General features: G+C 63.7%; 49 protein-coding genes and 2 riboswitches (1 of these 51 running past the window's edge). Of the genes, 23 read left to right on the forward strand and 26 right to left on the reverse strand.

Features of this window, described 5'->3' with window-relative positions:
* Positions 1 to 461: 461 nt before the first annotated feature.
* The 4 genes from AB6809_RS25610 to cobW form a co-directional block, all read right to left on the reverse strand.
* A complete protein-coding gene (locus AB6809_RS25610) occupies positions 462 to 1061 on the reverse strand; it encodes a VWA domain-containing protein (protein ID WP_310035240.1) in 600 nt (199 codons plus the stop codon).
* 98 nt (positions 1062 to 1159) lie between these two features.
* Positions 1160 to 2308: an ATP-binding protein gene (locus tag AB6809_RS25615; RefSeq protein ID WP_310031790.1), complete on the reverse strand. Its 1149-nt coding sequence runs from the start codon at positions 2306 to 2308 to the stop codon at positions 1160 to 1162.
* Positions 2305 to 6108: a cobaltochelatase subunit CobN gene (gene cobN, locus AB6809_RS25620; RefSeq protein WP_310031793.1), complete on the reverse strand. Its 3804-nt coding sequence runs from the start codon at positions 6106 to 6108 to the stop codon at positions 2305 to 2307. The genes AB6809_RS25615 and cobN overlap by 4 nt, the downstream gene beginning before the upstream one ends.
* A 14-nt stretch (positions 6109 to 6122) precedes the next feature.
* Positions 6123 to 7232 carry a cobalamin biosynthesis protein CobW gene (gene cobW / locus AB6809_RS25625; RefSeq protein ID WP_310031795.1) on the reverse strand — a complete coding sequence of 370 codons (1110 nt, stop codon included), beginning with the start codon at positions 7230 to 7232 and terminating at the stop codon, positions 6123 to 6125.
* 165 nt (positions 7233 to 7397) lie between these two features.
* A riboswitch (cobalamin riboswitch) is annotated at positions 7398 to 7679 on the reverse strand.
* A gap of 69 nt (positions 7680 to 7748) precedes the next feature.
* Positions 7749 to 7993, forward strand: a riboswitch (cobalamin riboswitch).
* 203 nt (positions 7994 to 8196) lie between these two features.
* On the opposite strand from cobW, the gene cobA reads away from it, so the two are divergent.
* Genes cobA through bluB form a run of 5 tightly spaced genes read left to right on the forward strand, consistent with a single transcriptional unit; the run spans position 8197 to position 11878 of the window.
* Complete coding sequence (gene cobA / locus AB6809_RS25630; protein ID WP_310031796.1) at positions 8197 to 8919, forward strand: uroporphyrinogen-III C-methyltransferase; 723 nt, start codon at positions 8197 to 8199, stop codon at positions 8917 to 8919.
* Positions 8916 to 9347, forward strand: a complete 432-nt coding sequence (locus AB6809_RS25635) for a cobalamin biosynthesis protein (RefSeq protein WP_006050289.1) — start codon at positions 8916 to 8918, stop codon at positions 9345 to 9347. Before cobA ends, AB6809_RS25635 begins: the two co-directional genes overlap by 4 nt.
* Positions 9344 to 9946, forward strand: coding sequence for a cob(I)yrinic acid a,c-diamide adenosyltransferase (cobO, locus tag AB6809_RS25640; RefSeq protein WP_310031799.1), 603 nt, complete (start codon positions 9344 to 9346; stop codon positions 9944 to 9946). The genes AB6809_RS25635 and cobO overlap by 4 nt, the downstream gene beginning before the upstream one ends.
* Positions 9947 to 9948: 2 nt before the next feature.
* Entirely contained in the window at positions 9949 to 11247 is a 1299-nt protein-coding gene (locus AB6809_RS25645; RefSeq protein ID WP_310031801.1) for a cobyrinate a,c-diamide synthase, read from the forward strand.
* Positions 11231 to 11878 carry a 5,6-dimethylbenzimidazole synthase gene (gene bluB / locus AB6809_RS25650; RefSeq protein WP_310031804.1) on the forward strand — a complete coding sequence of 216 codons (648 nt, stop codon included), beginning with the start codon at positions 11231 to 11233 and terminating at the stop codon, positions 11876 to 11878. Before AB6809_RS25645 ends, bluB begins: the two co-directional genes overlap by 17 nt.
* A 14-nt stretch (positions 11879 to 11892) precedes the next feature.
* Here the strand turns inward: bluB and AB6809_RS25655 are convergent, their stop codons facing one another.
* The 5 genes from AB6809_RS25655 to AB6809_RS25675 form a co-directional block, all read right to left on the reverse strand.
* Positions 11893 to 12558: a DUF4136 domain-containing protein gene (locus AB6809_RS25655; protein ID WP_310031806.1), complete on the reverse strand. Its 666-nt coding sequence runs from the start codon at positions 12556 to 12558 to the stop codon at positions 11893 to 11895.
* Complete coding sequence (locus tag AB6809_RS25660) at positions 12548 to 15067, reverse strand: CHASE2 domain-containing protein (protein WP_371027417.1); 2520 nt, start codon at positions 15065 to 15067, stop codon at positions 12548 to 12550. Before AB6809_RS25660 ends, AB6809_RS25655 begins: the two co-directional genes overlap by 11 nt.
* Before the next feature lie 85 nt (positions 15068 to 15152).
* Positions 15153 to 16652, reverse strand: coding sequence for a FecR domain-containing protein (locus AB6809_RS25665; protein ID WP_371027418.1), 1500 nt, complete (start codon positions 16650 to 16652; stop codon positions 15153 to 15155).
* On the reverse strand, positions 16649 to 17386 hold the full coding sequence (locus AB6809_RS25670) for a response regulator transcription factor (protein WP_006050296.1): 738 nt from the start codon (positions 17384 to 17386) through the stop codon (positions 16649 to 16651). Before AB6809_RS25670 ends, AB6809_RS25665 begins: the two co-directional genes overlap by 4 nt.
* A 718-nt stretch (positions 17387 to 18104) precedes the next feature.
* A complete protein-coding gene (locus AB6809_RS25675; protein WP_371027419.1) occupies positions 18105 to 19067 on the reverse strand; it encodes a GlxA family transcriptional regulator in 963 nt (320 codons plus the stop codon).
* 185 nt (positions 19068 to 19252) lie between these two features.
* Between AB6809_RS25675 and AB6809_RS25680 the strand changes: the two genes are divergently transcribed.
* Together AB6809_RS25680 and AB6809_RS25685 are read left to right on the forward strand one after the other, a co-directional pair.
* Positions 19253 to 20443: an MFS transporter gene (locus tag AB6809_RS25680; protein WP_371027420.1), complete on the forward strand. Its 1191-nt coding sequence runs from the start codon at positions 19253 to 19255 to the stop codon at positions 20441 to 20443.
* 96 nt (positions 20444 to 20539) lie between these two features.
* On the forward strand, positions 20540 to 21526 hold the full coding sequence (locus AB6809_RS25685; RefSeq protein WP_371027421.1) for a LysR family transcriptional regulator: 987 nt from the start codon (positions 20540 to 20542) through the stop codon (positions 21524 to 21526).
* Here AB6809_RS25685 and AB6809_RS25690 read toward each other — a convergent pair.
* The 7 genes from AB6809_RS25690 to AB6809_RS25720 form a co-directional block, all read right to left on the reverse strand.
* The gene (locus AB6809_RS25690) at positions 21489 to 22274 is read right to left on the reverse strand and encodes an alpha/beta fold hydrolase (protein WP_371027422.1); all 786 of its coding nucleotides are present in this window, start codon (positions 22272 to 22274) and stop codon (positions 21489 to 21491) included. The two genes, AB6809_RS25685 and AB6809_RS25690, sit on opposite strands and share 38 nt — an antisense overlap.
* A 538-nt stretch (positions 22275 to 22812) precedes the next feature.
* A complete protein-coding gene (locus AB6809_RS25695; RefSeq protein WP_371027423.1) occupies positions 22813 to 23499 on the reverse strand; it encodes a septal ring lytic transglycosylase RlpA family protein in 687 nt (228 codons plus the stop codon).
* An 83-nt stretch (positions 23500 to 23582) separates the two neighbouring features.
* Positions 23583 to 24395: a peptidoglycan DD-metalloendopeptidase family protein gene (locus tag AB6809_RS25700; protein ID WP_371027424.1), complete on the reverse strand. Its 813-nt coding sequence runs from the start codon at positions 24393 to 24395 to the stop codon at positions 23583 to 23585.
* A 216-nt stretch (positions 24396 to 24611) separates the two neighbouring features.
* Positions 24612 to 24902, reverse strand: coding sequence for a hypothetical protein (locus AB6809_RS25705; protein WP_029969043.1), 291 nt, complete (start codon positions 24900 to 24902; stop codon positions 24612 to 24614).
* 250 nt (positions 24903 to 25152) lie between these two features.
* Complete coding sequence (locus tag AB6809_RS25710) at positions 25153 to 28641, reverse strand: SNF2-related protein (protein ID WP_371027425.1); 3489 nt, start codon at positions 28639 to 28641, stop codon at positions 25153 to 25155.
* Positions 28642 to 28886: 245 nt separating this feature from the next.
* Entirely contained in the window at positions 28887 to 29135 is a 249-nt protein-coding gene (locus AB6809_RS25715; RefSeq protein WP_107707843.1) for a hypothetical protein, read from the reverse strand.
* Positions 29136 to 29191: 56 nt separating this feature from the next.
* On the reverse strand, positions 29192 to 29395 hold the full coding sequence (locus AB6809_RS25720) for a CsbD family protein (RefSeq protein WP_006050307.1): 204 nt from the start codon (positions 29393 to 29395) through the stop codon (positions 29192 to 29194).
* A gap of 331 nt (positions 29396 to 29726) precedes the next feature.
* On the opposite strand from AB6809_RS25720, the gene AB6809_RS25725 reads away from it, so the two are divergent.
* The 5 genes from AB6809_RS25725 to AB6809_RS25745 all read left to right on the forward strand — a co-directional run bounded on the left by AB6809_RS25725 (position 29727) and on the right by AB6809_RS25745 (position 34795).
* Positions 29727 to 30077: a DUF4148 domain-containing protein gene (locus AB6809_RS25725; RefSeq protein ID WP_371027426.1), complete on the forward strand. Its 351-nt coding sequence runs from the start codon at positions 29727 to 29729 to the stop codon at positions 30075 to 30077.
* 164 nt (positions 30078 to 30241) lie between these two features.
* On the forward strand, positions 30242 to 30967 hold the full coding sequence (locus tag AB6809_RS25730) for an alpha/beta fold hydrolase (protein WP_232292293.1): 726 nt from the start codon (positions 30242 to 30244) through the stop codon (positions 30965 to 30967).
* 319 nt (positions 30968 to 31286) lie between these two features.
* The gene (locus tag AB6809_RS25735) at positions 31287 to 31934 is read left to right on the forward strand and encodes an isochorismatase family protein (protein ID WP_107707845.1); all 648 of its coding nucleotides are present in this window, start codon (positions 31287 to 31289) and stop codon (positions 31932 to 31934) included.
* Positions 31935 to 32081: 147 nt separating this feature from the next.
* Positions 32082 to 33008, forward strand: a complete 927-nt coding sequence (locus AB6809_RS25740) for an alpha/beta fold hydrolase (protein WP_371027427.1) — start codon at positions 32082 to 32084, stop codon at positions 33006 to 33008.
* Between the two features lie 11 nt (positions 33009 to 33019).
* Entirely contained in the window at positions 33020 to 34795 is a 1776-nt protein-coding gene (locus AB6809_RS25745; RefSeq protein ID WP_371027428.1) for an MOSC domain-containing protein, read from the forward strand.
* A 32-nt stretch (positions 34796 to 34827) separates the two neighbouring features.
* Here AB6809_RS25745 and AB6809_RS25750 read toward each other — a convergent pair whose 3' ends face one another.
* Complete coding sequence (locus AB6809_RS25750; RefSeq protein WP_167450670.1) at positions 34828 to 34992, reverse strand: hypothetical protein; 165 nt, start codon at positions 34990 to 34992, stop codon at positions 34828 to 34830.
* 389 nt (positions 34993 to 35381) lie between these two features.
* Here AB6809_RS25750 and AB6809_RS25755 point away from each other — a divergent pair, with 389 nt between their 5' ends.
* Positions 35382 to 36131, forward strand: a complete 750-nt coding sequence (locus AB6809_RS25755; protein ID WP_371027429.1) for a glutathione S-transferase family protein — start codon at positions 35382 to 35384, stop codon at positions 36129 to 36131.
* Positions 36132 to 36192: 61 nt separating this feature from the next.
* Positions 36193 to 36381, forward strand: coding sequence for a hypothetical protein (locus AB6809_RS25760; RefSeq protein ID WP_371027430.1), 189 nt, complete (start codon positions 36193 to 36195; stop codon positions 36379 to 36381).
* A gap of 47 nt (positions 36382 to 36428) precedes the next feature.
* Here AB6809_RS25760 and AB6809_RS25765 read toward each other — a convergent pair whose 3' ends face one another.
* Complete coding sequence (locus AB6809_RS25765; RefSeq protein ID WP_371027432.1) at positions 36429 to 37208, reverse strand: DeoR/GlpR family DNA-binding transcription regulator; 780 nt, start codon at positions 37206 to 37208, stop codon at positions 36429 to 36431.
* 460 nt (positions 37209 to 37668) lie between these two features.
* Between AB6809_RS25765 and AB6809_RS25770 the strand changes: the two genes are divergently transcribed.
* Positions 37669 to 40149, forward strand: coding sequence for an FAD-dependent oxidoreductase (locus AB6809_RS25770; RefSeq protein ID WP_371027433.1), 2481 nt, complete (start codon positions 37669 to 37671; stop codon positions 40147 to 40149).
* 48 nt (positions 40150 to 40197) lie between these two features.
* Here the strand turns inward: AB6809_RS25770 and AB6809_RS25775 are convergent, their stop codons facing one another.
* Positions 40198 to 40464, reverse strand: coding sequence for a DUF4148 domain-containing protein (locus AB6809_RS25775; RefSeq protein WP_371027434.1), 267 nt, complete (start codon positions 40462 to 40464; stop codon positions 40198 to 40200).
* 259 nt (positions 40465 to 40723) lie between these two features.
* On the opposite strand from AB6809_RS25775, the gene AB6809_RS25780 reads away from it, so the two are divergent.
* The 3 genes from AB6809_RS25780 (at position 40724) to AB6809_RS25790 (ending at position 42988) form a co-directional block, all read left to right on the forward strand.
* Positions 40724 to 41458: an anti-sigma factor gene (locus tag AB6809_RS25780; protein WP_371027435.1), complete on the forward strand. Its 735-nt coding sequence runs from the start codon at positions 40724 to 40726 to the stop codon at positions 41456 to 41458.
* A gap of 157 nt (positions 41459 to 41615) precedes the next feature.
* The gene (locus AB6809_RS25785; protein WP_371027436.1) at positions 41616 to 42134 is read left to right on the forward strand and encodes a sigma-70 family RNA polymerase sigma factor; all 519 of its coding nucleotides are present in this window, start codon (positions 41616 to 41618) and stop codon (positions 42132 to 42134) included.
* Positions 42131 to 42988 (forward strand): anti-sigma factor, encoded by an 858-nt coding sequence (locus AB6809_RS25790; protein WP_371027437.1) that lies wholly within the window; start codon positions 42131 to 42133, stop codon positions 42986 to 42988. Before AB6809_RS25785 ends, AB6809_RS25790 begins: the two co-directional genes overlap by 4 nt.
* 30 nt (positions 42989 to 43018) lie before the next feature.
* Here AB6809_RS25790 and AB6809_RS25795 read toward each other — a convergent pair whose 3' ends face one another.
* Positions 43019 to 43900, reverse strand: coding sequence for a helix-turn-helix domain-containing protein (locus AB6809_RS25795; RefSeq protein ID WP_371027438.1), 882 nt, complete (start codon positions 43898 to 43900; stop codon positions 43019 to 43021).
* A gap of 180 nt (positions 43901 to 44080) precedes the next feature.
* On the opposite strand from AB6809_RS25795, the gene AB6809_RS25800 reads away from it, so the two are divergent.
* From AB6809_RS25800 to AB6809_RS25815, 4 genes are all read left to right on the forward strand, one after another.
* Positions 44081 to 44977, forward strand: a complete 897-nt coding sequence (locus tag AB6809_RS25800) for an NAD(P)H-binding protein (protein WP_371027439.1) — start codon at positions 44081 to 44083, stop codon at positions 44975 to 44977.
* A gap of 420 nt (positions 44978 to 45397) precedes the next feature.
* Positions 45398 to 46198: a DUF4118 domain-containing protein gene (locus AB6809_RS25805; protein ID WP_029969019.1), complete on the forward strand. Its 801-nt coding sequence runs from the start codon at positions 45398 to 45400 to the stop codon at positions 46196 to 46198.
* A 1-nt stretch (position 46199) separates the two neighbouring features.
* Entirely contained in the window at positions 46200 to 47081 is an 882-nt protein-coding gene (locus tag AB6809_RS25810; RefSeq protein ID WP_149029257.1) for a carboxylesterase, read from the forward strand.
* Positions 47078 to 47857: a MipA/OmpV family protein gene (locus tag AB6809_RS25815; protein ID WP_371027440.1), complete on the forward strand. Its 780-nt coding sequence runs from the start codon at positions 47078 to 47080 to the stop codon at positions 47855 to 47857. Before AB6809_RS25810 ends, AB6809_RS25815 begins: the two co-directional genes overlap by 4 nt.
* A gap of 11 nt (positions 47858 to 47868) precedes the next feature.
* On the opposite strand, the gene AB6809_RS25820 is transcribed toward AB6809_RS25815, so the two are convergent.
* The 6 genes from AB6809_RS25820 to AB6809_RS25845 all read right to left on the reverse strand — a co-directional run bounded on the left by AB6809_RS25820 (position 47869) and on the right by AB6809_RS25845 (position 56236).
* The gene (locus tag AB6809_RS25820) at positions 47869 to 50139 is read right to left on the reverse strand and encodes a beta strand repeat-containing protein (protein ID WP_371027441.1); all 2271 of its coding nucleotides are present in this window, start codon (positions 50137 to 50139) and stop codon (positions 47869 to 47871) included.
* Positions 50140 to 50353: 214 nt separating this feature from the next.
* Positions 50354 to 52081: a tannase/feruloyl esterase family alpha/beta hydrolase gene (locus AB6809_RS25825; protein WP_371027442.1), complete on the reverse strand. Its 1728-nt coding sequence runs from the start codon at positions 52079 to 52081 to the stop codon at positions 50354 to 50356.
* A gap of 65 nt (positions 52082 to 52146) precedes the next feature.
* Positions 52147 to 52887, reverse strand: coding sequence for a beta-ketoacyl-ACP reductase (locus tag AB6809_RS25830; RefSeq protein WP_310031849.1), 741 nt, complete (start codon positions 52885 to 52887; stop codon positions 52147 to 52149).
* Positions 52888 to 52934: 47 nt separating this feature from the next.
* The gene (locus AB6809_RS25835; protein ID WP_310031852.1) at positions 52935 to 53726 is read right to left on the reverse strand and encodes an SDR family oxidoreductase; all 792 of its coding nucleotides are present in this window, start codon (positions 53724 to 53726) and stop codon (positions 52935 to 52937) included.
* Positions 53727 to 53805: 79 nt separating this feature from the next.
* Positions 53806 to 55161 carry an MFS transporter gene (locus tag AB6809_RS25840; RefSeq protein ID WP_371027491.1) on the reverse strand — a complete coding sequence of 452 codons (1356 nt, stop codon included), beginning with the start codon at positions 55159 to 55161 and terminating at the stop codon, positions 53806 to 53808.
* A 136-nt stretch (positions 55162 to 55297) separates the two neighbouring features.
* Complete coding sequence (locus AB6809_RS25845; RefSeq protein WP_371027443.1) at positions 55298 to 56236, reverse strand: 3-keto-5-aminohexanoate cleavage protein; 939 nt, start codon at positions 56234 to 56236, stop codon at positions 55298 to 55300.
* Between the two features lie 280 nt (positions 56237 to 56516).
* Here AB6809_RS25845 and AB6809_RS25850 point away from each other — a divergent pair, with 280 nt between their 5' ends.
* Positions 56517 to 57515, forward strand: partial view of an AraC family transcriptional regulator gene (locus tag AB6809_RS25850; protein ID WP_371027445.1) — the 5' portion only. It continues 33 nt past the right edge of the window; only the first 999 of its 1032 coding nucleotides appear in the window; the start codon lies at positions 56517 to 56519; the stop codon falls past the right edge of the window.

Consider the following 57515-nt stretch of genomic DNA (forward strand, 5'->3'; position numbering starts at 1 on the left):
AACTCTTCAGTTCAAACCTGTTACTGTTTTCGGGCTCTTTCGAACCCGGTCGCTCACTCAACGTACTGACGAAGTGTCTAACCATCTTTCGATGACCAAACCTTCCTTTCATTACTGTGTGAGACTTGATACTTTCGCTTTACCGCCAGATTCCGGAGTTAAACCCCGCAACCCGGCGCGCGTCGCGCATCAAGCGCCCACACTTATCGGCTGTTAGTTTTTAAAGATCATTCGCTCAGAAGCTCTGCTTTCTTCGCGTCCGTCATCAAACGGGAGGCGAATTATGCGATGCGGTCCGCACCCCGTCAACCCCTTCTCTGCAATTATTTTCGAAAAGTTCAGAAGTGCAAGAAAAAGCGGCAACAAGCCGCACTCTTCTCCGGCGAATAGAATAGTTAGTTATCCAATGAAAATATTTGTCACTGAATAGCAGCCTGGTCGTCGGCAGATCTTCTCGCCCTTCAGCCGATCAGTTCTTCCGGCGTCAGGTGCCGCGCGCCCCAGGCGGTAGCCAGTCTCTCGCAGCGGCCAAGCCGTATCGTGCCCTGCTCGAAGTCGACGAATACGATCTCGTCCGCGTGAGGAGGCCGTGCCGCCTCATCTGTTGTGCGTCCATCGGTGAGTATCCACACCCAGCGCTGCTGCGCGGGCTTGCGCCGCGCGCTGCGCTCGAGCAGTTGCGTGGCGCACTGAACGCCCGCTGCGAACGGCGTACCTCCACCACCGCCGACCGGCTCGAGCCATCGCTCGTTCCACCATCGCGGCACGGCGGGACCGAAACGCAAATCCGCGCCCGCTCCGCCGAAGCAGACCAGCGCAGCTTCCGCACGCATCGCGCTCGCGCGGTCGAACAGCGCAATCAGCAAACCCTTGGCAAGCGCGAGACGCTCTCCGGCCAGCATCGAGCCCGAACAGTCCAGCACGAAGCAATGCAGCACACCGCCGCGCGGTACATCACGCATGAAGCGCAGATCTTCGGCACTCAGCGCGCGCCGCCGTTGTCTCCCCATCGCGGCGAATGTCTGCGGCCATGCGATACGCCGGCTCGAATTACCACGCATCTCAAGACGCGCATCGCCACGCGAACGCAAGACCGCATCCGCCTTTTGCCGCCATCGAAAACCGCTGTCAAGCTCAGCGGCGGCGCCCTTCCGATGGCTCAGCGTTTTTTTACGTTGAGCGGGATAACGCCTTTGACGTGCGTCGTCGCGGCCGGCTGCGGTGGCAGATAACCCCAATCGCCTTCGCCGCGAGCGGCCTCGTCTGGCGAAGGTGAAGAGGAAGACGAAGACGAATGCGCAGTCGAGCCCCGCTGCGAATCACGCGAGGACTCCGTCTCGCTATCCCGCGCACTACTCGCAGACGACGCTCCCCGCTCACGCCGCCGATGCATCAGCACCGCATCGGCAACGCGCTCCACATGCTGCGGCGTCACCGCATCCGCGAGTTCGAACGCTGCGAGCGCACGCGCCCCGCGAAGCATCACGAGATCGGCGCGCAAGCCGTCCACGGCAGCGTCGATACACAGCGTACTGACCCGCGCGTGAACTGCATCGTCGAAAGAAAGCTGCGGCAGCGCCTCGCGCGCCGCATGAATCCGCTCGACGTACTGCGCCTGCTCTTGCGCATAAGCCGCACGAAAACCAGCAGCATCCAGGTCGAACGCGAGCCGTGCCTTCACGATCTGCTCACGCACGCGCGGCTCGAAACAGTTTTGCAACTCCACCATCAGGCCAAAACGGTCGATCAATTGCGGCCGCAACTCGCCCTCTTCAGGATTCATCGTGCCGATCAGCACGAAGCTCGCCTCATGACTATGCGATACGCCATCGCGTTCGACGGTATTCACGCCGCTCGCCGCCGCATCGAGCAACGCATCGACGAGCGCATCGGGCAGCAGATTCACTTCGTCCACATACAGCACGCCGCGATGCGCCTTCGCGAGCAGCCCAGGCGAGAAGCGCACAGAGCCGTCGCGCAGCACCGTTTCAATATCGAGCGTGCCGATCAGACGATCCTCGCTTGCGCCGAGCGGCAGGTTCACGAGTTGCCCTTCCGGCAGCAACTCGGCGAGCGCACGCGCGGCCGTCGATTTCGCCGTGCCGCGCGGCCCGCTGACCAGCACGCCACCGATGCCCGGATCGATCGCCGCGAGCAGCAATGCCTGCTGCAACGCAGGCTGTCCGATCAACGCGGCAAACGGAAACGCGGGCCTTTTCTGCGGCGCGCCTTCGCGTGCATCGTGTGTGGCTGCATTCGTGGCTGCATTCGTGGCTGCATTCGTGGCTGCATTCGTGGCTGCATTCATGATTGCATTCCTTCGATCTGCTGTTCGCTCGCGAGCAGATGCTGTTCGACCTGCGCGCGATAGTCGCCAGGCGTCTGCCACAAACCGCGCTGCATCGCTTCGAGCAGACGCTCGCAAATCGAATGCAGCGCATGCGGATTGTGCTGTTGCAAGAACTCGCGCGTGTCGCGATCGTTCAGATAAGCATCGGCGACGAGCGCATATTGATGATCCGCGACCACGCGCGCGGTCGCGTCATAGCCGTAGAGATAATCGACAGTAGCCGCGATTTCGGAAGCGCCCTTATAACCGTGGCGCTTCACACCGTCGATCCATTTAGGGTTGACCACGCGCGAGCGGATCACGCGCGCGATTTCCTCATGAAGCGTGCGAACGCGCGGCGCGGCCGGATTGCTGTGATCGGCGTGATAGACACTCGGCTGATTGCCCGCGAGATGCCGCACGGCCGCCACCATGCCGCCCTGAAACTGATAGTAGTCGTTGGAATCCAGCAGATCGTGTTCGCGGTTGTCCTGATTCTGCAAGACGACATCCATTGCAGCGAGGCGTGCGCCGAACGCATGACGCGCCTCTTCGCCCGCACTTTTCTGCGTGTACGCATAACCGCCCCACGCCTGGTAAGCATTCGCGAGGTCCGCGTCGGTCTGCCATTGCTGCGAGTCGATCATGTCCTGCAAGCCCGCACCATACGCGCCGGGCCGCGCGCTGAACACGCGCCAGCCGGCGCGCTTGCGCGCTTCGGCGGCGTCCATGCCGCGCGCGATCAACGCATCGCGTTCACGCAGAACACGCGCGCGAATCGGATTGAGCTCCGCGGGTTCGTCGAGTTCGGCGACGGCCTGCACTGCCGCATCGAAGAGGTGCATCACGTTGGCGAAAGCGTCGCGGAAAAAACCGGACACGCGCAACGTGACGTCGATACGCGGACGGTCGAACGCTTCGATCGGCATGATCTCGAAGTCGGTCACGCGATGGCTGCCCGGCGCCCACTTCGGCCGCACCCCGAGCAGCGCAAGCGCCTGCGCGATGTCGTCGCCGCCGGTACGCATGGTCGCGGTGCCCCATACGGAAAGACCGATCGCGCGCGGATAATCGCCGTGTTCCTGCAGATGCCGCTCGATCAATTGCTGAGCCGACTTGAGCCCGAGCGACCAGGCCGCTTGCGTGGGAACCGCGCGCGTGTCGACCGAATAAAAGTTGCGCCCTGTGGGAAGCACATCGGGCCGGCCACGCGATGGCGAACCGCTCGGCCCCGGCGGCACGAAACGCCCTTCGAGACCGCGCTTCAGATGCAGCATCTCCTGCGCGCCGCATGCGTCGAGCCGCGGCAGCACGTCGTTGCGCAAACGTTCGAGTACGCGTGATGCTTGCGGCAGGCTGACTTCGGCGAAAGCGTTTGAAGCGTCGCCTTGCTCCTTGCACATTGCACGCAGCATGTCGGCTGCGAGCAGTTCGAGACGCTCGCGCGTATCGCCGCAATGCCGCCACGGCGCGTCGCTCACGCGTTGCAGAACATCGGGGCGCGGACCCGTCCATGCCGCCGACCAATCGACAGACAACGGATCGAAGAACCGATCGATGTTCAGATCGCGCGCCAACGCATCGATCAAACCTGCGTTGCGGCCTTGCCCATCACCGACGGGAAAGCGCCCCAGCGCGAGCAACGTATCGCGCCGTTGCACGCCGTGCGGCGATTGACCGAACGTGTGCAACCCATCGCGAATCTGCGCCTCTTTCAATTCGCAGAGCCACGCATCGACGCGGGTCAGCAGCACATCTTCATCGTCCTCGCCCTTCGGCGCCGACAGGCTCAGTTCTTCATGCAGCCTGTGTTCTACGATGGTCGCGAGAATCGTGCGCCGCAACAGCTTCGAGCGGCGCGGATCGACCATCAATGCTTCATAGTATTCATCGACCTGGCGCTCGAGATCCTGCAGCGGCCCATAGCTTTCCGCGCGCGTGAGCGGCGGCATCAGGTGATCGACGATCACCGCCTGCGCACGGCGTTTCGCCTGGCTGCCCTCGCCCGGATCGTTGACGATGAACGGATACAGATGCGGCATCGGCCCGAGAATCAGATCGGGCCAACAGGTATCGCTCAACGCGACGCTCTTGCCCGGCAGCCATTCCAGGTTGCCATGCTTGCCGACATGCACGATTGCGTCGATGCCGAACTGATGACGCAGCCAGAAATAGAACGCCAGGTACGCATGCGGGGGCACCAGTTCGGCGTCGTGATAGCTCGCGTAATCGCCCTGATCACGTGAACGCGACGGCTGAATGCCGACGAACACATGGCCGCAGCGCCAGCCCGAAATCATGAAACGGCCGCGCCGCACGGTCGGGTCCTGGTCCGGCGAGCCCCAGCGCGCATTCAGCGCATCGCGCGTCTGAGCAGGCAGCGCGTTGAAATACGCGAGGTAGTCGCCAAGCGCGAAGCTTTGCAAAGCGGGCCGCAGATCGCGCACGACGGGATCGTTCGTCACGCCTTCGGTCAGCTTCTTCAGCAGCGCGTCGCCGTTTTCTGGCACGTCGGCCACGCGATAACCTTCGTCGCGCAGCATCGACAGAATGCCGACCACCGACGCCGGCGTGTCGAGCCCGACGCCATTGCCGATGCGTCCCTCGCTCATCGGATAGTTCGCGAGAATCAGCGCGAGCTTCTTCTCGGCGTTGTCGAGCGAACGCAGCCGGCACCAGCGGCGGCTCAGTTCAGCGAGAAAACGCACGCGCTCGAGATCCGGCTGATAGCGGACCACGTCGACTTCCGTATGCGGACAACGATAGGCGAGTCCCTTGAAACTGATCGCGCGCGTGATGATGCGGCCGTCCACTTCCGGCAGCGCGATATGCATCGCGATGTCGCGCGAATTGAGACCCTGGTTGTCCTTCACCCAGTCGTCGCGATTGCCGCCGCTCAGGATCACTTGCAGCACCGGCGCATCGCCTGCGAGCGCGAGCGGCTCCGGATCGTCGATCGCAGACGCGGCGAACGCAGTGGTGTTGAGCACCAGCGCGGCATGATATTGCGCGCACAACGACTGCACGACTTCGCGGCTCATCGCATCTTTCAGCGACGTGATCGCAATCGGCAGCGGGTTCATGCCTTCTGATTCGAGCGCGTCGATCAGCGCGTCGAACACCGCGGTATTGGCCGCCTGAAGATGCGCCTTGTAGAACAGAATCGCGGCAACAGGCGCGGCATGCTGCCAGCGCGCCTGCCAGTCGGCGATAGTCGGCGTATCGCATGCGGGATGGTAGAGCGACGCGGCTGGCAACGCGCGCGGCGGCGCCGGTTCGCGGCCCCACCCAAGCGCGCGATGCGCGATGCAGCGCAGGAACGCCTCGGCGTTCTGCGGCCCGCCTTCGCGCAGATAGCGCCACAGTTGATGGCAGAGATCGGCATCGGCGGTGCTGCGCGCGAGCAGGTTCGGATCTTCCTGCAGATCGCCGGAAAACATCGCGAGCGTCTGCTGTTTGCGCTCCGCAAGCGCGACCACCTGCTCGATGCCGTACGGCCAATACGCCTCGCCGCCAAGATGATCGACCACGACGACGCGCGCATGTTGCAACACGTCTTCGACGTAAAAGTCCACGGAGGCCGGCTGCCGCAGATACGTGACATTCGCGAGGCGCACGCTCGGAAAGCCGTCGCCGAGACGGGGAAACACGCTCGCGAGCAACGACAGCGTCGTATCCGCGGAACTCAGAATGACGATGTCCGCGGGCCGCTGATCAATGCGGATCACGCCTTGCGTATCGTCGACGAAACCGCCCGGCGTGGTGCGCAGCAGATGCATGTGTCTATACCCGCTTACGTCTGTTGCGCGGCGACAGCGGCTGCGACGCCGAGCGCGGCGTCGAATGCGCGTTGTAGCGCAGCCTGGTGGAGGTCTTCACCGATCAGCACGAAGCGGCTTTCGGCGCCTTCGCGTAGTTCTTCCAGTTCACCTTGCTGCCAGCGTCGATCGAAATAACTATCAAAGCGCCGGCCCACGCCTTGAACGACGAGCCGCATCGGCGCGCCCGGCAACGCCGCGAAACCCTTCACGCGATAAATCGTGTTGTTTTCCACGAGTCCTTGCAGCGCGGCGATCACCGCTTCACGCGACTGTGCCTTTGCATTCACGACCACCGAATCGAACTCATCGTGATGATGATCGGCGTCGTCGGCCGAACCGTGGTGATCGTGGCGCAAGTGAATGGTTTCCTCCGACGCCGCTTCAAGCCCGAACAACGCATGCAGATCGAGCGCGCCTTTATGGGCGCGCACGATCTTCACCTGCGGCGGAATTTCGGCGCGAATCACGGCTTCGACCGCGTTCTGGCCTGCTTCGTCGAGCAGATCGGTCTTGTTCAGAATCACCAGATCCGCAGCCGACAACTGATCCTCGAACAATTCGTGCAGCGGCGACTCGTGGTCGAGATTCGGATCGGCCTTGCGTTGCGCGTCGACGGCAAGCGGGTTTTCGGCGAACTGACCGCTTGCCGCAGCGGGTCCATCGACCACAGTAATCACCGCATCCACCGTGAAACTGTTCTTGATCTGCGGCCAGTTGAACGCCTGCACGAGCGGCTTGGGCAACGCGAGCCCCGAGGTTTCGATCAGCACATGGTCGATCTGCTCACGGCGCTCGACGAGTTTTTCCATCACCGGAAAGAACTCTTCCTGGACGGTGCAGCACAGGCAACCGTTGGCCAGTTCATACAATTGGCCTTCGGTCTCGACGCCGTTTTCATCGCAACCAATGCCGCAACCTTTGAGGATTTCGCCGTCTATGCCGAGCTCGCCGAACTCGTTGACGATCACCGCAATGCGCTTGCCGCCCGCGTTCCGAAGAATGTGCCGCAGCAACGTCGTCTTGCCGCTGCCGAGAAAGCCCGTGACGATGGTGACGGGAATCTTGCGCATCTGAACTTGCATGGTGAGTCCATCCGTGAGAGTTGCATCTGCTGGCCGGCCGAATCACGCGCTTTGCGCATGACGTCGCATCGCAAAACGCGGGAACGCACGACGGCCTTGCCGCTACACCAGGGAAACGCAGAATACGGGTATGAGGTCATGAGCGCAGCGCCGCTTCCCCGCGGCGTTCGCCCTTCGTGTTCCGGCCGGTATCCGGGCTGGCGAAAGCGCCGCTTCCCCTTCCCGGACGAGTGATTTCTCGCCCAGTGGTGATATGCCGACGCGGCCTTGCGCGTGGACATCGAAGCCGGCTCCGCGGCGCCATGCAAACCGCCATGACGTCGCTTTTCGCTTACCGTTGCGGGGGCAGCACAGGTTGACCCGATCCATGCGAGGCGGGCGCCCTGTTTCCCGTTTAACTGCATGCGCACGAGCGCGCACACGAGCACCAGAAGTGCGTGCGAGTGTAGGCCGCGCGCCTTGCGCCGTCAAGAAAACGCAAGCCCGGCGCGCTTATCGGACGGGCTTGCCGTGTGCTATCGTATGCGCGCGTCTGGTGCCCGCACATGCGCTCGCGTGTGCAGTTAAACGGGAAACAGGCAGCGCGCTTGCGCTCAACCTGTGCTGTCCCCGCAACGGTAAGCGACCGGCGGCGCGATTATTTTTTGCGCCGCACATGCGTTTTCAGTGCCACTGTCCAGCACATTCGAACGAATGTGGGCGGGAACGCAAAGCGCGTGAGGCCGCCAGCCCGGATACCGGCCAGACGCGGAGGCGGCCGTGCGTTGTTAACGTCACGCCGCCGGCCGCCGGAATCCGCGAGGGACGGATGTGAAGGCGCTCAAGCACGACTTAGGGAAGCGGTCTGCAATCCGCGTTTGCTGTCGTGCGCGAATGCACAGTTTCGAATGACTTCAATTTCCATCACATTGCGTGTATGTCGACGCTGCATGATTGCATGTGCGCCGACGCGGCGCATGCCGCGATGAAACGCGCATGGCTGATCGGCGCAGGCCCCGGCGACGTCGAACTGATGACGCTGAAGGCAACCCGCGCGCTCGCGCAAGCCGACGTGATACTCGTCGACGATCTGGTGAACCCCAACGTGCTGCAATTTGCGCGCGCCGATGCGCGCATCGTGTATGTCGGCAAACGCGGCGGTCATCCGTCGACGCCGCAACACGGCATCGTCGAGCAAATGCTCGCGCATCTGAACGAAGGGCGCAGCGTCGCGCGTTTGAAGGGCGGCGATCCCTTCGTGTTCGGCAGAGGCGGCGAAGAGCAACAGGCACTGCATGCGGCGGGCGTCGACGTCGAAATCGTCAGTGGCATCACGGCCGGCATTGCGGCGCCGGCGGCCATCGGCATTCCGGTCACGCACCGCGATCATGCGCAAGGCGTGGTGTTCGTGACCGGCCACGGCGCGGGCACGAGCGAGCCGGATTGGGCCGCGCTCGCCGCCACGCGCATGACGCTCGTGATCTATATGGGCATGCGGCGGCTGAACGACATCGTCGGCGCGTTGCTGGCAGCGGGCATGTCGGCACAGACTCCGTGTGCCGCGATCGAATCCGCAACGCGCCCCGAGCAGCGGCATGCGCTCGCCACACTCGGTGATTTCGCCGATGCCGTCGCGCGCGCGGGACTCGGCTCGCCCGCGATCGTGGTGATCGGCGGCGTGGCGTCGCTGGCGAAGGATGTCCGATGAAAACGCTTAGCGTGGGCATCGGTTGCCGCTTGCAGACGTCGGCGGAAGAAATCGAAAACGCTGTGCGCGCAGCGCTCGGCTCGCATTCATTCGAAGACATCGCGGCCGTCGCCTCGATCGAAACCAAAGCGCAAGAACCCGGCTTGCTCGCGTTCTGCGCGCGCCACAAATTGCCGCTGCAACTCTTCACTCGCGAGCAGATTGCCGCGCTGCATGTCGCCGAGCCGTCGGCGGCGGCGCGCGAGCATCTCGGCGTCGACGGCGTCTGCGAACCTTGTGCGTTGCTTGGCGCGTCGATCCACGCTGCTGCTCACACGCCCTATCTCGTCGCTCGCAAAACCGTTCACGCGGGCGTCACTGTGGCGATTGCATCGACCGAACACGCGCTGCCGCGCAGCGCCACCTTCACTGACCAGGACCTTCCATGAAGACCGATCCCGAATCGCATCAACGCATGACCGAACGCCGGCGCGAAGGCCACGAAAAGAAGCAGGCCAACGCGACCGTCGAAAAGGGTCTGCTGATCGTCAACACCGGCACCGGCAAAGGCAAGACGACCGCTGCGTTCGGCATGGCCGTGCGCGTGCTCGGCCACGGCATGCGTCTTGGCGTCGTGCAGTTCATCAAGGGCGCGCTGCATACGTCGGAGCGCGACTTTCTCGGCGCGATTGCGAATTGCGATTTCGTCACGATGGGCGACGGCTACACCTGGAACACGCAGGACCGCGACGCCGACATCGCGACCGCGCGCAAGGGCTGGGACGAAGCGCGCCGGATGATCGAAAGCGGCGACTATCAGATGGTGATCCTCGACGAGCTGAACACCGTGCTCAAGTACGAGTACCTGCCGCTCGACGAAGTGCTGTCCGTCATCGCCGCGCGTCCAGAGATGCTTCATGTGGTCGTGACAGGCCGTCATGCGCCCGACGCGCTGATCGAAGCCGCCGACCTCGTCACCGAAATGCGCATCGTCAAGCATCCATATCGCGAGCAAGGCGTGAAAGCGCAGCGCGGCGTGGAGTTCTGAACGTGTCCGCCTGCCCCGCGCTCTTCATCAGCGCGCCCGCGTCGGGCCAGGGCAAGACCACGATCACCGCGGGTCTTGCGCGCTACCATCGGCGGCTCGGGCGGCGCGTGCGTGTCTTCAAGACCGGGCCCGACTTTCTCGATCCGATGATTCTGGCGCACGCGAGCGGCGCGCCGGTGTTGTCGCTCGATCTGTGGATGGTCGGTCAGGACGCGTGCCGCAATCTGCTTGCCGAGGCTGCGGCCGAAGCCGATCTGATCCTGATCGAAGGCGTGATGGGTCTGTTCGACGGCACACCGAGCAGCGCGGATCTCGCGAGCGCGTTCGGCGTGCCCGTGCTCGCCGTCATTTCCGCGAAGGCGATGGCGCAGACCTTCGGCGCGGTCGCGTTCGGGCTTGCAAATTTCAGGCCGCACGTGCCGTTTCATGGCGTGCTCGCTAACCGCGTCGGCTCCGCGCGTCACGCGCAGATGCTGCAAGAAGCGTTGCCGCCGACGCTGCGCTGGTGCGGCCACCTCGCAGCAAGCGATGAAATCGAATTGCCCGACCGTCACCTCGGCTTGCATCAAGCGGCGGAAATCGACGATCTCGACGCGCGCCTCGAACGCGCCGCCGATGCGCTCGCCGATACGGCGTTAGCCGACCTGCCGCCCGCCGTCGAATTCGGCGCGCCCACGCCGCGCGCGCTGCCGCCGCTTCTGCAAGGCAAGCAGATCGCCATTGCGCGCGACGCGGCGTTCTCGTTCATCTATCCGGCCAACGTCACGCTGCTGCAAGCACTCGGCGCGCGCGTGCAATACTTCTCGCCGCTCGCCGACGAGCCGTTGCCCGCGGGCACGGACGCTGTGTATCTGCCCGGCGGCTACCCCGAACTGCACGCGGCGGCGCTCGGCGGCAACACGCGCAGCGCCGCTGCGGTCCGCGCGCATGTGGCAAACGGCAAACCGCTCGTCGCCGAATGCGGCGGCATGCTGTATCTGCTCGATCGACTCACCGACACGCAAGGCGTCAGCACGCCGATGCTTGGCCTGCTGCCCGGCCACGCGACGATGCAAACGCGTTTCACCGCGCTCGGCATGCAGCAGATCGACAGCGTGCATGGCGCGATGACCGGCCACACGTTTCACTACTCGAAGGTGAGCACCGCGTTAGTGCCGCTGCGCTCGGCCACGCGGCCTCAAGGCGATGCGCCCGGCGAGGCGCTATATCGCGCCGGCTCCATCGTCGCCACCTATATGCATGCTTACTGGCCCTCCAACCCGGCTTTCGCGGCCGCTCTCTTCAATGGCCAAGCCTTTTAACGACGCCGACCGCGATGCGGTCTATCGCGCGATCCACGAACGCCGCGACATGCGCCATTTCGTGCGCGATCCCGTCGATGCCGCCGTGTTGCAGCGTCTCCTCGACGCCGCGCATCACGCGCCGAGCGTGGGCTTCATGCAGCCGTGGCGGATCGCGCGCATCACCGATCCCGCGTTGCGCGCCGCGCTGCATGCGGCCGTCGAAAGCGAACGGCTTGCCACCGCCGACGCGCTCGGCAAACGCCGCGAAGAGTTCATGAAGCTGAAAGTGGAAGGCATGCTCGAATGCGGCGAACTGCTCGTGATGGCGCTGATGGACGGCCGCGAGCGGCACGTTTTCGGCCGGCGCACGTTGCCGGAGATGGACCTCGCGTCAGTCGCGTGCGCGATCCAGAACATGTGGCTCGCCGCGCGCGCGGAAGGCCTCGGCATGGGCTGGGTGTCGCTCTTCGACGTCGATACGGTGCGCCGGCTTCTGCATATGCCCGAAGGCGCGCGGCCGGTCGCGATACTGTGTCTTGGGCACGTCGACCGGTTCTATAGCGAGCCGATGCTGCAGACCGAGCGTTGGGCGGATCGCATGCCGCTCGCCGATTGTGTGTTCGAAAACCGCTGGCCTGAGAACCTCTAAGCGCAGCAGCGGCGTTACTTTTTAAGCGGCTCGACGGACACGACATCCGGCACGCCACGCGCTTTATCCATGCGCAATTTGACGCGCCAGTCGGCCGGTGCATCGAAGGGAAATTGAGCCAGCGCGCTCTTGATCAGCGACGGCGTCGCGCGCAGCGGATCGGCGTCGTGGTCCGTGCTGGCCGCGCTCACTTTGTAGACCTCGCGTCCGCTCGCGCGCTCGAAAAAACGCAGCGTCAGCGTATGCCGATACGCGCGTGCCCCGAATAGCGAGAACGGTGCGCCGCTCTGCGGACCGCAATCGCCGGCGGTGCAGTCGCTGCGATCCACGCCAATTTCGGCGGGACGCGTTTCGTATCCGACTGACAGCACGTAGTGCGCGGGACGGTCCGCGGTATCGGCAAAGCCCTGCTTCGCCAGTTCGTCTCGCAGTTGGGTTTCGATCTGCGCGTGGTCGCTCTGCGCACCCTGCGCGCCCTGCGTCGGCATGCGCGCGAAGCTATAGGTCCGCTCGCCTGGCAATGCAGTTGCAGGCGTGGCGGTATGCACGTCGGCGTGCATGCCGGTGCAGCCGGCGAGAGTCGCCGCCGTGAGCAGCGCGCCGATAAGGATCGCATTCAGCCCTTTCACCGCTTTCACCGTTCTCTCCTCGCTTCGATAGGTTGCATGCTCACACGCCATGAAGAGGCCTCGTGGGCAACTCCGATTGTTCGTCGTCCAGTGCCGGCAGGCGGATCGTTACCGCCGTGCCGCGGCCAGGCGCGCTCACGACCTCGACATCGCCGCCGTGGCGGGTGACGACTGTCTTCACGAAGGCCATGCCGAGCCCCGCGCCGCCCACATCGGGCCGCTCGGTTTCATGGAATCGCCTGAAGCGCTCGAACAGACCGGCCTGCTGTTCCTCGGGAATGCCATAGCCCTCATCGCGGATCGTGCACGACACGCCGGCAGACTTCACATACGACAGCTCGCAGGCGATACGCGTATCCGGCGGACTGTACTTGACCGCGTTGTTCAGGATGTTGACGAGCGCGCGTGTCATTAGCGAACGGTCCGCGCAGATCCAGTGGCCGTCGTTGTCGTTCTCGTCGCGGCCGCTGCGGCCTGTTGCGCTGTCCGTTCCGGTATCGAGCGCGATGCGCTTCGCGTGCGCCTGCGGCCAGACTTCGTCGCTCGCGTCGATCATCAGCTCGGCGAGATTCACCGGCTCCAGCATGTAGGTTTGCGATTCGGCGCGCGCGAGTTGCACGAAGTCGTCGGCGAGTGTCAGCGCGCGTTGCGCATAACGTTCGATGCGCTCGAGCACGCCGCGCGCGAGCGCCGGCGTCTCGCGTGCGCGCTCCATTTCGACGAGCGCGAGAATCGATGCCTGCGGCGAACGCATGTCGTGCGACAGCAGCCGCAGCGCGTCTTCGCGTTGACGCTCGGCTGCGTGCAGCGCCGACACGTCGACGAGACCCGCGATCCAGCCGGTCGTCTCGCCCTGCGCGTTCGTGCAGTTTGCATAACGCAGCAGATGATCGCGCTCGTCGGCGTCGCGCACCTCGACGCCCTGCGCCATCAGCGCGGCGAATTCGCTGCGCGCGGGATCGAGCAGCGCGGGCCAGTGTGCGCGTGCGAAGAGCGTCTGGTCGGCGTCGGAGGCCGCGCCGCTGTCGATTGCTTTAACGAGCGTCAGCCCGCCGAGCACGGCCTGCATCGCACGTCCTTCCGGCATGGGCGCGCCGAGCCGCGCGAAATGCGCCTTGGCGGCATGATTGGCGATCAGCACGATGCCGCGCACGTCGCTGACGAGGATCGGCTCGGGCACGCTGTTCAGGCTGTCCCACACGAAGCGCTTCATGTCCTGCACGCGTTGCGCGGCTTGCGCCATCAGCGCCATATGCTGTTCCAGCACGTCGCCGCCGAATTCGCGGCGGCGTTGCGGCGTCTGCGGAGTCTGCGGCAGCAAGTGCGGTTCGTCGGCGAGGCGCTGCAGTTCCTTGCGCAGATAGGCCATCGTCATTTCCAGGCGCCGCCAGTTCCAGATCGGATAAACCACCACCACGCCGATGATTGCCGGCACCGGCGACAGCCACAGCCGCGCGCCATAGAGCAGCACGGCGCTGCCCGTCAGCGCGATCACGCACAGCGCGCCCGTGAGCAGCAACGAGCGGCGCGGCGACAGCACGAGGAAACCGGCCAGCAACGCGGCAAGCGAGACCAGCGACACCGCGAACAGCAACCATCGCGCGGCCGGCAGGACCTGGCGACCGGTCAGCAGCGTATCGAGCACGTTCGCATGAATGTAGACGCCAGGCAGCGGCCCGAGCTCGCCGGACACCGGCGTCGCGAACCGGTCGTAAAGGCCCGATGCGGTCACGCCGATTACGACGATGCGGCCACGCAATTTATCCACGGGGACGTCGCCGGCAAGCACGCTCGCGAAGCTCAGCTTCGTGTAGCGCTGCGCGTTGCGGCTGAATGGGATGAGGAAGCGGCCGTCGGTGGATGCGTCGTGGTTTGCGTCGTTGCTTGCGTCGCCGCGCGCTGCGCTCGCCTGGTTCACCGGCTGCGGATTCAGCACAAACGTGCCCCGCTGCGCCGCCCTTGCGACCGTCACCATCAATTGCGGCCAGCGCGCGTCGGCGTCGCCTTCGAACTGGGCGACGCTGCGCACGATGCCGTCGCTGTCCACCTCGAGGTTGATATGCCCGAGGCCGGCCGCGGCGCGCGCAAGCGGCGCAACGGGCTCGACGACCACGCGCGGCGCGTCGCGCCCCGCATCTTCGAGCAGCACCGGCAGATAAGTCGGACTCAGCGCGATCGCGCGGGCAAGCGCGGCATCGTCGGCATTGGGTTCTGTGAAGAGCACGTCGTAGACGACGGCGGCAGGCTTCGCTCTCGCGATCTGCTCGAGCAGCTTTGCATGAACGCTGCGCGGCCACGGCCAGCGACCGAGTTGCGCGACGCTTTCATTGTCGATTTCGAGGACGACGATATCGGGCAGCACCGGCCGCGCGCGCCAGCTCAGCAAGTGGTCGTACACCAGGTGATCGACGCTCGCGCTCATGCGTCCGAGCGAACAGAGCAGGATCACGATGAGGCCGAGACTTCCGATCGCCGCCCATTCGATCAGAAAACGCCGACCCGCGCGCCGTCCGAGACGGGCGCGCGGGTCGAGGCTCAGGCGCGTAGATGTGTTCAGCAAGGCGTGCGCGTAGGGTCTGTTGGGCGTGCGAGTCCGGGAGCGTATCGCATGCGGCTGCGTGAATCTACCAGCGAATCCGCCAACGTCAGCGCGCGAGCGTGAACGAGCGGACCGCGCTCGTCGTCTCGTAGAAGCGGCCGTTGTCGAACTGCTCGGCGACGATCGTCCAGTAATAGACGCCCGGCGGCAGATCGCTCACCACCAGTTGACCGTCCGTCAGATCGGCGCGATCGACGATCGGATGACGCAGATCCGCTGTCGTCGCCATGACGAAGCGAAAGCGCGTTTCGCCCGACGCCGGCGCGCGGCTCACGAACCAGCGGAACTCGTACTCGTGACTGCCGGCGCGCGGCGCGGCGGACGCCGACAGTCCGAACTGACGCCGCTCGAAACCATACACCTGCGGCAAGCCTTCGAGCCCGTTTGCGTCGATGGCGGCGATGCGCACGAAATACGTGCCGTCGGCGAGATCGCCAAAGTCCGCGTGCGGCGTGCTCACGCGCAGGTCGCGAATCAGGTCGAGCTGGTCGGCGTCGCGCGAAATCTGCACGCGATAGGCCGCGGCCTTGCGCGCCGTTTCAGCGGAGCCACCGGCGCCGGCCGGTATCAGATCGAAGGCCACCGTCTTGCCGTCCTGCACGCGGGCCGGTTGGGCAAGCGCGGGCGCGGCGAGCAGTTCGACTGCTTCGCCTGGCGCGCCGCCGGCTCGCGTGACGCTGCCAAAGCGCGCCGCGAGCAGTTGCGCCGACGCCTGCAACGGCACGCCGGGCGCAGGCGCATGTGAGAGAGCCGAATCGGGATCGACGCCGACCGCGCCATCCAGCACTTCGACGGCGGTGGTTTGCGCGTCGCCGTCGTAAGCGACGCGGAAGTGGGTGCCGCGCACGCCCGCGACCACCGACGGCGAGCGGATCTGAAAGCGGTCGTCTTTCTTCGTCGCGTGCGTGACTTCGCTTTCGACACGCCCGCGACGCAGTTCGAGTTGCCGGTCGCCCGCGCCCGTCAGTGCGGTTCGCCGCAGCTTGCCGATGTCGAGCATGGCGTCGTCGGTCAAGGTCACGTGCGAGCCGTCGGACAGTTCCAGCGTGACGAAGCCGTTGGTTCCGGTGCAGATGCGGTCGCCTTCGCCGAGCATCTCGCCCGCCGCAAGCGGCACATACGGCCCCTTGCCGAACGCATGTTCGGCGGGGCCACTCGTCGCAATCACGCGCGCGGTTTCCGGGTCCTGTTTCAGTTTGTCGGCGGGCAGGCGCAGCGCGACGCCGGCGTGCATGCGACGCGGCGCGGGCACGTGGTTCAGGCGGCTTAACACCGCCCAGTCGCCGCCGTCGGTCAGATAGCGGCTGGCGATTTCATAGAGCGTGTCGCCTTCGCGCGTCACATACGAAACATAGGCGGGCGGCGCGGCTTTCGCGCGCTGCCTGGGCGCGCGCGAAGACTGCGCGTGCGCGTCAGGCGGTGCGAAACAGGCAATCGCGAGCATGCCGGCTGCCGCGAGCCACGCGCCCGCGCGGCGGCTCGCCGACGCTGCACTGCCGCGCTCCGCCGCGGCAAGATCGACGGCACGGTCGACGGCAAACGTCACGCCTGCCCCGCTTCCCGACGGTCGGCCGCGGCCGGCGCGTCGCTCGCGGATTCGAGCCGTTCGAGCCGGTAGCCATAGCCGTAAATCGGCGTCAAACGATAGCCGTGTTCGGGACGCAGGCCGAGCTTGCTGCGCAGCATCGAGACGTGCGTGTCCATCGTGCGCGACGGGATGTCGGTCGCCTGCTTCCAGATGACGTCGAGAATATGCGCGCGCGACAGCGGCCGGCTCAGATGCTGGAACAGCAGCAGCGCGAGCTCGAACTCCTTCTGCGTGACCGCCACCTTCGTGCCGCGGACCACGACGTGCTTCGCATGCAGGTCGAATTCGAACTCGCCGAACACTTCTTTCGCCGACGGCGGCTTGAGATGATAGGCGCGCCGCAGCAGCGAACCGACGCGCGCAAGCAGCACCGCGCCGGAGACCGGCTTGACGACGTAGTCGTCGGCGCCCGTATTCAGAATCGACGTGATGTCGCTTTCATGGCCGCGGCTCGTCATGAACAGGACGGGCAAGCGCTCCGACAGACTTTCCCGCACCCAGCGCAGGACATCTTCGCCGGACATGTCGGGCACGTTCCAGTCGAGCACCAGCAGATCGAAGGTCTGGCGCCGCAACTGCCGCACCAGTTCGCGACCCTGGCCATAGGCATGACAGACATGGCCCGCCGCCGACAGCGTTTGGCAAACTAGATCGGCCTGCGCCGAATCGTCATCCAGGACAGCAATTCTCATAAAACCCCGCAACGCGACTTACGTTTGTTCGTCATCTATAACTGGGGCCAGCGCACGAGCACCGTCAAATGGTGCCGGCGAACCGGCGGATCGGCCGGGATGCCGGTGCTCGCTGGCACCGACGATCCGGCTTTCCACTCATTTCGAAGTTTCTTCCACTTTCTTTCGACTAATGGTCCTTCGCCTCGCGCCCCGTAAAGCTGTTGCCACCCCGTCTCAAAATTTGTGCGCATTTTCTTTGATTTAGGAGCGGCGATTATCAAACCGGCGATAATCATAATCGAAAAAACGCGCGTTTATGCTCGCATCATTAAACGTCGCGGCAGCGGCGGCCTTTGCATTGCATCGCCCTTTCGAGCAACGCTTTGGCACCGCTTAGGTACCGTTTTGGGAGCCGCCTGCATGCCGCAAAATGCCGCCGAATACCGCTCGGTGCGGGCTTGCGCGCCGCTCCGACGTTTTTTGTTTTTGCCTCTCAGGTGCTGCCGATTAGCGCTTCGCCCACTGGGCTCGCTATTGGATTAGTTGGTCTCTCTCGCGCGGTGCTGGCCCCGCCGCCTTGCTTTTCAAACCGCGGCCGGGAACAGAAAACAGCGCGGAAACAGCGATTTGACATTCGTGAGTCAGTATAGGAACTGTCTCAAAATAAATCGTTTAAGCTTTGTCAAATCCACCAGGCGTTGCGGGCGCCACCGCTTATGGCCGCTGTTGCACGCAATTAGCCCGCGTGCAACTCCACCACTCCGCGCGCCTCCCGGCTCAAACGACGCACCGCCTGAGGCGGCTGCCCGATCGTGCGCAGGAACGCGCGCCTCATCCGCTCGCGGTCCGTAAAGCCCACTTCGTCCGCGATCACATCCAGCGACAGGCGGCCCTTTTCCAGCATCAGCCGCGCGGCTTCGACGCGCAAATGCTCGACCGCTTTCGCGGGCGACTGCCCCGTCTCGGCACTGAACGCGCGGCTGAACTGGCGCGGGCTGAGTCCCGCCACCTCGGCAAGTTCTTCGACGGTCAATGCGTTGCGCAGATTGGCGTTCGCGTGATCGATCGCCTTCTGGATCTTGTCGGACTTCGGGTCGAGATCGAGCAAGGTCGAGAACTGGGACTGTCCGCCCGCGCGCCGGTGGTACACCACGAGCTTGCGCGCGACCGTGCGCGACACGTCCTGGCCGTGGTCCTTCTCGATCATCGCGAGCGCCATGTCGATGGTGGCCGTCATGCCCGCGGACGTCCAGATCGGCCCGTCGACGATAAAAATCTGATCTTCCTCGACGGCGATCTTCGGAAAGCGGCGCTGCAGATCGTTGGCGAACCGCCAATGGGTGGTGGCGCGCCGGCCGTCGAGCGCGCCCGCTTCGGCAAGCACGAACGCGCCCGTGCAAGGCGCCGCGATCCGCCGCGATGTTTCGAGCGAGCGTCTGACGAACGCGGTCAGCGCGGGCGACCGGAGGTCGATGTCGGCGCCGGAGCCGAACATCACCGTATCGAATGTGGCGTCGCCGAAAGGCTGCGTCTCCACCCGAATTCCCGCCGACGAAGGCACGAGCCCGCCCGTCTCCGACAAGAGCGTTATGTCGTACGCCGGCTCTTCAAGCACGCCGTTGGCGAGTTCGAACGCCGTGACGGCCGCAAAACCCATCAGATAGAAGTTGGGAAAAACCACAAAACCGATCGTATGCATGCGTGGCTCCAGCCATGTCCTGAATTAATGGTATATACGACATTTGAGACGCGGTCAACGAAGGCTATGCTTGGCCTATGCATCGCGCCGGCCGTCCGGCGCAGACAGGACCGGATCGCCGCGCCAGGGCCGCGCGGCCGTGCATCGGAACGCAACAGGCTAGCTAAAAAGTATAGAACCTTCACATGGACCGTCGATTACTGATACTCGCGCTCGGCATGTTCGCGATGGGCACCGACAACTTCGTGGTCGCCGGCATTCTCCCCGGCGTGGCGAACTCGCTGCATACCTCGGTCGGCGCGGCCGGCCTGATGGTGACGTTTTATGCGCTGACCTACGCGATCGCCGCGCCGGTGATGGCGGCCGTCGCCGGCTCATGGCCGCGCAAGCCGCTGCTGGTCGGCGCGCTGAGCGTTTTCGTCGTCGGCAACGCGATCAGCGCGATGGCCACCGATCTGCACTGGGTGCTGTTCGCCCGCGCGCTCGCGGGCTTCGGCGCCGCGCTCTTTTCGCCTACTGCGTTGGGCGTCGCGTCCGCGCTCGCGTCGCCCGAAAAGCGCGGCCGCGCGCTCGCCACGGTGACGGCGGGCCTGACGGGCGCGACCGCGCTCGGTTCGCCCATCGGCACGTTTATCGGCGGATTCGGCACCTGGAGAACGACGCTGTGGTTCGTCACGCTGTTCGGTCTCGTCGCGATGATCGGCGTGTGGACGATGCTGCCCTCCGTCGCGCAGCCGCAGCCGATCAAATTGCGCGACCGGCTCGCGCCGGTCCGCGACACGCGCGTCGCGCTCACGCTGCTCACATCGCTGTTCGCGTTCGGCGGCTTCCTGATGGTCTATACCTACGCAGGCGTCGTGCTCAATCGCGTGACGCACGGCGACGAGCGCATGCTCGCGGGCCTGTTCCTGGTGTGGGGCGTGGCAGCGACGGTGGGGAATCTGCTGGCCGGACGCCTCGTCGACAAGTTCGCGAGCCGCCACATCATCAACGCGATGCTGTGCATTGCCGCGATCAACTTCTGCGCGCTGCCGTGGACTTCGGCGCATGTCGCAAGCGCTGCCCTCGCGCTGATCGTCTGGGGTCTCTGCGGATGGGGGCTCATCGTTCCGCAGCAGCACCGGCTCGTGCAAGTCTCGCCGCAGGTCGCGCCGTTGCTGCTCGCGCTGAACAACACGGCCACGTATATCGGGCTCGCGTGCTCGGGCGTGCTCGGCGGCGTCGTGCTGCAATCGACGGGCGGGCGTTATCTGAGCGTCGTGGCCGCCGCGCTGATTGCGCTCGCGTTGATCCTCGCCGAGGCGGCGTATCGGCGGATCGAACGGCCGCAAGCAGCGCATCGCGCGGCGCCCCGTCGCGAGACCGAGGCGGCGTGAGCCTGGCAACGGTGGTTCGTTTGCGTCGATAATCGCGATTTTCCGCTCATGCGGGATAGCCCGCGCGGATCGCTGCGCAATCGAATCGAGGAACGCATGGACCGCTTGACTGGCATGGCCGTGTTCGTCGCCGCCGTCGACGAAGGCAGTTTCGCGGCGGCAGCGCGCCGCTTTGGCCTATCGGCTGCGATGGCCGGCAAGTACGTCAGCGCGATGGAAGCGCAATTGAACGCGCGGCTGCTTCAGCGCAGCACGCGCCGCTTGAGCCTGACGGATGTCGGCCACGCGTATTACGAGCGATGCAAGCGCATTCTCGACGCTTATGACGAAGCCAACCGCGAAGCCAGCGACGCGCACGGCACCGCGCGCGGTGTGCTCAGAGTCGCCGCGCCGGTCACGTTCGGAGCGATGCACCTGGGCGAAGTGCTCGCGCGATACATGGAGCAATTCCCACACGTCAACGTTGAAGTTGCGCTGTCGGACCGTTACGTCGATCTGCTGGAAAGCGGTGTCGACGTCGCCGTGCGGATCGGTCGCCTGCGTGACTCCGCGCTGATCGCGCGGCGGCTCGCGCCCTGCCGCATGGTGATCTGCGCGTCGCCGGACTATATCGCACGCAACGGCATGCCGCGCAGCCCCGACGACTTGCGGCAAGCGCCGCGGCTCACGTTCAGCGAAGCGGTGTCCGTCGGCGACTGGACGCTCTTCGACAGCGAACGACGCGCGCACGTAATCGACGGGCCCTGCCGGCTCGCCGCCAACAATACGCAGATGCTGCTTGCAGCCGCGCTCGCCGGTGCGGGCGTCGTCTACGGACCGACGTTCGTATTCGGCGAGCAGATTGCATGCGGAAAGCTGGTCGAACTGCTGCCCGAGTATCAGGCGTCCGAGCTCGCGATCCAGGCGGTCTATCCGAGCGCGCGCCATCTGCCGCTGAAGGTGCGCCACTTCCTCGACTACCTCGCGGCTGCTTTCGGCGACGAGCCGCCGTGGGATCGCTTCAGGCAAGCACCGCCGGCACGCCCGGGCCAGCGCCGCTCGATCGCTACGAAGCGCCCAGTTCGCCAACGAACTGCCGGATGATCGCCGCGAGCGCCGACGGCGCTTCGAGTGGCGACAGATGTCCGGTGCCCGCCAGCACTTGCAGACGCGAGCCGGCAATTCGCGGCAGCAACTCCGCGCGCAACGTGTCCACGCGATCGACCTGATCGAGTTCGCCGGCCACCACGAGCACGGGCACCTTGATCGAGCTGACCTCGTGCGTGATGTCCTCGAGCATCGCGGCGTTCGGCCAGGCTGCTCTCGCTTGCGGCGCACCACGCAGGCTGTCGGCAATCACCTGCTCGCGCAGCGCCGGCGTGAGTGGATTCGCGCTCAGCACGTTATCCAGCACCCATTCGATCGATTCACGCGAGTCGTACGCCGCCGCCATCGCGGCGCGCTGCTCGTCGGGAAGGACCATCGGCGAAGGCGGCGACGGCGCGACGAGCACGACGCCCTGCAGTCCTTCGGGCCTGCGCGACGCGAGCAGTTGCGCGACCTTGCCGCCCATCGAGTGCCCGACGAGCACATAGCGCGAGAGCTTCAGTGCTTCGATGACATCGTGCGCATCGTTGGCCAGATCCGCGATCGTATAGCCTTGCTCGGGCGCCGCGGAATTGCCCCATCCGCGATGGTCGACGGCAATGCTCCTCTGCGCGCTCGACAGTTCGCCCACAACCGCGTCCCACGTGCGCGACGATCCGCCCCAGTAGTGCAGAAACACGAGTGCCGGTTCGCCGCTGCCCCGCTCTCTGACATGAATCGTTGTTGCCCTCGTCCGGATATCCATAGCAATGCTCCTTGCCAATGCTCGTTGCGCGTAAGTGAACGGTGCGGGCTTGCCTGCAACCGTGGCCACATTGTGGATGTCGTCGAGCCATCCGATAAGCGCTGTTCTTCTTTATACGGTCGATCGCCGCGTGATCGGATCGGACGTGGAGCGAACGCCGGCGCAAGGCGTCGCGCGAAAAAAAACGGCATCGTCCCGCATGAGACGATGCCGCTCAAAAAACACCACACGCTCGCGGGGGCTACCACACGAGTGCTCAAAAAATAGCTGCTAAGAAAGTCTTCCTCAAGATGAAAGAAGTACTTTTGTAACGACGCAGGCGGTAGTTATTACGCACGCCGTAATAGCTGTGCGCCCGCAAGCAGTGCTGCATGCGGCGTCAAAAAACTTACGACCAAAGACCCGCAAAACAGCGCGTTTTACACAAGCGATGATTTGTTACAGTCCGGCCTCGCCGATGACGCCCAGGAAGACCGGCGGCCGTCACCCATACGTAAGCCCGCTGAAACCAACTGGCAGGCATGAGCAACGCGTCACATCAGACCGGCTGATCCATGCAGCGACGCGTGCCGTCGGCGCCGCGCACCGGCGCGATGTGTTCGAGCGTGACCTGTGCATGGCCTGCCGCGCGAACGCCGAGCGCTTCCGCGGCGGCATACGAAAGATCGATGATGCGACCGCGCGCGAACGGCCCGCGGTCGTTGATGCGCACCACCACCGAGCGCGGCCGGCCGTGCGCCGTCACACGCACGCAAGCGCCTAGCGGCAACGTGCGATGCGCCGCCGTCAACGCATGCATGTTGTAGCGTTCGCCGCTCGCGGTTCGGCGTCCGTCGAAGAGCTTGCCGTACCACGAAGCGAAGCCCGTCTGCTGAAAGCCCTTGCCGCAGGCGCAGGCCGGCACGATGGGCGAATCGTCGGCGCTGGACTGAGTGTCGGTGTCTGCATCGGTGTCCGCGTCCGCGTCTGCGTGCGGCTGCCGGTGCGCGTGCGGCTGCGGGGCCGACGCGAGCGGCACGCCGGCAGCGTCCGCACCGACGCCGTCGCTATGTTTCGAGCGCGATCCGCTCGCGCCTCGCAGCGTGTGAATGGCCGGGGCGTCGAAACCCGACGGGCTTACGCCCGCGTCGGGTTGCGCGCAGCCAGCCAGCACGAGCGCGGCGCCTAACCATGCAAGCGCCGATGAAAGGCGGCCTGTCGAACAACTGCGGAAATCAGAGATCATGAGCGTTGTCGCGCGCGCCGCGCTGGGTGAACAGCGCCGCGCGTCGTGTGCGGTCTGGTGGGTTCGGGGAAACAAACGCCGGCTTAATGGCGCTTGGGAAGGTAGGCGAGCGGATCGACGGGTTTGCCGTCCTTGCGTACTTCGAAATGCACGGACGCATCGCCGGCGGCATCCGCGGAAACTTCCGCAATGGCCTGCCCTTTCTTGACGGGCGTGCCTTCCTTGACGAGCAGCGCGCGGTTGTTGCCGTAAGCGGTCAACAAATGCGAGTCGTGCTTGACGATGATGAGCTGGCCATAACCCGCGATGCCGCCGCCCGCATAGACGACGCGGCCGCTCGCCGCGGCTCTGACCTGTTCGCCGGCGCGCGTGGCGATCGTCACGCCCTTGGTCTTGCCGGCCACGAACGGCTCGCTGACCGCGCCGCTAACGGGCCAGGCAAGCCGCGCTTTGGCGTCGGCGGCGGTGGTCAATGCGGCATCCGTGTGCTTTTCCGCTGCCGTGGCCGCGCGCTGATCCGTTGCGGCCGCAACGTTCTGCGTCGCCGCGGGCGGAGCGACGCGCAATATCTGCCCGGCGCGCAGCGAGCCATCCGCGGAAAGACGATTCCATTGCGCGATCGCCGACGCGTCGCGGCCGAAGTCGTGCGCAATGGCCGTCAGCGTATCGCCCGGATTCACGCGATAAAACCCCGCGGGCACGGTCGGCGGATTCAACGCGGCCGACGCATTGCCGGCCGTCCAGGCCGAGATCGGATCGTAGGACGAACTGACCGGCGCTTCGAGCAACGGCGTGCTCGGCGAAAGCAGCGAGCAGCCGCTCAGCGCGCCGGCCAATGACCATGCGAGCAGCTTCAGAACGCGCGGCGCTGCGCATCGGGGCAAACAGATTTTCATTAACGGATGAGAAGAGATCGTGATCTTGCCGAGCGGCGTTTCAGCGCTCGCGTTTTTGTGTGTGCGCTAATGCAACCATGCAATCATGCAAATCGGCGTCGCGGCCGGATGGCGCTCTTCATGCCGATGTGAAGCGAATGCGGGCGAATGCGGCGATGCGGGCCGATGCGCTCGCACCGGCCCGCTTCTTCGCAGACTCGCTAACCGACGGAAAAATTACGGCTTGGCAGGCGCTGCTTCGTCGGCTACGGGCGCGCTGTTGTCGTCGCCCTGTGCCGTCGATGCCGCGTGCTTGTGTGCATGCTTATGCGCGTGCTTGTGCGCGTGCTTGTGCTGCTTCTTCGCGTGATGATGCGGGGCTACCGGCTCGCCTTCGTGCGTTGCGGCCGAAGCTGCATGCATCGGAGCCGCTTGCGGCGCGGAAGCAGCTGCGGGCGCGGAGGCTTGCGCGAAAGCGGCGATCGAGAACAGACCAGCGACGGCGGCGGCGAGAAGTTGCTTGTTCATGACGGTGTTTTCCTTAACGTATGCGTTGACTGACCGATTAATGGTCGCGTGTTCAACGAGTGCGAAAAGAAACCGTTGACGGCATCAGGTCAAACTCAGCAATCCTTGACGATTTGTGACGCCTTTGAACAGTAGCGAGTCAGATGTGACGAGATTTGAATACGATGAAAACGCGGGCTTTAGAGCGGCACGGCGTTTTTGAAAGACGCGTGGTTGTGATCGACACGCACGGTCGTTGCGACCGCGCGCGTCACTTCGAGCCTTCCAGCTCGGGCATCGGCGCAAAGAGCGCGTCGAGGTCGTCGTCGGAGAATTTGGCGGCGCCCGCGGCGTCTTCCGAGAGAATGCTGTCGGCGAGGCCCGCCTTCTGCTCCTGCAATTCCACGATCTTTTCTTCGATGCTGCCTGCCGCGATCAGCTTGTAGACGAACACAGGCTTGTCCTGACCGAGCCGATGCGCGCGGTCGGTGGCCTGATTCTCGGCGGCCGGATTCCACCAGGGGTCGTAGTGAATCACCGTGTCGGCGGCGGTCAGGTTCAGACCCACGCCGCCCGCCTTCAGGCTGATCAGGAACAACGGCACTTCGCCTTGCTGAAAACGCTGCACGGGCGTGACGCGGTCGGTCGTGTCACCCGTCAGGATCACGTAGGGAATCGCGGCTTCGTCGAGCGCTTGCGCGATCAGCGACAACATGCCGGTGAACTGCGAGAACAGCAGAACGCGGCGGCCTTCGTCGATCAGTTCGGGCAGCATCGAGAGCAACAGATCGAGCTTGGCCGAACGCACCCCCTTCTCTGTTTTATCGGAAGCTCGTGCGGTCTGAGTGCTCGAACCTTCGTCAACTTCGCCGACGTTCTGAGCAGTCCGCAGCGTGCGCACGAGACGCGGATCGCAACACACCTGCCGCAACTTCAGCAGCGCATCGAGCACGATGATGTGGCTGCGCGCGAGGCCCTGCGCGCTCACCGCGGCGCGCACCTTTTCCTGCATCGCCGTGCGCACGGTTTCGTAGAGATCGCGCTGCGCGCCTTCGAGATCGACGGAACATACAATCGTCGTCTTGGCCGGCAGTTCTTTCGCGACCTCGTCCTTGCGACGCCGCAGCATGAATGGCCGGATGCGGCGCGCGAGCAGCGAGCGGCGCACGCCGTCGTTATTCTTTTCGATCGGATTGCGCCAGCGGCGCGTGAAGTCCTTCTGGCTGCCGAGAAATCCGGGCAGCAGAAAATCGAACTGCGACCACAATTCGCCGAGGTGATTCTCGAGCGGCGTGCCGGTCAGACACAGACGATGGCGCGCGCTCAAACCACGGATCGCCTGCGCGGCCTTCGTCGTGGCGTTCTTCACGTACTGCGCTTCGTCGAGAATCAGCAGGTGATATTGATGTTCGGCGAGCACCTTCTGATCGCGCCACAACAACGCGTACGTCGTCAGAATCAGTTCGTGTTCGCTGATCTGCTCGAAGCGCTCCTTGCGCTGCGGGCCGTTGAGCACCAGCACTTTCAGCTCGGGTGCAAAGCGTCGCGCTTCCTCGCGCCAGTTGTGCACGAGTGTGGTCGGCACGACGATCAGCGCGGGCTTGTCGAGCCGTCCGGCCTCTTTCTCCGCGAGAATGTGCGCGAGCGTCTGCACGGTTTTGCCGAGGCCCATGTCGTCGGCGAGCACACCGGCAAGACCTTGCTCGCGCAGATACTGCATCCAGTTCAGGCCCTGCTGCTGATAAGCGCGCAATTGCGCGCGCAAGGCCGCGGGCACCGGCACCTCGCGCAAACGCGGACCGGCTTGCAGACGCTCGGCGAGCCGGCGGATCGAATCGTCGCCACGGAATTGCCAGCGGCCTGTGTCGCTCAACGCCTGCAGGCGGCCTGCGTCGACGGACGGCACGCGCAGCGGCGCACCATCGGCGAGCGACCCGCCGAGCGAATCGAACAGATCGACCAGCACACGCACCACCGGTTTGAGCCGGTCGGCGCGCAGCCGCAAGCGCTTATTCTCTTCGGTCTTGAGCTCGATCGGCTCGTCGTCGGCGATGGCTTCGAGCGCGCCGCCAAGCCAGCGCCGGTCGCGCCGGAACAGATCGGCGAGCAGCGGTTCGAGCCGCACGTTGCGCTCGCCGATGCGGATGCCCATTTCCAGATCGAACCACCCGTCGCCGGCCTGATGCGCGGTGCCGTCGATTGCATCGATCTCGATCACGTTGTAGCGGAACTCGGGCGCCATCGTCACACGCCAGCCCTTGCTGACGAGTTCGGGCACGGCGTCGTTGACGAACGCGGACCACGCTTCGGCATCGGGCAAGCCGAGCATCGTGTCGGGTAACAGACGCGACGCGAACACGCGGCTCGTGGGCACCTTCTGCAACCCGGTCTTGCGCAGTTCGAGCAGGCGCTTTTTCTCGGCGTCGTAGCGGCGGCGAATATGGATGACGTCGCCGCCCGGCATGGGCACGAGCGTGACGCTGCTGTCCACGTTGATGCTGACGCCGTCGTAGTCGAAGCTCACGCCGGCCAGTTCGACGGCCTGGCTTTTGGCGACGTTGCCCGCCTTGCCAGGCTTGCTGGTCTTTCCAGCGGACGGCAGCGCGTGGCTGTTCAGCGTAAGCACGGGCACGGGTTCGACATCGATCACGCGAATCGTCGATGTGTCGTGGGTAGGCGGCAACGGCAACTCGGGCGCGACTTCGCGCAGCATGGACGCGACGAGCGGCGCTTCGGCCAGCGAGATCGGCGGCATCGCGAGGTAGTCGGGCAATTGCTGGAACGGCAGCGACGAGCGCACGATGCCCGCCTCCCGCGCGTCGCCATCCACGTACCAGACGGGCTCGGTCGGCAGCACCATGCTCGCGCGCGGCTCGGTGCGCAGCACGGGACGCAGACGCTGGTCGGCAAGCGGTTCCCATTCGATGCGCCCCGGCCGGTCGGCGGCGCGCGCGAGCGGCGTCGGCGCGTCGTCGCCGGGCGCGAGCTTGAAGTCGAAGAAGAGGCGCCCGGTGGCGATCAGCTTTTGCAGCATTTCCGCGCCGCTCGTGCCGCGCAGAATAAATTGCCCGAAGTCTTCGCGCGAACGGCCAAGCCACAGGCCGCGCAGAATCGACAGATCTTCGTCCGACACGAACCTGGGTTGCTTGAGCAGCGCCGACTCTACATTGCCCCACGTCTCGCCGACCTCGACGATGCGGCCATCCGCATCGCAGCGCGCGCGATACAGCACCACCTCGTGGCGCATGTGGAAGTCGGACCAGTTGAGCCGGTAGGCCAGCGTTTCGGTGCGGGCGGCAGCCGTTTTCTGAGCGGCGGCATCGGCGGCTTCGGCGCGCGCACGGAAGCGTTCGAGCCAGCTCACGAGCTCGGGGCGCACGCCCTGCGGCGGACCGAAGCGTTCCACCGACGCACGTTGCGTCACGAGCGGCGCGCTGTCGCTGCGCTCATCGTCGTCGACGCGAATAATGTGGTCCATCTCGTCGTGATACTCGAGCTCGGCGAGCAGCAGCGCGGCCACATGCTTGCAATTGCGGCCGACCGGACAACTGCAATCGCTCTGCGCCCACGGCGTGCCGCCGTCCGTGCGAAAGCGCACGCGGGTTCGGTAGGGCTCGGGCTGGCTGCCCTGCACGTCGCCCGTCAGTGTGGCTCCGTGCCATTGCATGTTGGTGACCGGGCCGACCGCGCGCGCCTTGGCGACGGTGTTATCACCGAGCCACTCTGCAATCCGTTCGCGATCAAAGAAAACTGACGACATCAGCGTGCATCCTCTTCAAGCCGGCGAAGACAAGCGGCGCGATGGAATCGATTCGGCGGACGGTGCATTGTCTACCGCGACGATTTTTCGAAGCCTTGCTTGCCAGTGATAACCGGCCATTTTACGCGTTGGCGGGATTCGGCTGTGCGAGGTGGCGCTCGTGGGGATGGGTTGTGGGCGGGGATTGTTATTGGCTCGCGATGCAAGCGGCAACGCGCGACGCGCACCAATTTGGACAGCGGCGCTTATTCGCCGAGTGGGTCGTCGCTGCCCAAGGCGCTGTCTATCTGGCGGCGCGCGTCGTCGAGCGCCGCGCCGATTGCGGCCGCGCCGCGAAAACGCGAGCGGCTCTGGCGCGGCGCAGTCCACTCGCCGTTGTCCGGTTGACCGCCGTCGTCACGTTGTATTCGCGTGGTCACCGTCGAGCCGCCTGCGGGATCGTCTTCCGCGAGAACGGTCACTGTGAAACCGCGATGAGTGTGCACTTCCTGCATCCGACTGCTCCTTCCGATCGGTGAGCCGAGGTAAGACCGGCCGCACTTCTCGAGCATTAAAGGTTCGACGGATTGCCCGGATCGACCTTGCCTTTCTCGATGTTGTCCGTCTGGTCGCCGAGCTCTTTACGGTTATCGCCGGTCGTAATCTGCGCCTCGCCCTTCGCCTTGCGGCCCTCGTTTCCGGTGATCGAGCCAACGCCCTTGTTCACGAAGCCTTTGAGCTCTTCCTTGATTCCTTCACGCTGATCCTTGTTCATCTTCGTTCCTCCGGTAAAAAATCCGCCTCTTAAAGCGGTTTTGGCCAGCGCGCAACCTATGGAGGTTGTTCCGTTAGCGCCATCGTTCGTCACGGGATGCGAGCAAACCTCGTACCCGCTTCCCGCAATGCGACACGGCAATCGGATCGATTGTGAAAATCTTTTGGAATAAGCACGCGGCGCCCGTGTTTGCCCCCATGTAGACCAAAGCCGAACCGATAATCGACCGTTAATCGAAGTCAACCGAGAACCGATCCGGCTTGTCGTTATCACTGTCCCGCTGGCTAACTCATGGTCCAGCAAATTTTAATTTTATTTAGGAGTTCCTATCATGTCGAAACTGTTCGTTGCTCTTGCACTCGCCGCTGCCACGCTTGGCGCTCCCGTTCTCAGTTTTGCTCAGTCGAGCGCCCCGCTGACGCGCGCAGAAGTTCGGGCGGATCTTGTTCGCGTCGAGCAGGCCGGCTATAACCCGAGCCGAGGCGATGACGTCAACTACCCGGCTGATGTCCAGGCGGCAGAAGCCAGGATCGCCGCACAGAACGACAGGCAATTGACGACACAGGCTGTCGGCGGTGTCGCGCAGAGTGGCACTTCCGCTGCGGGCACGCGGCTCCAGACGGCGATGAGCTCCAGCTGCGTCGGCCCGGTTAGCTACTGCAATATCTACTCCGGCAGTTAAGTGAGCCCTGGTCAACGACTCCGTCGTGCATTGACACGCGATGTCGTTTAGCGTCGCCCGCTCTTCAAATCAAACCTTTTCGTTGGAGTTTCAAAGTGAAGATTTTTCCTTTCGCAGTATCGACCTTGACCTTGGCCGCCAGTCTTTTGGGATCCGCTGGCGCAATGGCGCAAACCACGCAACCCGCTACGGCGCCGATCAAGAACATCGTTCTGGTTCATGGCGCGTGGGTCGACGGCTCGGGGTGGAAGCCGGTCTACGACATCCTCACCAAAGACGGTTATCACGTGACGATGGTGCAGGAGCCGCTGACGTCGCTGGACGACGACGTGGCCGCCGCGAAACGCGTCATCGATCTGCAGGATGGCCCCACCATTCTGGTCGCGCATAGCTACGGCGGCTCGGTCATCACCGAGGCGGGCGTCGATCCGAAAGTGGCCGGCCTGGTGTACGTGGCGGCGCATGCACCGGCAGTCGGCGAAGACGAAAGCGACCTCGGCAAGCAGATGCCCAGCTATACGTCGAAGCAGGCAGGCGCGATCAAGAAAACGGACGACGGCTACACCTATCTGAATCCTGCCGACTTCGCGAAGGATTTCGCGGCGGATCTGCCGCTGAAGGAAGCCGAGTTCGAGTCGCGCTCGCAGATTCTGACGGCCGCGAAAGTTTTCTCCGCGCCGATGAAAGTGGCCGCGTGGACCATGAAGCCGAGCTGGGGTATCGTCGCGGCCGACGACAAGATCATCAACCCGGATCTCGAACGCTTCTATTACCAGCGCGCGCATAGCCATACCACCGTGTTGGCGGGTGCAAGCCATTCGGTGTACGAGTCGCGCCCGAAGGAAGTGGCCGCGGTGATTGAAGACGCAGCAAAGCATGCGCAGCAGTAATGCATCTGGCGACGCATGGATACGCTGCGCGTTATTCGACGCGCGCAGAAGTGGCTCGAACGCGATTCAGTTTTTGCATATGAATGGCACCTCGATGGTGCGGAGTCGACATCACAGCAAAAGCACGATCGCGTTCATCGCCAGAGAGGATAGACATGCCGCGCACCACGTTCGCATGACACGATGTTCTCTGTCGCGAAAGGGGCCACAACCGCACCAAAATTCCGCATTGCTAAACGGTAGCGACTAACCTACGCTTCCTAACACTTCATGTAAGCGGAGGCTCGACGGCCATCCGTTTCTCTACTGAGGACCCGGCATGAACTGTGATCCAACCGATACGGCCGTGGTCTTCATCGACCCCCAGAACGACGTGCTGAGCCCGACGGGAAAGAATTGGGGTGCGGTGGGTGCGAGCGTCACGGAAAACAGAACCGTCGAAAACATGTTGAGGATCTTCAAGGCCGCAAAAGCCGCGAAGATCAATGTATTCATATCTCCGCATTACTTCTTTCCGACCGATCGCGCGTGGCAGTTCAACGGCCCGCTCGAAGCCGACGAGTTCGCAACCGGTACGTTCGCGCGAGAAGGCGCTTTGAACCTCCAGGGATTTGAAGGCTCGGGCGCGGATTGGCTGGCGGAGTTCAAGCCTTACATTGATGACGGCCAGACCATCGTCGTGAGTCCGCACAAGGTTTTCGGTCCGCAGACTAATGACCTCGTACTGCAATTGCGCAAACGTCACATGAGCAAAGTGGTGCTCGGCGGCATGCTCGCCAACATGTGCGTGGAAGCGCATTTGCGCGACCTGCTCGAGCAGGGCTTTGAAGTGTCGGTAGTAGCCGATGCGACCGCGGGGCCTCGTCATCCCGTCTGGGGTGATGGCTATAAAGCGGCCATGATCAACTATGCGTTTCTCGCGCACGCGGTGGTATCCACTGACGACGTCGTCGCCGCAATGACTTGATCCTGGTGTCGGCGTCCGAACTTCCTCGCTTCACATGCCTTTCTTGCAGCGTATTTCTGTAGCTCTCACACAGTGCTGAGCCGCGGCTCGACATCCTCGAGCAAAGAAGGTGATCGCGGACCGGCCATCCGAACAAGGAGCATCGCAATGGCCAGTCCAGCCTCGAGTACTTCGTCTGCTGCCGACCGCACCGGTCCTGCCGTTCCCGTCACCTATCATCGAACAGCGGTTGTGGATGGATTGAAGATCTTCTACCGACAGGCCGGTCCGCTCGACGCTCCCGTTGTGCTGCTATTGCATGGTTTTCCAACCTCGTCGCATATGTTCAGGAACCTGATTCCTGCACTAGCCGACCGCTATCACGTGATTGCACCGGACTACCCCGGCTATGGTCAGAGCGACATGCCGGATCGTGCCGAATTCGCCTACACGTTCGACCGCTACGCTGAACTAGTGGACGGCCTGCTCGACCAACTCGGCGCGGATCGGTACACGATGTATGTCATGGACTATGGCGCGCCCGTCGGCTGGCGGCTTGCTCTGAAGCATCCGGATCGCGTGGCGGGTTTTATCGTCCAGAACGGAAACGCCTATGACGAGGGCCTCAAGGCATTCTGGGACCCGATCAAGGCGTATTGGGCCGACGGCTCGGACGCGAGCCGCAAAGCATTGCTGCCGCTGCTCACGCTCGAGACGACCATCTTTCAATATACCGATGGCGTGTCCGACCGCACGCGTGTGTCCCCGGACAACTGGGTCCATGACCAGGCGCTGCTCGATCGCCCCGGCAATAACGACATCCAGCTCGACCTGTTCTATGACTACCGGACCAATCTGCCTCTTTACCCGAAGGTGCAGGCGTATTTCCGTGAGTTCAAGCCGCCGATGCTGATCGTCTGGGGCAAGAACGACGTCATCTTTCCGGCGGATGGCGCGTATCCGTACAAAGAGGATTTGCCGCACGTCGAGACGCATCTGCTCGACACGGGTCATTTCGCGCTCGAAGACAAGGCGGACGAGATGGTGCCGCTGATACGCGACTTCCTCGCCCGAAAGATCGACTCAAGAACGTAATTGAGGCTTGCATGGCTCAACTGCTATCGGTGAATGTCGGGCTTCCGCGCGACATCGACTGGAATGGCCGCACTGTCCACACCGGGATCTGGAAGAACCCGGTGCCGGGTCGCTGTTGGGCCAGGCGGCTGAATCTCGATGGAGACGGCCAAGGCGATCTCGCTGGACACGGCGGTGAGCAGCGAGCCGTCTTCGTCTACCAGATGGAATCGTATCGATACTGGCAGGAGCAGTTGAAACGATCCGATCTCGTCTACGGCCAGTTCGGCGAGAACTTCACGATCGAGGGAATGCCCGACCCTGCCGTGTGCATCGGCGACCGTTATCGGATCGGCAACGCACTGTTCGAAGTCAGTCAGCCTCGGGTCACCTGCTACCGCGTCGGCATTCGAATGGACGAGCCGCGGATGCCCGCTTTGCTGACATCCAGCGGACGGCCCGGCTTCTACTTGCGCGTCCTGCAAGAAGGCGAAGTCGGCGCGGGCGACGAGATCGTGAAGGTCGGAGAGGTAACGGAGCGGATGACAGTCGCAGAGGTCAACGCGCTCCTCTATTCGCCCGATCATCCGCGCGATCGACTCGAACGCGCATTGCGAATAGAGGCGCTTTCGCCGGGATGGCGCTCTTCGTTCGAGGCGTTACTGCAAAGCCGCATGAGCGGCGAGGCGAGCGGCAGCGCGGGCGGTAACGCGGGCCTCGCGCCCGCAGCGGCGACGCATCCGGCTCCGCCCGGTTTTCGACCGCTCACAGTGGCGGCCATCGAACCGGAGTCCACGGACGTCCTCTCTCTCATGTTGACGAGCGCGGACGGCCAACCGCTCCGGCCCGCTCTGCCCGGCCAGTATGTGGTGCTGCGCCTTCAAAGGACCGTCGACGGCCCGCCGCTTTTTCGCAGCTATTCGCTCTCGGGTGCTGCATCGACGGAACGCTATCGAATCAGCCCGAAGATCGAGCCGAATGGCGCGGCTGGAAACTATCTGAGGGAGCATGTGCGTGTTGGCGATGCGCTCGATGTCAGTTCGCCGCGCGGGAGCTTCACTCTGCAGGAAGGACTGCGGCCCGTTGTGCTCGTCAGCGCGGGAATCGGCGCGACGCCTCTTCTGGCAATGCTCCACGCGCTGTCGACGGCACGCTCGACGCGGCAGGTCTTGTGGATGCATGCCGCCCGCGACGCGCAGCACCATCCATTCGCCGCCGAAGCGCGCCGCCTGGTGCTGTCGCTGGCTCACGGCCGCAGTCACGTCCGTTACAGCAGGCCCGGCTTGGGCGACCGGATGGGCGAGGATTTCGACGCGACCGGTCGCCTGTCGCGAGCGGTCCTGGACGAGGTCGGCGTCCCGCGAGACGCGGACTTCTATCTCTGCGGACCGACTGTCTTCATGGCGGACATGAAAGAGGCACTCGCGGCGTTCGGCGTGCCACCCGAACGGACTCACGTCGAAATCTTCAACGGCGGGGAGTCGATGACGCCTGGCATCGCCGGCGTACCCACGCGAGCTCCACATCTGCCTGAAGACGCAGCCAACACCGGTCCGCTGGTATCGTTCGGGCGCAGTGGCATCGCCGCGCACTGGAACGCATCGGCCTATCAGAGCATTCTCGAACTCGCCGAGGCATGTGACGTGCCAGTCCGTTGGTCGTGCCGCAGCGGCGTCTGTCACAACTGCGAGAGCGGGTTGATCTCGGGGTCCGTCGTGTATGAGCCCAATCCGCTGGATTCACCTGCGGGAGGGAACGTGCTGATTTGCTGCGCGAGGCCGCATGGTGATGTGGTGATCGATATTTGAGTGGCGTGGGTGTGCCATATCGACGTATAGCCCTACCCCTTATTAAACACGTTCACCACACGCGACATGGATTTCGCTGCCAGCACGAGCAGAGCGCTGGTTGGACTGTAGTCGACGTTGTACATCAGGTCGATAAAGTAGAACATGGATAGTGCGATGAGCGGGTGGTACATCGCGCGGCTTATCAGGCGTTTCATCGGCATCTCACGCTGTCTCTTTTGCACGAACCGATAAGCCACTGTGCCTAAACCGATCTGCGCAAGTCTGGTGGCGCGCCAGGATTCCGGAACCGGTGGAAGGTTTGGCTGCGAACGACGGACGACGTTGAAATGTCACGTCCCATCCTGTGACGGACTTTGCCTCGCGCAGGCCGTTGCCGTCCTGCTCGTGCGTCGACATTTTTTGCCCGATCGTCCAGGTGTTGCCGACGCTTCGCCTGCCCGTTGCAGCGCGTCCAGGAAGATTGTCCGGTCCTACTGAAAAAGCGCGCCGTTTGTTGCACGCAGTTCATCCACAGGCGTCAGGCTGCGCTTGCCACGTTGCGGTGGATGTCCGTCAACGCCGTCCGTCAATCAAGGGGACCAGGATGCGCAAGCTGTTCTTCACGACAGGATCGCCTTTCGCTCGTGCCGTCCGTATCGTGCTTGTCGAGAAGGGACTCGATTTTGAGCGCGAGGAGACCTTCACGACACCCAGCGTCGAAGAGCGTGCGAAGGTCGCGCCGACGCTTCAGGTTCCTACGCTGGTCGACGGCAACCTGACGCTTTGGGATTCCTCTGTGATCATCGATTACCTCATGTCCACGTATCCAGGCGCGCCTGCGCCCCCAGGCATGGAGCCCCTGGCGTCCGACTATGTGCGCGCGACGGAAAGCTGGCACGACAAGCTCGTTCTCGCGACGTTACAAACGTTCGGCGTATCGACGACGATGGTGTCGCAGTTGCAGTGGTCCGGCGTCAGGCATGAAGAAAATGTTCACGCAGCGCGATGTGCGATGCGCAACCAGTATCTTCTCGACTGGTTCGAGGCCCAGCTTGTCGGCGCTGACGGCGCTTTCGTCCCCGGTGTGATTTCGGCTCAGGACATCTTGCTCACCTGCGTTTGCCAGTTCATCGAAACGCGCCCGTTGCGATTGTCTTGGCGCTCCCCTGCCCGACCCAGGCTTGCGTCGTTGGTCGCTCGAATGGAAAAACGACCTTCTGTGCAACAGGAAGCGGCACTCTGGTGGGAGCCCGGGGTGACATACGCGACTGCTGCCGAAGTGGAATGGGCAAAACATAAAACCATTCGTGACGGGCTGAGCTTCAGCGAATGGACGTCGCAGTCGGCAAGTTAAGGTTGCCGACAAACTGCCTGACGTTGTCCAGCACGGGTTGCTGGTCGCCAGCGAAGACCCAATGATCCGCACCGTCGAGCCCGACGAATCGCGCCTGCGCGATGTGACTGGCGAGATGCCGGCCGGCGCCGATGCGAACTTGAGATCGTTCGCTATGAGAATCGGTCGCGACATCGGTCGGAGTTCGATCGGAATGGACTATGAGAAAGCAAACGGAAACCGTCGGCCGAATTCGTTGAACAGCCCTTGACCTCAAAACGAGTCCCGGTCTAACCCATTCGAGATACCAGCACGGCCCTACGCTTCCCCACCCGCCGGCACCCCCACAACCACCTCCACCCCCGCCGCCGCCAGCAATTGCCCAAGCGCCGACGCCGGCGCCTCATCAGTCACCAGCACGTCGACGCAATCCGCGCCGAACGCGTGCAGCAGCGCGCTATGGCCGAACTTCGCGTGATCCGCGGCGACCACGCGGCGCTCGGCCTGCGCGAACGCCGCCAGCGAAAACGCGACGTCTGCCGGCAGTGCATCCATGAAATGCCCGCGCATGTCGATCGCCGTCACCGACACGATCGCGTAACGCACGTGGAACTGGCGCAAAAAAGCCTGCACGCTGTCGCCGACCGCGGCGGCGTCGTCGGCCCGCACTTCGCCGCCCGCGATGAACACGCGGTTGCCGTTGTGCGGCGCGAGCAGCCGGGCGACTTCGATCGAGTTGGTCACGACCGTCAGCCGCGAACGCGCCACTAAGGCCCGCGCGATGTGCACGCAGGTGCTGCCGCCGTCGAGAATCAGCGAATCGCCGTCGCTCACCAGTTCGGCGATGCGCGCGCCGATGGCCCGCTTGCCGGCAAGGCTCGCGGCCATGCGCCGTTCGAACGGCGGCTCGTCGAGGCGCTCTGGCAGCATGATGCCGCCGTGAACCTTCAGCAGCAGACCCTGCTCGATCAACGGCTTGATATTGCGGCGGATGGTTTCGTCGGACACCTCGAATCGCGCGGCAAGTGCCGTGATCGTGCAGGTGCGCTGCTCGCGGACGAGCCGCAGGATTTCAGCCTGGCGTTGGGTCGAGAGCATGGAGTCGGGCGGATGAAGGGTGCGGTGAGTTTAGCAAAACGACGGGCTGATGTGGGATTTCCCACATATTTCCACAGTCGGCGGCAGAGCCCCTAGTTCACGGCGTGCGAGACGCCGGAGCGACGCCCGACGCCTACCGCAGCGTTCACAGCCAAATGTGCAAGCGGCTTCGCCGCAGCCTTCGCTGCATCTTTGCCAGCCGCCGTCCGAACGCCCTTCCCAACGCCCTTCCCAGCCATTTCCCCAACCGACCTCACAGCCGTCTTCGCTGCTGTCCCATGCGGAAGATCACTCGCCCTGAGACTGATCCGAGCGCACGTCGATCGCTCACCTACCGCCAAAATACGACCACCACATGACACCACCAAACCACCAAACCACCACACAGCCTCGCGTCTCACGTTGCATTCCGTGCACTTATACGGCAATCTATGCACACCAACGCCACCAGCAACCACACATGTCCACACCCCTCCCCCCACAAACCCGCGTCGTCATCATCGGCGGCGGCATTATCGGCTGCTCGGTCGCCTACCACCTGACCAGGCTCGGCTGGGCCGACGTCATCCTCCTCGAACAAGGCCAGCTCTCTTGCGGAACGACATGGCACGCAGCCGGCCTCGTCGGGCAGTTGCGCGCGCAGGAAAGCATGACGAAGCTGATCCGCTATTCGACCGCGCTTTACGCCGAACTCGAAGCGGACACCGGTCTTGCCACCGGCTGGAAGCAATGCGGCTCGCTGTCGGTGGCCCGCACGGCCGAGCGGATGACGCAACTCAAGCGCACCGCCGCCGTGGCCCGCGCGTACGGCGTCACGTGCGAGGTGATCGGCGCGCGCGAAGCCGGCGACCTGTGGCCGGTCATGCGCACCGACGACCTGCTCGGCGCCGTCTGGCTGCCGGGCGACGGCAAGGCCAACCCAACCGATCTCACGCAGGCGCTCGCCCGCGGCGCTCGCATGCGCGGCGCGCGCATCGTCGAAAACACCCGCGTCACGGCGATCCACACGCGCGACGCGCACGGCTCTCGCGAAGCAACCGGCGTCGCCTGGCGCAACAAGGAGGGCGACGAAGGCTCGATTAGCGCGGACATCGTCGTGAATTGCGCGGGCCAGTGGGCCAAGGCCGTGGGCCGACTGTGCGGCGTCACGGTGCCGCTGCACTCGGCGGAGCACTACTACATCGTCACGGATCGCATCGAGGGCGTGCACCCCGATCTGCCGGTCATGCGCGATCCCGACGGCTTCATCTATTTCAAGGAGGAAGTGGGCGGCCTCGTGATGGGCGGTTTCGAGCCCGACGCCAAACCGTGGGGCATGAACGGCATTCCCGAGAACTTCGAATTCCAGCTTCTACCCGACGACTGGAATCAGTTCGAAATCCTGATGACTAACGCGCTGCAACGCGTGCCCGCGCTCGAAACCGCACAGGTCCGCCAGTTCTATAACGGACCCGAATCGTTCACGCCCGACAACAACTTCATGCTCGGCGAAGCGCCTGAATTACGGCGCTTTTTCGTCGGCGCGGGCTTTAACTCGATGGGCATCGCTTCCGCGGGCGGCGCGGGCATGGCGTTGGCCGAATGGATCGTCGCGGGCGAGCCGACCATGGATTTGTGGCCGGTCGACATTCGCCGCTTCGCGCGCTTTAACGGCAACGACGCGTGGCTGCACGATCGCGTGAAGGAAACGCTCGGCCTGCACTACGCAATGCCGTGGCCGAATCGCGAACTCGACAGCGCGCGGCCGTTGCGCCGCTCGCCGCTGTACGCGCTGCTGCGCGAGGACGGCGCGTGCTTCGGCAGCAAGATGGGTTGGGAGCGCGCCAACTTTTTCGCGCCGACGCCCGGCGAAGCACGCGTCGACTACACATTCGGTCAGCCGGACTGGCTGCGTGCAAGCGGCGCCGAACACCGCGCCTGCCGCGAAGGCGTGGCGCTTTTCGACATGACGTCGTTCTCCAAATTCCTGGTCAAAGGACGCGACGCGCAAAGCGTGCTGCAAAGCCTCGTCACAAACGACGTCGATGTACCGCCCGGCACCGCCGTCTATACCGGCATGCTCAACGAACGCGGCAATTACGAATCGGACTTCACGCTCACGCGCATCGCCGCGGACCAGTACCTGCTCGTCACCGGCACCGCGCAAACCACGCGCGACTTCGACATGATCGAGAGAGCGATTCCGCGCGACAAACATTGCGTGCTCGTCGACGTGACCAGCCAATATGCGGTGCTCGCCGTGATGGGCCCGCGCTCGCGCGAACTGCTGCAAAGCGTATCGAAAGCGGACTGGCGCAACGAAGCGTTCGCGTTCGGCCAAAGCCGCGAAGTCGACATCGGCTATGCGACGGTGCGCGCAACGCGCCTCACCTACGTCGGCGAACTGGGCTGGGAACTGTACGTGCCGGTCGAATTCGCCGTCGGCGTGTACGAGGCGTTGCGCGAAGCGGGCAAAGCGTTTGGCCTCGCGAATGCAGGCTATTACGCAATCGATTCGCTGCGGATCGAGAAAGGCTACCGCGCATGGGGCCGCGAACTCACGCCGGACACGAATCCGTTCGAAGCCGGGCTCGCGTTCGCGTGCAAGCTCGACAAGGAGATTCCGTTCCGCGGCCGCGACGCCCTGCTGAAACTGCGCGACGAGCCGCTGCGCCGCCGCATGGTCGTGCTGAGCGCGGACGGCGCCGCGGATCGCATGCTATGGGGCGGCGAAGCGATTTTGCGCGACGGCAAGCCAGTCGGCTTCGTGAGCTCGGCGGCGTTCGGCCACACGCTCGGCTGCCCGGTCGCGATGGGCTACGTGAACAATCCCGATGGCGCAGCCGACGCCGCGTATCTGACGAGCGGCGCCTACGCAATCGACGTGGCCGGCGAATCGCTGCCGGCCACGCTTCACCTGAAGGCGCCGTACGACCCGCGCGGCGAGCGCGTGCGCGCGTAGCCAGGCGTTCGTCCGCGAGCCGCGCCGCTCCTCCGCGCGCGCCGCGGTTCAATTCATGCTGTCCGTCGACGCGCTTTCGCTTGCCATGCGGCTTGCCGCCGCTTCGGCGGCGAGCGCCAGCTTGTGCTGCTCGACCTGATGCGCGAACACGGGGCTGACATCCGGGTACGATGCGTCGGTCACGTAGTCGAGGCCGTTCTGTTGTGCCTGGATCAGTTCCTGGTAGACCTGGGCGCGCGTTTTTCCTTCCGCGAAAACATTCGACGATGCGGCGAGGACGACGACGGACAATGCGGCGAAAGCGATCTTCTTCATGATGAACTCCGGTGAGTTGTGTGCGGGTTTGCATCAGGGAGAACCACGCTTTGCCGGCTTTTATTCCTGGGCGCGGCGCAAGTAAAAAACATTTCCGCGCGACGGAATAAAGCGCGCCGCGAACCGGTTTGCCCGGGTCTGGACGACGCCTTGCTCACGCGGTAAAAGAACTTCTGAAAGACGCCGCGCGAGCGGAATAAACCGGCGTACAACCGTGTTTGCACCTCAACAGCCGAACCCCGGCCGGAGAACTTGCATCATGAAACCGACCGACGCCCCCGCCGATTCACCGCTTTCCGAAGCCGACGTTCAAGCCTACGCCGACGGCACGCTGTCGCCGGCGCGCGCCGCGTTTTTGCGCGACTATCTGGGCCGCGATCCGGCGGAAGCCCGCCGCGTCGCCTTTTACGGCTCGCTTAACGAGCAGATTCAGCGTTCGTTTCAGACCGCCGACGAACCCGCGTCCACGGCGTTCAAAGCCCGGCGCGGCGCGCGCGGCCGCTGGCGCAACGTTGCCGGCAGGCCGAGTGTGCGCAAGGCGGTCAGAGCGCTGGTCGCCGTCGTCATCGCGTGTGCGGCGGTGAGCGGCTGGTTTGCGGCGACTCAGGTGACGCAGCAGGCGCTCAACAATGCCGCCGTGATGGCGCTGGCGGAAACGGTGGCCGCTCCTTATCCGGCGGCATCGCCGACTCGCCGGGAGCCGTCCGCGCCCGACCTCGAGGCAATCGGGCTGCGGCTCGTCGATGAGCGCGTGCTGTCGCTCGGCCTGTTGCAGCGCGCCACCGCATTCGTCTATCTAAACGGCGACAACCAGCCGGTGATCCTGCTGTCGACGCTCGCCCTGCTCGCGCCTGCGCAGCCGCAGTGGTCCGCGCGCCGCATCGGCGATGTGCGTCTGTTGACGTGGACCGCGCAGCGGCAACGCTTCGTGGTCGCGGGCGACGCGCGCACGCACGGCCTGATGCGCGCCGCCGACGTCATGACGATGCCATGAACGCCCACGCAGTCGTACACGCGCGATGACTCGCCGCATCGACGGGAATAGAATCCGCTCACGCGTGTTCGCCCTACAACCGCCCTACAACACGAGCGACGCTCCGACGCAGCGCCGCGCTTCCTGCCCACGAGAGGCCCCATGACCGGGATCAAGAATGGATGTCCGTGACGAGTTGATGGAACACGTGCCGCGGCTGCGGCGCTACGCGCGGGCGCTGATCAACAATCGCGACCTCGCGGACGATCTGGTGCAGGACACGCTGGAACGCGCGCTCGGCCGCACCGGCATGTTCCAGCCCGGCACCGACCTGCGTGCGTGGCTCTTCACGATCATGCACAACGTGTTCGCCAATCAGGCGCGCAAGGCATCGTCGCGCGCGGTCCATGTGGCGGTCGACGACGAAAGCGTCCACGAAGCCGAGTTCGCCGTGCCGGCGCCTCAGATGCGCTCGCTGGAAATGCGCGATCTCGACTACGCGTTGCAGCGTCTGCCGGTCGACCAGCGCGAAGTGGTGCTGCTCGTCGGCCTCGAGGAAATGAGCTATGCCGACGTCGCGCTCGCGCTGAACGTGCCCATCGGGACGGTCATGTCGCGGCTTTCGCGCGGACGCGAGCGGCTTCGGGCATTGATGGCGGGCAGCCAGCCCGGTGCGAAATTACAGGTGGTGCGATGAGCGACCAACATACCCCGATCACTGAAGAAGAGCTGCATGCTTACGTGGACGGCACGCTGTCCGACGAACGGCGCGCCGACGTCGAGCGCGCGCTCGAACAGAATCCCGAACTGGCCGCGCGCATCAGCGATTATTTTTCGCTGAACAGCCTGTTCCACGATCGCTACGACCGCGTGTTGAACGAACCCGTGCCGAAGCGCTTGCAGCCGGCCGCGCCGCCGCATTCGCGCCGCTCGCGCATCGCCGCCAACTGGCCGCAATTCGCGGGGATGGCGGCGGCGCTGGTGACGGGCGTCGGCATCGGCGTCGGCACGCATATGGGGCAGGACGCGATGCAGTCGGTGGCGGGCTTCTCCGTGGGTTCGTCGACGGGTTCTTCCAATACGCGCCCGGTGAGCGCGGACCGAGCCGAGGTGTTCGCCCGCCAGGCCGCGGTTGCGCACGTCGTGTATATGCCGGAGGTCGACCGCCCTACCGAGATGAGCGCCGATCACGAGCAGGATTTCGTGCAGTGGCTCGCGAACCGTCTCGGCACCAACGTCCATCCGCCGATGCTGGCGAAGCAAGGCTTCTCGCTCTCCGGCGGGCGCCTGCTGCCCGGCCCGGACGGCCAGATGGCCCAGTTCATGTATCGCGGACCGAAGGGCGAACGGGTGACGCTGTGCATCTCGCGCCGCCAGGTGAATGCGAACACCACGGCGTTCAAGCTGTACCAGGACGGACCCGTCAACGTGTTCTACTGGGTCGACGGCGACTTCGGCTATGCGGTGTCAGGCGGCATCGACCGCAAGCAGTTGCTGCAGCTCTCGCATGACGTGTACGCGCAATTGACCGGCGCGACGCAGACGGATTGATGCGCCTGCGCTGGTGAACCACCGCGCACGTCAGCGCGCGGCCGACTTCACCAGTTCGCGCGGCGTCACGCCGAGCAGCCGCCCGATCCAGTGCGCCATGTGGCTCTGGTGCGAGAAGCCGGCCTCCAGTGCGATCTGGCTCGCGGAGAGCCGGCCTTGCAGCAGCATCGTTCGCGCGCGTTCGACGCGCCGCTGCACCACGTACTGATGCACCGGCACGCCGAGCGTCGCGCGAAACAGCACCTTGAAGTGCGGCACGCTCAGATCCGCCTGCGCCGCGAGTTCGCTCAGCGTGAGACGGCGGTCGAGATGCGCTTCGATGAAGTCCGTCACGCGCGCCGCTGTTCTCGGAGCGAGCGTGCGCTCCTTGCCGTCGAGCGACGGCGCCCCGCCGATCAGCCGCACCACCATCGCCGTGCACAGGCTTTCGGCGTATAGCGGATCGGACGCGTCGTCGGCTTCCAGTTCGGCGCGCAACGCCCACGCGAGATGCTGGAAGCGCGCATCGCGCATCTGGAATTGCGGGCGAATCTGCGCGTCGCTTGCCTTGACTGCCAGTTGCTCGGCTGTCCTGCGCGCGAATTCCTCGCCGATCCAGACGCTGAAAATCATGCAGGCCGATTCGTCGCTCCATTGGCCGTCGAGTCCCGCGGGAATCACGTCGGCGTCGCCGTGCGCCTGAATGCGCGAGTGCGGCTTCTCGTTGCAAAGACAATGCGCTCTGACCGGCCCGCCCACATGCACGCCGACCCGATGATGCTTGAGCGCCGGTATCCGGTGCAAACCCGCCGACACGTTGACCAGCTCCGCGCCGAAGCCTTGCCAGCCGAGCGTTTTGCTCGAGCGCAGCGCGATGCGCGAGCCGCTGTGCGCGGGCGGAATCTGAGTCGGGACAGGTATGACGGCGTTCATCGTTTGTCTCGCGGATGGCAGTCGATCTGCGGGCATTGTGCCGGGTTTTTCGCGGCTTCGCTCGGTGTGCGGCTATCGTCAAACGACCATCCGAATCTGTTCATTTGCATCCGCGCATGCGCGTTTTTTGCAGCACCTGTCCTTATGATCGGGCCATGACGATCCAATAAGGAGCCTCACGTGTTCGTGATTTTTGGAGCAGGCGGCAAGGTGGGCAACGCAAGCGCGGCCGCGTTGCGGCGCGCGGGCTGCGCTGTGCGTGCCGTGGTCCGCAACGCCGCGCAGGCCGCGCCGCTCATCGAGCTGGGTTGTGAGGTGGCGATCGCCGATCTGCACGATCCTGCGTCCGTAGCGCGCGCCATCGACGGCGCGCACGCGGTGCAGATGCTGTGTCCGGTGCCGCGCGATCACGACGACCCGGCGAGCGCGATGCGCCGCATGATCGACGCGAGTGTCGACGCGTTGCGCGCGAATCCGCCGCAACATGTGCTCGCGCTTTCGGATTACGGCGCCGAGCACGCGAGCGGGACGGGCATCACCACGCTGTTCCACTACCTGGAGACGCGGCTCGGCACGCTCGACACTCGCCTGACGTTTCTGCGCGCCGCCGAACATATGCACAACTGGGCACGCGTGCTGCCGGTCGCACTGGCGAAGGGCGTGCTGCCGAGCCTGCATCATCCGCTGGACAAGCGCTTTCCTACCGTGGCCGCACAGGATGTCGGCGCGCTGGCGGCTCAACTGCTGATGGACGGCAAGCCGCCACGGCATTCGCCGCGCGTGGTGAGCATCGAAAGCGAACAGCGGGTGAGCGTGATCGACGTCGCGCGCACGATTGCCGATCTCGCCGGCCGCACAGTCACCGCCCACGCGGTGCCGCGTGAGCAATGGGCCGCGATGCTCGCCGGAGCCGGTCTCGGCGACGGACACGCGCGGCTGATCGTCGATCTCTACGACGCGCATAACGCCGGCCGCATCGACGTGCAAGACGGCGTCGGCGAACGGCGTTTCGGTCCGACGACGCTGACGCAGGCGTTAGCGGCAATCGTGCCGCGCGACGCAGCGCTCAGCGCCTGACGAGAGGATCGATATGTCGACCTGTGTTCTACGGCATGCAACGAGCAAGCGACGCGTGAATACGAGCCGCCTGCTCGCCGTCGCGTTGGCGCTGGCGGGGCTGATCGGCTGGCGCGCGGTTCGCGATCTCCTTGCCGCGATTCCCGATAGCAACGACGACTTCGGCTTGTTTTAGCGCCGAAGCAATGACCTCAGCCCGCGAACGACTGTCCGCACCGCGCGGGCGCTTGCGCATTGCATCGCGCCGCGACACCACGCCCAACGTCTTAAAACTCGCGCAACCCTCAGCACTGGATTAAACTTTGGCGGCTCGTTCGGCCGCCGCGCTCAAAGTTTGGTTCACCGAACGACTTATCGGCTAAATCTTTCTCCCCTATTGCCGTTAACGAGGTGAAAGGTTCTTAAGTTTGCGTCGGGTGCATGGAAGTCATAAATTCAAGACGGTGGGCGCCGCGGGGCCGGAACAGGTGGATCGCCGCAGCCGCGGCACTCGGTGCCGCCGCGATCATCAGAGCGATCCTGCATCCGCTGCTCGGGCCGTTCATGCCCGGCACTGCTTTTCTGATCGCCGCGGTGCTCGTCGAGTACTACTGCGGCCTCGCGCCCGCGTTATGCGTGATGCTGCTCGGGCTTTGCCTTGCCGATTATCTTTTCGTGCCGCCGTATGGCCACATCGACGTGATCGACGCGTCGGATCTGCATCTGCTGATCTCGTACCCTCTGCTTACGATTCTCATCATCAGCCTCGTTGAACGTTTGCGGCGCGCGCAGTATCGCGCCGAACTGCTTGCGGCCGTCGCGCAGTCGCGCTACGAAATGCTGCTGCGCCACGACAACGAGCGGCTGCTTGCCCGCCGGGCTACCGATGAAATGCATCGCATGCTGCGTCATATCGCGCAGTACAACCGCTCGCTGATTCTCATCAAGGCGCTCGATCCGGCCAACAGCTTGCCGCCTGGCAGCTTCGTGGCCGCGGCCGCCACGGCAACACCCAATGCCCTCGTGGACGACGCATCGTTGCACGCGGGCATCGCCTATTGCGCGAAGCATGCGCAAGTGCACGAGGAGGATCTCGCGCACGTGCGCGTCCATCTGACGCCGGGCCATCACCGTATGCGTTTTCTCTCCGGCGCCCGCGACGACTGGCGGCCGGTCGAATGCGTGTGCGATCGCTTCACCACGTCGTCCGGTGAATTCCTGGTTTTGCGCGCGGATGACTGACATGAACGCCACGCCATTTTCAGGCATCGACGGCGGCGATCACGCGGTCCTGCTGTTGCACGGTCTGTCGAGCTCGCCGCTCGAGTTGCGCTTTCTCGCCCGGCTGCTTGCCGACGAAGGCTTTGCCACGCATACGCCGGAATTGCCCGGCTACAGCGCAGGCACCGGACATCAGCCGATGGAGCAATGGATCAGCGCAGCCGTCGCGGAGTTCGACCGGCTCGCCGCACGGCATCGGCACGTCTCGATCTGCGGTCTTTCGATGGGCGCGACGCTCGCGGCCGCGGTTGCGCACGAGCGGCCCGCTGCCCGCGCGTTGCTGCTGCTGTCGATCACGCTCAATTACGACGGCTGGGCGATTCCCTGGTATCGCTTTTTGCTGGACTACGTGTATTACACGCCGCTGCGCTCGCGTTATCGCTATCGCGAGCAGGAACCCTACGGGCTGCGCAACGAGGCGTTGCGCTCGAAGATCGCGCGCGCGATGCAGAAGAACGACATCAGCGAAGTCGGACCGGCGTTCATCGGCTTGCCGGCGCTGCACGAGGCCGGCCGCCTGGCGGGCTCGGTAAAGAAGAAGCTCAAGGGCATCGGCACCGATTGCCTGATTATTCACGCCATCGACGACGAAACCTCGAGCCCGCATAACGCGCGATTCGTCGGGACCACCATCGGTGCGTCATTCTTGCGAACCATCTGGCTCGACGACTCCTATCACATGATCACGTCCGACAACGAACGCGAAGTCGTGGCGCGCGAATGCGCCCTCTTCCTGCGCGAAAGCGTGGCCGCCACCGTGTCGAGCCATAACCCGGCACCCGTGGTTTCTCGCGCGCTCGCACGCCGCCTGCGGCAACTCGCGACTGTGGCGAGGAAAGCATGAAGCGCACATTCGTGCTCAAGGCGGCAGTGTCCGGCTTCGCTGTGGCAGCTTGTGCCGGCGCGACTCACGCCGACGAACAGCAAGCAGCAAGCGACTGGAAAATATCGGTCGGGCCGGGCTTGTATGTGTTTCCAAAGTACCCAGGCTCTTCGCAGATCCAGGTGCTGCCGTTTCCCGTTCAGGACATTTCATGGAAGGACCGTGTGTTCTCCCAAGGTCCGGACGTGCTGGGCGTCAATGCGCTCGCGGGCGAGAACTATCATGCCGGGGCCTCGCTGAGCTTCGATTTCCAGTCGCGAAAGAGCTCCGACGATGCGCGGCTCAAAGGCTTGCCCGATGTGCACGTGGGACCGAAGCTGCGGCTTTTTGCAGACTATACGTGGTGGGCTTTCACTGGCTCGGCGGCTGTGTACAGGGACATCGCCGGGACCGGGCAAGGCCTGACCGCGATGGCGGACCTCTTCGTATCCGCGCCGCTCGGCAAATTGCTGCTGTCCGCAGGACCTGGCGTGACATGGGCGAACGCGACATACACGCAAACCTTCTTCGGCGTGAATGCGCAGGAAAGCGCCGCGTCGGGCCTGCCTCAATATTCGACGCATTCGGGCTTGCGCGACGTGCACTTCAACGTCAACGCGCTTTATAAATTCGATGCGCACTGGTCGGCGAACGTCGCGGCTGTCGTCGGGCGTCTGCAAAAGTCGGCCGCCGGCAGCCCGATCACCGAGCGGCGTCTCGATCTGAACGGCATGGCTTCGGTGTTGTATCGGTTCTAGCGCACCGTTCGCTAGTGTTGTTCGACCTGCCAGCGCAGCACAGGATGCGTCGCGCCCGCAGGCATCGTCCACGCCCCGTTGCTGCTGAAGTCCCAACCGGCGAAGCTCGCCGGATCGCTCATCTGCGCGGTCGTCAATCCGTTCGACGGCGGCAGATTGCCGCCGCTCGTCGCCACGCCCGTCGTCTCGGCGTTCCAGTACACGTTGCTGCCAAGCCCCGAGCAATAGGCGCAGACGCCGCCTACCTGGCGCAAGCTGTACGCGGAGACCTTGCCGGTTGCGAACGACTCCGTGACTGTGCCGCTGTTGATATTCACGAGTCCCCCGGACGAGCCGCGCGACTCGTTGGCCGACACATTCCCGGTCGCATACGACTGAGTGATGGTTCCTGTGTTGTTGAACACGAGGCCGCCGCCACCCGAATCGGCGACGACATCGGCACTGCTGCCCGAACGCGCGATGGTTCCCAAGTTATCGCCGACCAGTCCGCCGATCGACGCGCCTGCACCATTGGTCGGCGCCGAGATTCCGCCGGAGGTGAACGTATTGACGATCAGGCCGTGGTTACTGCCGGCCAGAATCCCGATGGACCTGAACGACGGCGCGTAGATATGCGAGTTCGCGTTGATGTTCACGTCGCGCACCACGGCGTTTGCGGCGATATCGCTGAACACCGCATCGGAGTCCGGCGAGATGTTCAACACCGTGTGCCACATGCCGTCGAACTGCCCGGAAAACGACGTATGGTCGGTAAAGCCCAACGTCTTGAACGCATAGCCGTTTGCGTCGATGTCCTTGCCTAGCGCGTAGTTGCCGGCCATGTCGTTGGCTATGTTCTGCAGATCCTGCGCGGAATTCACGAGCTTATAGCCGGTGACCTGCGTGAGCAGGCCGCTGTACGCGGGTGCGCTCCACGCGCTATTGCTCAGCACGACGCCGGGCGTATAGCTGCCGGTCATGTCGTAAAGCGCGCTGACGGTGCCGGTACTCGAAGACCAGTCGATCGTGCCGTTATTGGCGACGCTGCCGCCGTTGTCGATGCCGCCCGCGTCCGCACGCAGCGTGAGTGCGCCGCTGCCCTGGTTGCCGAGCGTCGCGCCCGAGGCGATCGAAACACTATGCGCCGCGTTGAGCGCGAGCGATGCGCCGCCGGTCCATTGAATGCTCTGCGCGACGTCGATATCGCCGCTCTGGCCCGCCGCGCCTGTCGTCGTCATGTTGATGGAGCTGCCCGCGCTGAGGCTGCGGGCAAAGGCGCGCGACGCGCCGTCATCGAACGTGTATGCGGGCAGCGTAACGTTCCATTGCCCTGCGGTGACTTTCGCGAGATCGCCCCAGAAGGTCAGCAGTCCCGTCGCGGTATCGACGATGCCGCCGGTTCCATCGGCGCGCTGCGCGCCGACGTTGCCCGCGAGAATCACCTGGCCCGCGGTGCCCGCCACCAGCCACACATGTCCGTCGCGCGTCGCGGTGCCGGTTGCGCGCACTGCATCGTTGCGGCCGGCGAGCGCATAGATGTTGCCGTCCACGGCTTGCAGGTTCACCTGCGCGGCTTCGATTGCACCGGTATTGACGATCGCGCCGCCGCTTGCGGTCTGCACGAACATCTGCTGCCCGCTCGACGAATCCTGCAGCAGCACCTTGCTGCCCACCGCGATCTCAGCCGTGCCCTGCGGCGCGCTGATCGTGCCATAGTTGTCGACTTCCTTCGCGGCGATGAGCAGCACATCGCCGTTCGTCGAGCCGATGTGGCCGAGGTTGACCACGCGCTGATCCGACTGCCCGGAGAACGTCAGCGCTCCGCCGTTCATGAACGACGCGTTGTCGGTGTCGAGTGTCGAAGCAACGAAGCGGCCGCCTGTCGTGACCACGCCTTGCGGCCCGACCACGACGCCTTGCGGATTGATCAGATAGACGCTACCGGTCGCGTTGAGCTTGCCGAGAATCGACGATGGCGAGCCGCCTGTCACACGGTTTAGCGTCGCACCGGAACCGTTGTTGAAGACGACCGTGTTGTTGCCGCCGATCGAAAAGCTGTTCCAGTTGACGACGCCGCGCGTCGAACCCGGTTGCGTGACGGTCAGCGTATTGCCGGCGCTGGCAATCGAACCGCTGCCGCTCACATAGGCTCCGCCTTGCGGCAAGGTGCCTTGCGCAAGCACCGGGGCCGCGCACGACATGCCGATGGACAACGCGAAGACAGACAGTGAGATAGAGACGGGGACGGCGGGCACGTTGCCCGAGGCGCGCGGCGGGCGCATGGAGAACATATCGCGTGACATACTTTCCCCTCTTTTATACAAGCGGAATGGCATGCCACTCTGCCGGGCCTTTGCCTCTGTTTTCAGGGCGTGGCCAATGCAGCATAGGCCATAAATTGTGCTCTTAACTAACAGGAACTCTCAGCGTTTTGTGCCTTGATGCCTGCGTTTTGTGCCGACTCCGAATCCGTCGACCGCGCGCACGCGCACCGCGGCCCTTGCACGGTTCGTTCGCTCACTGCACGACACACTCGAATGAAGCAGCCTGATTCACGTCGCCGCCCTGATAACGCGGCCATTTCGGATAATCGCATAGCGGCCGCGTGCGACCGGGAACGCCCGCGGTGTCGGTAGTCACCTGCGCGACCGGAGCCTTGCCTCTTTCGACCCATTGTTGCAGCGCCGACAGCGAATCCCAGGTGGCGTTAAAAGTACTGCTTGCCGCATGGCCCATTCCGGGAATCTCATAGAAGCGCACGAACGACTCGACCTGGCGAACGCCGAATTGCGCTTGCAGCCGCCGATAATATTGCTCCGTTGCACGCGTGCTGACCAGTACATCGGATAATCCATGAACGAGCAGCAGCTTCCCGCCACGGTCCTTGAAAGAAGCAATATCGGTGCTTGCGTCGAGTTGCGAACTGAGTTCGCTGATACGGTTCGCCCATACGCCCGGCTGCTCCGGATCGAGCGATAGTGAATTGAAGTTCGGGTCGCGCGTGACCGAGTACTTGATCCACTGATCGGTCAGCACGCTGATATACGGTGCCGTCAAAGGCATCGGATTGGCCGGCTGTGAGGTGCCGAATGCGAGGAACGTAACCACAGGCTCGACGGGAGAACTGCGCGTGACGATGCCGAGGTCGGCTCCCCATACGTTGTAGCCAGGATATTGAGTCTCGCCGCTCGCGAGCCGGAAGCGAAAGTGGGTGGACGTATTGATTGTTTTCAGCGCTTCGATTTGTGCGTCCGACAGGCAATTGTCGCCGGTGTCCGCGCCCTTTGCGCAGCGCAACGGAGCACCGTTGAGCGTCGCAATAGACGGATCGAATCGCGCGTTGCATTGCTGCTGATCGCTGATCAGGCCGTCTGCCACGCCGTCGAGCGCGTCGCATGCCTCAATCGCCGCGTCGTACAGTGCCTGCCGTTTGCCGACGGAAAGATAAGCGCCCGGTTTCGCCAGCGCGCGGTTCATGCGTTGACCGCCGAGTAGCGCCGCTGCGTCGTCCCATGCCGGATACCATGCGATTGCACCGTCCCAATCCGATGGCCAGCGCTGGATTGCCGTGACAGCTTCGCGCCCGCCCGTCGAGCCGCCTGCGAAGTAAGCCTTGCGTGGGAAATGCGCATAGCGGGCCTTGATGATCGCGAGCGCTGCGTCGTGGGTTTTCTTTAATGCGTCGCCGCCGAAATTTCTAACCGCTTCGTCGTTCAGGCCAAAACGTCCGTCCTGCGAGGCGAGCGCGTTCGCCTGATGACCCGAGTCGCTTGCGAACGTTGCATAGCCGCGGCCAAGCGGTACGGGTTGGTCGACCGGGCCATTGGGCACGTTGCCCGCCACATTCGGAGTCGTGCCGTCAAAGCCACCGCCGCCGAACATCACGACTTTGTCGTTCCATTGTGCGGGCAACGCGACCTTGAATTGAATGTCGGGCGCGGATCGGTCGAGTGGCGAGATCTTGCCGGTGACCTCGCAGTATTCCGGTAGCGCGGTTGCTCCGCTTCCGCTGGCCGCGACTGGCTTCACGGCGGTGACGGCCGCTCCCGAGGTCGGCAAGCCTATTTCCGAAGCCGGCACGATAAAGCCTTGCAATCGCTCGCACGCGGCCACGTGGCCGGCGGGCAGAGTCGCAGCTATGCCGGATGCGGGAATCGCCGATGTACTCAACAGCGCCACAACGAGCGCGGCAGGGAGCGCGGCAGCGCGCGCGACTTTCCAATTGCGAAGGTGAACTCGAATCATGATGTCTCCGTTATGACCGACTTTTCCGCAACGCAAATGCCGCGCGCTGCTTGCACGTTGTGCCGCTACAGCGTCATGCCGCCAGACGCTTCGATAACAGCGCCGTTGATATAACTCGCTTCGTCGCTCGCGAGAAAGGCGTAGATGTTGGCGATTTCTTCGGGCTTGCCCAGGCGCCGCAATGGGACCTGGTTTCTCATCTTCTCGAGTACTTCGCCGGGTACGGTCGCCAGAATCGGCGTGTCGATAAAGCCCGGCGCGACAGCGTTCACGCGGATGCCTTTAGGGCCGAGTTCACGGCTCCATGTTTTCGTGAATCCGATGACGCCGAACTTGGACGCCGCGTAGTTCGTCTGCCCGTAATTGCCGTAGATTCCGACGACCGAACTCGCATTGAGAATCACGCCGGCCTGCTGCCCGATCATGCAGTCGAGCACGGCTTGAGTAGCGTGAAAGACGCCGCGCAGGTTGACATCCATGACGTCTTCGAATTGCTCGACCGTCATGTTTTGCAAGCGTGCATCACGCGTAATGCCCGCGTTATTCACCAGCACGTCGATGCGCTTGAAGCGCTCCTGCACGCTGGCCGCCATATCCTGAACTGACTCACGATCGGCCACGTTGACGGTGAAGCCCACCGCTTGCGCGCCCGCCTCGCGGCACGCGCCCACCACCGATTTCACCGCATCGGCATTCACGTCGCATACCGCGACGCTCGCGCCTTCGCGTGCGAATTTGAGTGCCGTCGCCGCGCCGATTCCCTGGCCCGCGCCTGTGACGATTGCAACCTTACCGTTGAGTCTCATTGGATCTGCGTCCCTGGGTAGTGAGTTGTTTTGATGTCGGTATGCCGTCAAAGATATTCGACGTTGCCATCCACGCTGATGGCTTGCCCGGTGATGTTGTAGCCCGCCGGCGATGCGAGGAATAGCGCCATCGCGGCAATGTCGTCGACGGTCACCATCCGGCGCAGTGAGATCTTTTTCAGGTACTGCTCTTTCATTTCGTCGAACGACACGCCCGTCGACTCGGCTCGCGCGGCGATCACCCTGTCCATTCGCTCGCCTTGCACGACGCCTGGCAGAACGGCGTTCACGCGAATGTTCTCGGGCCCAAGCTCGACCGCCAGCGACTTCACCAGTCCGACAATCGCCCATTTGGTCGCGGCGTATGGCGTGCGAAACGCGTACCCGAGCCGCCCCGCCACCGACGACATTGCAATGATCGCCGGGCAATCCGATGTCTCTTTCAGCAGCGGTACGGCCTTATGCAGGAAGTAGTACTGGCTGTTGAGATTCGTCGAAATGGTTCGTTCCCAGTCGTGCGGTTGAATGGATTCGACGCCGCCCGTCGGACCCGCGATGCCCGCGTTGTTGATCAGAACGTCGAGTCCGCCGAGCCTCGCGCGCGCGTCGTCGATAACCTGGTCGACCTGCTCGCGATTTGCCACATCCGCGACGCCGGTGTAGAGCTTTGGGTTCCTCTCTTTGGCCTTTTCAACCGCCGACGCATCGACGTCGCAGATATAGACCTGTGCGTCTGCTTGAACAAATGCATCGGCAATGGCTGCTCCAATTCCCGCGGCTGCGCCGGAAATAAGTACGCGCAGACCGGGCCTCGGTTTGAGAAGCTCGAAAGTATTCATGTGTCGCACCAACAAAATAAAATCGAATAGGGAATAAAGCTGTTTCCGGGCTTATACGCTTTCAAGGCGATGCCGGCATTCAGCTTTTGGATGTGTTGAGTTGCGCGCCATTGGCCGTCGCCGGGATCGGACGATCCGCAGCCCGGATGGCTTTCGCAAGGAGCGGCACGAGACACAGGCCGAGCACCGATGCGACGACCACGACGTTAAAGCCCGAGTCGCTTCTGCCGGTTATCGTCTCGGCCAGCCCGAAAAGATAAGGTCCGACAAAGCCACCCAACAAGCCGATCGTATTGATGAAAGCAAGTCCGGCCGCAGCCTGCACGCCTTGCAATCGCTTCATCGCCACGGCCCAATACGAAGGCAGAATGCCGCCTGCGAAAAAGCCGGTGATGCCAAGCAGCGTGATTTGTGCCGCCTGATTTTTCGTCGCGATAAATGCGCACGCGGTGATAACCACGCCCGCAGTCAGCACACCCAGGAAGCCGCAGTCATTGCTTATCCGGCGGTGAATGCGCGGCAGTGTGAGCACGCCGAGCAGAAAGCCAATGCCGACACTACTCGACAGTAAGCCGACGAGAAGCGGCGACTTAACATGCATCTGTCCGACAATCGACGGAGTGAAAAAGTACAGGCCCACGAACGCTACCTGATTCAGAAAGTAAATCAGTGCAATGAGTACCGTGGTCGGACGTTTCAGTGCAGCGATCCAGTGCGCTGACGTGAGTTCGGCGTGACCGTGCGTGTCGATGACCGCGTTATCCTCGAGCGCCCGTGCTTCCTCTGGCGTGAGCCACTTCACCTCGCTGGGCCGGTTCGGCAGCTTGAAAAAGAGGATGATGCCGACCACGATGGTGGGCAGACCTTCCAGCAGGAACATCCACTGCCATCCGTGCAGACCGCCGATTCCGCCCAGTTGCATCAGCCCCGCACCAAGCGGATTGCCGATAATGAGCGCAATGGAAGGAGCGGTATAAATCCAGCCCACGGCGACCGCCCGGTCTTTAGGCGCGAACCACAGCGTCACCATGTACATCAAGGCCGGAAAAAGCCCTGCTTCCGCGACCCCAAGCAATACCCGCAGAACGTAGAAGGACAGTTCGCCTTGCACAAACATCATCGCCGTGGATAACGCTCCCCAGGTGACGGCGATACGCGCAATCCAGGCCCGCGGACCGACGCGGTGCGCCGCCAGATTACTGGGCACTTCGAGAAGCGCATAACCGATAAAGAAGATGCCGGCACCCAGCCCGTAGGCCGCCGCACTAATGCCGAGATCGGCCGCGAGTGCGCTCTTGGCCAGCGCAACATTCGTGCGGTCGATAAACGACATGAAGTAGATCGCGCACATTAACGGAAGGAGCCTCGCCATCGCCTTGCGAGTCGCTCGCCAGTGCGTGTCGCCGAGGCGGGGGTCAATAGTAGCTGCAGTCATGATGTCTCCGGAAATTGTCCTGCCTGTTTTTTCTTGTGTTGCGCGTCGGGCGATTGCCAACCGGCGCGGCAGGATAAAAAGTACTTCGGCTTGCGAACCTTTTGCGCGCAATGCCATCTGCATTGATGCTCAATGCTTAAAGCGAGACGCTTTCGCGCCCTTTCAATCCGAGCATGGCGCGGGCATCGGCCGGTGTCGCGATTTCGAAAGAAAGCTCTTCGAGAATTCGGCGAATCTTGCGGACCTGCTCGGCATTCGACTGTGCCTTCACGCCACGCGACAGGTAGACGCTGTCTTCCAGACCGACGCGAACGTTGCCGCCCATGATGGCGCCCATCGTCACGAGCGACATCTGATGACGGCCGGCGCCAAGAATAGAAAACTGATAGTTTTCACGTCCGAATAGACGGTCGGCGGTCGAACGCATCAATGCAAGGTTCTCTGGATCAGGACCGATGCCGCCGAGAATGCCGAATACGGACTGAATAAAAAACGGCGGCTTGATCAGTCCGATATCGATGAAGTACGCGAGGTTATACAAATGCCCGACGTCGTAGCATTCGAATTCGAAACGCGTGCCGTAGTCATGAAACTCGGTGAGGATGTTCCTGATATCGCGGAACGTGTTCCGGAAGATCATGTCCTCCATGCCTTCGACGTATTCCTTCTCCCAATCGAATCGCCAGGAAGAGATTCGGGCCGCGACCGGATGCAGCGAGAAGTTCATCGAGCCCATGTTCAGCGAGCACATCTCGGGTCTGGCGACGCGTGCGTAGGCCAAACGCTCGTCGAGCGTCATGCGCGTGCTGCCGCCAGTGGAGATGTTGATGACCGCGTCGGTCTGCGCGGCAATCGCGGGCACGAACTGGCGGAACACTTCGGGCGCAGGCGTGGGCCGGCCGTCTTGCGGATTGCGTGCATGCAGATGAAGAATCGCGGCGCCGGCCTCGGCGGCCTCGAGTGCTTGAGTCTTGATGTCATCGGGCGTGAGCGGCAGATATTCCGACATCGACGGTACATGCGCCGAGCCTGTCACTGCGCACGTAATGATGACTTTACTGGTCGAATTTCCCATTTCAATACCTATCGTGTTGCGGCTGATGCAGAGTGCTCGGAAGCCGGGGCGAATGCGGCCTCTGACGCAATGACGCGCGTCAGGCCGATTGCCACGAGCGCCAAAGGCGCGAGATCACGGGGATGGTGGATTTGCATGCTTGTCTCCAACAGGTTTGCGAATCGCACAACTGCAATGCGGACCCGTCTCTTGTCCCATTGATAGTAGTGAGATACGATTCAGTATGTAAGGTCAATTTCGGACAAGCTGATGTCCCACGAGGACATCCACGGGAGGCACGGTGTCGGCGAAATTTCCGCTGTTGAACGAGCGCATCTACGCGCCGTACAAGATCGCGGCGCTGGTGGAAGTACTCGCGGAGCAAGGCATTGCCCCCGAACAGAGCCTCAAGGGAAGCGGCGTCGAGCCCGACCAGATCTACGACGCGTCGGTCATGACCTCGGTGCGGCAATACGCGATGGTATGCAGAAACGCCGTCAGTCTTTCATCCGATCCAAGTATTCCTTTCAAAACGGGAGCACGTCTTCATCTCGCCGCCTATGGCATGTACGGCTATGCGCTGATGTCGTGCCTTTCGTTGCGCGACTACTTCCGGCTCGGCGTCAAATACCATCGGCTCGCCACGCCGACTATCACGATCGAGTGGACCGAAAATCCCGATACTTCTGTGTGGACTTTTCCTGACGCCTTTTCTTCGAATTTGCCGCACGACGTCCAGCAGTTTCTTCTGGAACAGCAGTACACGCAGCACGTCACGCATCTTCAGGACGTCGCGGGAAGAAGCTGCCCGCCGGTACTTGCGCGCTTCTCTTATCCCGCGCCCGAGCATGCCGCGATATACCGCGAGTACCTGGGTTGCCCGTGCGAGTTCGACGCCGACGAATGCCAGTTGATCTACGACAGCGCCATACTCGAAGTTAAGCCGCACCTGGCACATCGGCATTCGGCTGCGCTTTTGCAGGAGACGTGCGACAGACTGATCGGGCAAGCGAAAACATCATCGGGTGCATCCGGCGAGGTGTATCAGCTTTTAATGCGCAAGCCCGGCGTTTTTCCGAGCATGGAAACCGTGGCCGAAGCACTCAAAATGACGAGCCGAACGTTGAGGCGCCGACTCGAATCGGAAGGCACGTCGTTCGTCGCAATTGTCGACGACGTCCGCTGCTCGCTCGCCACCGAGTACCTTAAAACGACCAAGCTCAGCACCGACGACGTCGCCATGCTGGTCGGCTTTAGCGACACCGCTAACTTCCGCAGAGCATTGAAGCGCTGGACCGGC

This window comes from Paraburkholderia sp. RCC_158, assembly GCF_041355255.1.
In the GTDB taxonomy this organism is placed as follows: domain Bacteria; phylum Pseudomonadota; class Gammaproteobacteria; order Burkholderiales; family Burkholderiaceae; genus Paraburkholderia; species Paraburkholderia graminis.

Excerpts from the sequence above, each read along its gene's own strand:
- AB6809_RS25680 (WP_371027420.1), top strand. The coding sequence starts at position 19,253 with ATGGACCGTCGATTACTGATACTCGCGCTCGGCATGTTCGCGATGGGC.
- cobN (WP_310031793.1), bottom strand. The coding sequence starts at position 6,108 with ATGCATCTGCTGCGCACCACGCCGGGCGGTTTCGTCGACGATACGCAA.
- AB6809_RS25710 (WP_371027425.1), bottom strand. The coding sequence starts at position 28,641 with ATGTCGTCAGTTTTCTTTGATCGCGAACGGATTGCAGAGTGGCTCGGT.
- AB6809_RS25635 (WP_006050289.1), top strand. The coding sequence starts at position 8,916 with ATGAAAACGCTTAGCGTGGGCATCGGTTGCCGCTTGCAGACGTCGGCG.
- AB6809_RS25785 (WP_371027436.1), top strand. The coding sequence starts at position 41,616 with ATGGATGTCCGTGACGAGTTGATGGAACACGTGCCGCGGCTGCGGCGC.
- AB6809_RS25690 (WP_371027422.1), bottom strand. The coding sequence starts at position 22,274 with ATGGATATCCGGACGAGGGCAACAACGATTCATGTCAGAGAGCGGGGC.
- AB6809_RS25820 (WP_371027441.1), bottom strand. The coding sequence starts at position 50,139 with ATGTCACGCGATATGTTCTCCATGCGCCCGCCGCGCGCCTCGGGCAAC.
- AB6809_RS25825 (WP_371027442.1), bottom strand. The coding sequence starts at position 52,081 with ATGATTCGAGTTCACCTTCGCAATTGGAAAGTCGCGCGCGCTGCCGCG.
- AB6809_RS25790 (WP_371027437.1), top strand. The coding sequence starts at position 42,131 with ATGAGCGACCAACATACCCCGATCACTGAAGAAGAGCTGCATGCTTAC.
- AB6809_RS25670 (WP_006050296.1), bottom strand. The coding sequence starts at position 17,386 with ATGAGAATTGCTGTCCTGGATGACGATTCGGCGCAGGCCGATCTAGTT.
- AB6809_RS25675 (WP_371027419.1), bottom strand. The coding sequence starts at position 19,067 with ATGCATACGATCGGTTTTGTGGTTTTTCCCAACTTCTATCTGATGGGT.
- AB6809_RS25700 (WP_371027424.1), bottom strand. The coding sequence starts at position 24,395 with ATGAAAATCTGTTTGCCCCGATGCGCAGCGCCGCGCGTTCTGAAGCTG.
- AB6809_RS25715 (WP_107707843.1), bottom strand. The coding sequence starts at position 29,135 with ATGCAGGAAGTGCACACTCATCGCGGTTTCACAGTGACCGTTCTCGCG.
- AB6809_RS25840 (WP_371027491.1), bottom strand. The coding sequence starts at position 55,161 with ATGACTGCAGCTACTATTGACCCCCGCCTCGGCGACACGCACTGGCGA.
- AB6809_RS25615 (WP_310031790.1), bottom strand. The coding sequence starts at position 2,308 with ATGAATGCAGCCACGAATGCAGCCACGAATGCAGCCACGAATGCAGCC.
- cobA (WP_310031796.1), top strand. The coding sequence starts at position 8,197 with ATGAAACGCGCATGGCTGATCGGCGCAGGCCCCGGCGACGTCGAACTG.
- AB6809_RS25830 (WP_310031849.1), bottom strand. The coding sequence starts at position 52,887 with ATGAGACTCAACGGTAAGGTTGCAATCGTCACAGGCGCGGGCCAGGGA.
- AB6809_RS25755 (WP_371027429.1), top strand. The coding sequence starts at position 35,382 with ATGCGCAAGCTGTTCTTCACGACAGGATCGCCTTTCGCTCGTGCCGTC.
- AB6809_RS25735 (WP_107707845.1), top strand. The coding sequence starts at position 31,287 with ATGAACTGTGATCCAACCGATACGGCCGTGGTCTTCATCGACCCCCAG.
- AB6809_RS25765 (WP_371027432.1), bottom strand. The coding sequence starts at position 37,208 with ATGCTCTCGACCCAACGCCAGGCTGAAATCCTGCGGCTCGTCCGCGAG.
- cobO (WP_310031799.1), top strand. The coding sequence starts at position 9,344 with ATGAAGACCGATCCCGAATCGCATCAACGCATGACCGAACGCCGGCGC.
- AB6809_RS25725 (WP_371027426.1), top strand. The coding sequence starts at position 29,727 with ATGTCGAAACTGTTCGTTGCTCTTGCACTCGCCGCTGCCACGCTTGGC.
- AB6809_RS25740 (WP_371027427.1), top strand. The coding sequence starts at position 32,082 with ATGGCCAGTCCAGCCTCGAGTACTTCGTCTGCTGCCGACCGCACCGGT.
- bluB (WP_310031804.1), top strand. The coding sequence starts at position 11,231 with ATGGCCAAGCCTTTTAACGACGCCGACCGCGATGCGGTCTATCGCGCG.
- AB6809_RS25815 (WP_371027440.1), top strand. The coding sequence starts at position 47,078 with ATGAAGCGCACATTCGTGCTCAAGGCGGCAGTGTCCGGCTTCGCTGTG.
- AB6809_RS25745 (WP_371027428.1), top strand. The coding sequence starts at position 33,020 with ATGGCTCAACTGCTATCGGTGAATGTCGGGCTTCCGCGCGACATCGAC.
- AB6809_RS25610 (WP_310035240.1), bottom strand. The coding sequence starts at position 1,061 with ATGCGTGGTAATTCGAGCCGGCGTATCGCATGGCCGCAGACATTCGCC.
- AB6809_RS25685 (WP_371027421.1), top strand. The coding sequence starts at position 20,540 with ATGGACCGCTTGACTGGCATGGCCGTGTTCGTCGCCGCCGTCGACGAA.
- AB6809_RS25810 (WP_149029257.1), top strand. The coding sequence starts at position 46,200 with ATGAACGCCACGCCATTTTCAGGCATCGACGGCGGCGATCACGCGGTC.
- AB6809_RS25775 (WP_371027434.1), bottom strand. The coding sequence starts at position 40,464 with ATGAAGAAGATCGCTTTCGCCGCATTGTCCGTCGTCGTCCTCGCCGCA.
- AB6809_RS25750 (WP_167450670.1), bottom strand. The coding sequence starts at position 34,992 with ATGAAACGCCTGATAAGCCGCGCGATGTACCACCCGCTCATCGCACTA.
- AB6809_RS25835 (WP_310031852.1), bottom strand. The coding sequence starts at position 53,726 with ATGAATACTTTCGAGCTTCTCAAACCGAGGCCCGGTCTGCGCGTACTT.
- AB6809_RS25720 (WP_006050307.1), bottom strand. The coding sequence starts at position 29,395 with ATGAACAAGGATCAGCGTGAAGGAATCAAGGAAGAGCTCAAAGGCTTC.
- AB6809_RS25845 (WP_371027443.1), bottom strand. The coding sequence starts at position 56,236 with ATGGGAAATTCGACCAGTAAAGTCATCATTACGTGCGCAGTGACAGGC.
- AB6809_RS25795 (WP_371027438.1), bottom strand. The coding sequence starts at position 43,900 with ATGAACGCCGTCATACCTGTCCCGACTCAGATTCCGCCCGCGCACAGC.
- AB6809_RS25780 (WP_371027435.1), top strand. The coding sequence starts at position 40,724 with ATGAAACCGACCGACGCCCCCGCCGATTCACCGCTTTCCGAAGCCGAC.
- AB6809_RS25705 (WP_029969043.1), bottom strand. The coding sequence starts at position 24,902 with ATGAACAAGCAACTTCTCGCCGCCGCCGTCGCTGGTCTGTTCTCGATC.
- cobW (WP_310031795.1), bottom strand. The coding sequence starts at position 7,232 with ATGCAAGTTCAGATGCGCAAGATTCCCGTCACCATCGTCACGGGCTTT.
- AB6809_RS25655 (WP_310031806.1), bottom strand. The coding sequence starts at position 12,558 with ATGGCGTGTGAGCATGCAACCTATCGAAGCGAGGAGAGAACGGTGAAA.
- AB6809_RS25730 (WP_232292293.1), top strand. The coding sequence starts at position 30,242 with ATGGCGCAAACCACGCAACCCGCTACGGCGCCGATCAAGAACATCGTT.
- AB6809_RS25695 (WP_371027423.1), bottom strand. The coding sequence starts at position 23,499 with ATGATCTCTGATTTCCGCAGTTGTTCGACAGGCCGCCTTTCATCGGCG.
- AB6809_RS25760 (WP_371027430.1), top strand. The coding sequence starts at position 36,193 with ATGATCCGCACCGTCGAGCCCGACGAATCGCGCCTGCGCGATGTGACT.
- AB6809_RS25770 (WP_371027433.1), top strand. The coding sequence starts at position 37,669 with ATGTCCACACCCCTCCCCCCACAAACCCGCGTCGTCATCATCGGCGGC.
- AB6809_RS25805 (WP_029969019.1), top strand. The coding sequence starts at position 45,398 with ATGGAAGTCATAAATTCAAGACGGTGGGCGCCGCGGGGCCGGAACAGG.